This window comes from Kitasatospora sp. NPDC018058 (genome assembly GCF_044327205.1).
Classification (GTDB): Bacteria; Actinomycetota; Actinomycetes; order Streptomycetales; family Streptomycetaceae; genus Kitasatospora.
Window position 1 is genome coordinate 1 of sequence record NZ_JBIRFA010000049.1, and the last position, 53,050, is coordinate 53,050.

43 protein-coding genes and 2 pseudogenes are annotated in these 53,050 nt (G+C 71.8%); 25 read left to right on the forward strand and 20 right to left on the reverse strand.

Features of this window, described 5'->3' with window-relative positions; all coding sequences use genetic code 11:
• The first annotated feature begins 110 nt into the window (after positions 1–110).
• From ACH4E7_RS38680 to ACH4E7_RS38700, 5 genes are all read left to right on the forward strand, one after another.
• Entirely contained in the window at positions 111–1,049 is a 939-nt protein-coding gene (locus tag ACH4E7_RS38680; protein ID WP_396253880.1) for an ABC transporter substrate-binding protein, read from the forward strand.
• A gap of 2 nt (positions 1,050–1,051) precedes the next feature.
• Positions 1,052–2,014 (forward strand): carbohydrate ABC transporter permease, encoded by a 963-nt coding sequence (locus ACH4E7_RS38685; protein WP_396253881.1) that lies wholly within the window; start codon positions 1,052–1,054, stop codon positions 2,012–2,014.
• A 47-nt stretch (positions 2,015–2,061) separates the two neighbouring features.
• On the forward strand, positions 2,062–2,907 hold the full coding sequence (locus ACH4E7_RS38690; protein WP_396253882.1) for a carbohydrate ABC transporter permease: 846 nt from the start codon (positions 2,062–2,064) through the stop codon (positions 2,905–2,907).
• 11 nt (positions 2,908–2,918) lie between these two features.
• Positions 2,919–4,805 (forward strand): DUF5107 domain-containing protein, encoded by a 1,887-nt coding sequence (locus ACH4E7_RS38695; protein ID WP_396253883.1) that lies wholly within the window; start codon positions 2,919–2,921, stop codon positions 4,803–4,805.
• 88 nt (positions 4,806–4,893) lie between these two features.
• Positions 4,894–7,362: an RICIN domain-containing protein gene (locus tag ACH4E7_RS38700; RefSeq protein ID WP_396253884.1), complete on the forward strand. Its 2,469-nt coding sequence runs from the start codon at positions 4,894–4,896 to the stop codon at positions 7,360–7,362.
• Positions 7,363–7,489: 127 nt separating this feature from the next.
• Here the strand turns inward: ACH4E7_RS38700 and galT are convergent, their stop codons facing one another.
• The gene (gene galT / locus ACH4E7_RS38705; RefSeq protein WP_396253885.1) at positions 7,490–8,596 is read right to left on the reverse strand and encodes a galactose-1-phosphate uridylyltransferase; all 1,107 of its coding nucleotides are present in this window, start codon (positions 8,594–8,596) and stop codon (positions 7,490–7,492) included.
• Positions 8,597–8,854: 258 nt separating this feature from the next.
• Between galT and galK the strand changes: the two genes are divergently transcribed.
• The gene (gene galK, locus ACH4E7_RS38710) at positions 8,855–10,000 is read left to right on the forward strand and encodes a galactokinase (protein ID WP_396253886.1); all 1,146 of its coding nucleotides are present in this window, start codon (positions 8,855–8,857) and stop codon (positions 9,998–10,000) included.
• A gap of 25 nt (positions 10,001–10,025) precedes the next feature.
• Here the strand turns inward: galK and ACH4E7_RS38715 are convergent, their stop codons facing one another.
• The 4 genes from ACH4E7_RS38715 to ACH4E7_RS38730 all read right to left on the reverse strand — a co-directional run bounded on the left by ACH4E7_RS38715 (position 10,026) and on the right by ACH4E7_RS38730 (position 15,164).
• A complete protein-coding gene (locus ACH4E7_RS38715) occupies positions 10,026–10,832 on the reverse strand; it encodes a DeoR/GlpR family DNA-binding transcription regulator (protein ID WP_396253887.1) in 807 nt (268 codons plus the stop codon).
• A 554-nt stretch (positions 10,833–11,386) separates the two neighbouring features.
• Positions 11,387–12,427 (reverse strand): ABC transporter permease, encoded by a 1,041-nt coding sequence (locus ACH4E7_RS38720; protein WP_396253888.1) that lies wholly within the window; start codon positions 12,425–12,427, stop codon positions 11,387–11,389.
• Positions 12,424–13,998, reverse strand: a complete 1,575-nt coding sequence (locus ACH4E7_RS38725) for a sugar ABC transporter ATP-binding protein (protein ID WP_396253889.1) — start codon at positions 13,996–13,998, stop codon at positions 12,424–12,426. The genes ACH4E7_RS38720 and ACH4E7_RS38725 overlap by 4 nt, the downstream gene beginning before the upstream one ends.
• Before the next feature lie 116 nt (positions 13,999–14,114).
• A complete protein-coding gene (locus ACH4E7_RS38730; protein ID WP_396253890.1) occupies positions 14,115–15,164 on the reverse strand; it encodes a substrate-binding domain-containing protein in 1,050 nt (349 codons plus the stop codon).
• 570 nt (positions 15,165–15,734) lie between these two features.
• Between ACH4E7_RS38730 and ACH4E7_RS38735 the strand changes: the two genes are divergently transcribed.
• The 3 genes from ACH4E7_RS38735 (at position 15,735) to ACH4E7_RS38745 (ending at position 21,985) form a co-directional block, all read left to right on the forward strand.
• A complete protein-coding gene (locus tag ACH4E7_RS38735; protein WP_396253891.1) occupies positions 15,735–18,197 on the forward strand; it encodes an RICIN domain-containing protein in 2,463 nt (820 codons plus the stop codon).
• 93 nt (positions 18,198–18,290) lie between these two features.
• Positions 18,291–20,702, forward strand: coding sequence for a ricin-type beta-trefoil lectin domain protein (locus ACH4E7_RS38740; protein ID WP_396253892.1), 2,412 nt, complete (start codon positions 18,291–18,293; stop codon positions 20,700–20,702).
• Positions 20,703–20,896: 194 nt separating this feature from the next.
• Positions 20,897–21,985 (forward strand): aldose epimerase family protein, encoded by a 1,089-nt coding sequence (locus ACH4E7_RS38745; RefSeq protein WP_396253893.1) that lies wholly within the window; start codon positions 20,897–20,899, stop codon positions 21,983–21,985.
• 537 nt (positions 21,986–22,522) lie between these two features.
• Here ACH4E7_RS38745 and ACH4E7_RS38750 read toward each other — a convergent pair.
• A complete protein-coding gene (locus tag ACH4E7_RS38750) occupies positions 22,523–23,695 on the reverse strand; it encodes a M20 family metallopeptidase (RefSeq protein WP_396253894.1) in 1,173 nt (390 codons plus the stop codon).
• Positions 23,696–23,752: 57 nt separating this feature from the next.
• Positions 23,753–25,315: an AbgT family transporter gene (locus ACH4E7_RS38755; RefSeq protein WP_396253895.1), complete on the reverse strand. Its 1,563-nt coding sequence runs from the start codon at positions 25,313–25,315 to the stop codon at positions 23,753–23,755.
• Positions 25,316–25,431: 116 nt separating this feature from the next.
• Between ACH4E7_RS38755 and ACH4E7_RS38760 the strand changes: the two genes are divergently transcribed.
• The 6 genes and pseudogenes from ACH4E7_RS38760 (at position 25,432) to ACH4E7_RS38785 (ending at position 30,544) form a co-directional block, all read left to right on the forward strand.
• A complete protein-coding gene (locus ACH4E7_RS38760; protein ID WP_396253896.1) occupies positions 25,432–26,460 on the forward strand; it encodes an Lrp/AsnC ligand binding domain-containing protein in 1,029 nt (342 codons plus the stop codon).
• A 144-nt stretch (positions 26,461–26,604) separates the two neighbouring features.
• Positions 26,605–26,874: pseudogene (locus ACH4E7_RS38765) on the forward strand (helix-turn-helix domain-containing protein); the annotation flags it as partial.
• A 251-nt stretch (positions 26,875–27,125) separates the two neighbouring features.
• Entirely contained in the window at positions 27,126–27,752 is a 627-nt protein-coding gene (locus ACH4E7_RS38770; protein WP_396253897.1) for an isochorismatase family protein, read from the forward strand.
• A 984-nt stretch (positions 27,753–28,736) separates the two neighbouring features.
• Entirely contained in the window at positions 28,737–29,279 is a 543-nt protein-coding gene (locus ACH4E7_RS38775) for a hypothetical protein (RefSeq protein ID WP_396253898.1), read from the forward strand.
• 86 nt (positions 29,280–29,365) lie between these two features.
• Positions 29,366–29,662 carry a tail fiber domain-containing protein gene (locus tag ACH4E7_RS38780; RefSeq protein WP_396253899.1) on the forward strand — a complete coding sequence of 99 codons (297 nt, stop codon included), beginning with the start codon at positions 29,366–29,368 and terminating at the stop codon, positions 29,660–29,662.
• 171 nt (positions 29,663–29,833) lie between these two features.
• Positions 29,834–30,544 (forward strand): 2OG-Fe(II) oxygenase, encoded by a 711-nt coding sequence (locus ACH4E7_RS38785; protein WP_396253900.1) that lies wholly within the window; start codon positions 29,834–29,836, stop codon positions 30,542–30,544.
• A 282-nt stretch (positions 30,545–30,826) separates the two neighbouring features.
• Here ACH4E7_RS38785 and ACH4E7_RS38790 read toward each other — a convergent pair whose 3' ends face one another.
• The 4 genes from ACH4E7_RS38790 to ACH4E7_RS38805 all read right to left on the reverse strand — a co-directional run bounded on the left by ACH4E7_RS38790 (position 30,827) and on the right by ACH4E7_RS38805 (position 33,125).
• A complete protein-coding gene (locus ACH4E7_RS38790; RefSeq protein ID WP_396253901.1) occupies positions 30,827–31,531 on the reverse strand; it encodes a hypothetical protein in 705 nt (234 codons plus the stop codon).
• Positions 31,532–31,550: 19 nt separating this feature from the next.
• Positions 31,551–32,261, reverse strand: coding sequence for a class I SAM-dependent methyltransferase (locus ACH4E7_RS38795; RefSeq protein WP_396253902.1), 711 nt, complete (start codon positions 32,259–32,261; stop codon positions 31,551–31,553).
• A 222-nt stretch (positions 32,262–32,483) separates the two neighbouring features.
• The gene (locus ACH4E7_RS38800) at positions 32,484–32,663 is read right to left on the reverse strand and encodes a hypothetical protein (RefSeq protein WP_396253903.1); all 180 of its coding nucleotides are present in this window, start codon (positions 32,661–32,663) and stop codon (positions 32,484–32,486) included.
• A gap of 213 nt (positions 32,664–32,876) precedes the next feature.
• Positions 32,877–33,125 (reverse strand): hypothetical protein, encoded by a 249-nt coding sequence (locus tag ACH4E7_RS38805; RefSeq protein WP_396253904.1) that lies wholly within the window; start codon positions 33,123–33,125, stop codon positions 32,877–32,879.
• Between ACH4E7_RS38805 and ACH4E7_RS38810 the strand changes: the two genes are divergently transcribed.
• The gene (locus ACH4E7_RS38810; RefSeq protein ID WP_396253905.1) at positions 33,103–33,318 is read left to right on the forward strand and encodes a hypothetical protein; all 216 of its coding nucleotides are present in this window, start codon (positions 33,103–33,105) and stop codon (positions 33,316–33,318) included. The two genes, ACH4E7_RS38805 and ACH4E7_RS38810, sit on opposite strands and share 23 nt — an antisense overlap.
• Before the next feature lie 69 nt (positions 33,319–33,387).
• Here the strand turns inward: ACH4E7_RS38810 and ACH4E7_RS38815 are convergent, their stop codons facing one another.
• From ACH4E7_RS38815 to ACH4E7_RS38825, 3 genes are read right to left on the reverse strand one after another with little or no spacing between them, the layout of a single operon-like run.
• On the reverse strand, positions 33,388–34,140 hold the full coding sequence (locus tag ACH4E7_RS38815) for a DUF4097 family beta strand repeat-containing protein (protein ID WP_396253906.1): 753 nt from the start codon (positions 34,138–34,140) through the stop codon (positions 33,388–33,390).
• 16 nt (positions 34,141–34,156) lie between these two features.
• Positions 34,157–34,801: a response regulator gene (locus ACH4E7_RS38820; RefSeq protein ID WP_396253907.1), complete on the reverse strand. Its 645-nt coding sequence runs from the start codon at positions 34,799–34,801 to the stop codon at positions 34,157–34,159.
• Positions 34,792–36,117, reverse strand: a complete 1,326-nt coding sequence (locus ACH4E7_RS38825) for a sensor domain-containing protein (RefSeq protein ID WP_396253908.1) — start codon at positions 36,115–36,117, stop codon at positions 34,792–34,794. Before ACH4E7_RS38825 ends, ACH4E7_RS38820 begins: the two co-directional genes overlap by 10 nt.
• 201 nt (positions 36,118–36,318) lie before the next feature.
• Here ACH4E7_RS38825 and ACH4E7_RS38830 point away from each other — a divergent pair, with 201 nt between their 5' ends.
• A complete protein-coding gene (locus ACH4E7_RS38830) occupies positions 36,319–36,636 on the forward strand; it encodes a hypothetical protein (protein WP_396253909.1) in 318 nt (105 codons plus the stop codon).
• A 465-nt stretch (positions 36,637–37,101) separates the two neighbouring features.
• Here the strand turns inward: ACH4E7_RS38830 and ACH4E7_RS38835 are convergent, their stop codons facing one another.
• Positions 37,102–37,725, reverse strand: coding sequence for a hypothetical protein (locus tag ACH4E7_RS38835; RefSeq protein WP_396253910.1), 624 nt, complete (start codon positions 37,723–37,725; stop codon positions 37,102–37,104).
• 112 nt (positions 37,726–37,837) lie between these two features.
• Positions 37,838–38,884, reverse strand: a complete 1,047-nt coding sequence (locus ACH4E7_RS38840) for a YncE family protein (protein ID WP_396253911.1) — start codon at positions 38,882–38,884, stop codon at positions 37,838–37,840.
• A 160-nt stretch (positions 38,885–39,044) separates the two neighbouring features.
• Here ACH4E7_RS38840 and ACH4E7_RS38845 point away from each other — a divergent pair, with 160 nt between their 5' ends.
• The gene (locus ACH4E7_RS38845) at positions 39,045–39,941 is read left to right on the forward strand and encodes a LysR family transcriptional regulator (RefSeq protein ID WP_396253912.1); all 897 of its coding nucleotides are present in this window, start codon (positions 39,045–39,047) and stop codon (positions 39,939–39,941) included.
• Positions 39,942–39,993: 52 nt separating this feature from the next.
• Here ACH4E7_RS38845 and ACH4E7_RS38850 read toward each other — a convergent pair whose 3' ends face one another.
• A complete protein-coding gene (locus tag ACH4E7_RS38850) occupies positions 39,994–42,393 on the reverse strand; it encodes a collagenase (RefSeq protein ID WP_396253913.1) in 2,400 nt (799 codons plus the stop codon).
• 253 nt (positions 42,394–42,646) lie between these two features.
• On the opposite strand from ACH4E7_RS38850, the gene ACH4E7_RS38855 reads away from it, so the two are divergent.
• The 4 genes and pseudogenes from ACH4E7_RS38855 (at position 42,647) to ACH4E7_RS38870 (ending at position 46,157) form a co-directional block, all read left to right on the forward strand.
• Entirely contained in the window at positions 42,647–43,168 is a 522-nt protein-coding gene (locus ACH4E7_RS38855) for a hypothetical protein (protein ID WP_396253914.1), read from the forward strand.
• Between the two features lie 107 nt (positions 43,169–43,275).
• Positions 43,276–43,716 (forward strand): annotated as a pseudogene (locus tag ACH4E7_RS38860) (multicopper oxidase domain-containing protein); the annotation flags it as partial.
• Between the two features lie 26 nt (positions 43,717–43,742).
• Positions 43,743–43,943: a multicopper oxidase domain-containing protein gene (locus ACH4E7_RS38865; protein ID WP_396253915.1), complete on the forward strand. Its 201-nt coding sequence runs from the start codon at positions 43,743–43,745 to the stop codon at positions 43,941–43,943.
• 288 nt (positions 43,944–44,231) lie between these two features.
• Positions 44,232–46,157, forward strand: coding sequence for an amino acid transporter (locus ACH4E7_RS38870; protein WP_396253922.1), 1,926 nt, complete (start codon positions 44,232–44,234; stop codon positions 46,155–46,157).
• Between the two features lie 213 nt (positions 46,158–46,370).
• Here ACH4E7_RS38870 and ACH4E7_RS38875 read toward each other — a convergent pair whose 3' ends face one another.
• Both ACH4E7_RS38875 and ACH4E7_RS38880 read right to left on the reverse strand, forming a co-directional pair.
• Entirely contained in the window at positions 46,371–47,030 is a 660-nt protein-coding gene (locus tag ACH4E7_RS38875) for a transglycosylase family protein (protein WP_396253916.1), read from the reverse strand.
• A 207-nt stretch (positions 47,031–47,237) separates the two neighbouring features.
• Positions 47,238–47,906: an ArsR/SmtB family transcription factor gene (locus tag ACH4E7_RS38880; protein ID WP_396253917.1), complete on the reverse strand. Its 669-nt coding sequence runs from the start codon at positions 47,904–47,906 to the stop codon at positions 47,238–47,240.
• A 180-nt stretch (positions 47,907–48,086) separates the two neighbouring features.
• Between ACH4E7_RS38880 and ACH4E7_RS38885 the strand changes: the two genes are divergently transcribed.
• Together ACH4E7_RS38885 and ACH4E7_RS38890 are read left to right on the forward strand one after the other, a co-directional pair.
• Complete coding sequence (locus ACH4E7_RS38885) at positions 48,087–49,451, forward strand: rhodanese-like domain-containing protein (protein WP_396253918.1); 1,365 nt, start codon at positions 48,087–48,089, stop codon at positions 49,449–49,451.
• On the forward strand, positions 49,448–50,719 hold the full coding sequence (locus ACH4E7_RS38890) for an MFS transporter (protein WP_396253919.1): 1,272 nt from the start codon (positions 49,448–49,450) through the stop codon (positions 50,717–50,719). Before ACH4E7_RS38885 ends, ACH4E7_RS38890 begins: the two co-directional genes overlap by 4 nt.
• Before the next feature lie 29 nt (positions 50,720–50,748).
• On the opposite strand, the gene ACH4E7_RS38895 is transcribed toward ACH4E7_RS38890, so the two are convergent.
• Complete coding sequence (locus ACH4E7_RS38895) at positions 50,749–51,375, reverse strand: helix-turn-helix domain-containing protein (protein ID WP_396253920.1); 627 nt, start codon at positions 51,373–51,375, stop codon at positions 50,749–50,751.
• 49 nt (positions 51,376–51,424) lie between these two features.
• Between ACH4E7_RS38895 and ACH4E7_RS38900 the strand changes: the two genes are divergently transcribed.
• Entirely contained in the window at positions 51,425–52,822 is a 1,398-nt protein-coding gene (locus ACH4E7_RS38900) for an MFS transporter (RefSeq protein WP_396253921.1), read from the forward strand.
• Positions 52,823–53,050: the final 228 nt, after the last annotated feature.

The window sequence follows — 53,050 nt, forward strand, 5'->3', positions numbered from 1 at the left end:
CAACAGAGCTCAAACGGCTCCGGTGAGAGTAGTGCTCACCTGCTGGCGGCTACGGGCCGTAGTCTCCCTCACGGCCCGTCGAATCCCATTAGGCGCTGGACCTCTCGCCGGTGCTCCAGCTGCAGGTGCCGGGGGAGGGCGTGCCGGTCTCCCAGGTCGTCCCGGCCAAGTACTTCGACATGCTGCCGAAGGACCCGTCCGGTTCCAACCACTACGTGATCCCGTACGAGATCGTCACGAACGCCATGTTCTACAACGCGGCCGACCCCGCGATCGCCGCCGCCATGCCGAGTCCGCCCACCGACTGGGCAGGGCTGCTCAAGATCTGCGACGCGCTGAAGGCGGCCGGGAAGGCGTGCATCGCCTCCGAGGGCGAGGACCCCTGGAGCAACGCGCTGTACTTCGACTACCTGCTCAACGGGGCCGGCGTGAACGTCTCGCAGCTCGCCGCCGACAAGTCCGGCGCGACCTGGGACGCCCCGGCCGTCCTCGCCGCGGCGCAGCAGGTGGAACAGCTGGTCAAGGGCGGTCACCTGATCCCGGGCTACGACGCCACCAAGTTCCCCGCCCAGGAGACCAACTGGACGGCCGGCAAGGCCGCCTTCTACATGGACGGCAACTACGTCACCGCCGAGGTCGCCAAGCAGGTCCCGGCCGGCTGGAAGACGGCCTCGATCCTGCCGCCCACCACGAAGGCCCCGGACGCCGGCTTGTTCGGCTTCGCGATCCCCAAGCGGGCCAAGAACGCGGTCGCGGCGGAGAAGTTCATCGCCTTCTTCCTGCAGAAGAAGCACCTGTCCGGGATCTCCACCACGGCCCTCAATCTCACCCCGCGCACCGACATCCCGGCCCCCGCGGACCTGGCCGACGTCCAGAAGAGCCTCGAAGCCCCGACCCTGCGGCTCGGCTTCGACGGAGTCGGCGGCAGCTGGCTGCCCAAGGTCCTGAACGAGAACTACCTGGACCTGTGGCACGGCAAGACCACGGCCGCCGAGTTCGTCGCCAAGTGCAAGGCGGACCAGGTCACCTACTGGCAGACCCAGGGCTGACGGTGGCGACCACGATCGAGAGCCCGCCCGGGACGGACGCCCGGGGCCGGTCCCGGCGCGCAGCCCGCCCCAGCGTCGGCCCGCTGGAACGCCAGCGCCGCAGGATGTTCTGGCCGTTCACCGCGCCCGCCCTGGTCGTGTACGCGGTGCTGTTCGTCGCCCCGGTCGGCTACGCCCTGTGGACCAGCCTGTACCAGTGGGACGGCATGGGCGAGATGGACTGGCGGGGCCCGCGGAACTACACCCTGCTGTTCCGCGACCCGAGGTTCCGCACCTCCCTGGTCAACACGCTCGAACTGATGGTCATCGGCGGCACGATCACCTTCGTGCTCAGCTTCGCGCTGACCCTGGTGCTGCGCGAGATGCGGGCCAGGCTGTTCGCCCGGTCGGTGCTGTTCTTCCCCTCGCTGGTCAACGGCATGGTCTTCGGCATCGCCGCCGGGTTCCTGTTCTCGCCCACCGGCCCGGTGAACCAGGCGCTGAAGCTGTTCGGGGTGACCACGCCGCCCAAGTGGCTGTCGACGGACAACCTGCTCCCGATGGTCCTGGGCACCCTGGTCTGGACGGCGACCGGCTACTACACCTCGATCATCATGGCAGCCGTCGACCAGATCCCCGACTACCTCTACGAGGCGGCCGAACTGGACGGCGCCGGCCCCTTCCAGCGCTTCCGGCACATCACCCTGCCGTGCGCCTGGGACGTCATCGCGGTCTGCGCGGTGCTCTGGACGGTCAGCTCGGTGAAGATCTTCGAGCTGATCCTGCTCTACGGCGGCAGCACCAACGCCTATCCGCCGGTGAGCAGTTGGAACACCGCCGTGTACGTGTACAGCGAGGCGTTCCCGCAGGGCACCGTCCCCCGGCTGGGCACGGCCACCGCCGCCGCGATGGTCAGCCTGGTCATGGTCACCTTGATCACCGTCGTGCTGCGCCGCCTGCTGCGCCGCGAGCCGATCGAGTACTGACCCGCCGCGCCCCGGCCCCCTAACCGCAAACGGAAAGGTCACCACCCGTGCGACGCAGAAACCCGGCCGCCGGACTCGCGAGCAGGATCGGCACGGCCGCCGTCTGGCTCGTCGTCGCCGCGGACCTGCTGCTGGTCCTGTGGGTCCTCCTGACCTCGCTGCGCAGTGGCCCCGACATCCTGCACCACGCATTCGGCCTGCCGACCAGTCCGAAGACCGGCAACTACACCACCGCGCTGGACGAGGGCGGCTTCGCGCGGGCGGCCCTGAACAGCCTGCTCACCGCCGGCCTCTCCTCGGTCGCGGCCGTCGTCCTCGCGGCGCCCTGCGCGTACGCCCTCGCCCGGCGCCGCTCACGGACCTCCTCGGCGTTGACGATGACCTTCGCCATGGGCCTCGGCGTGCCCGGCCAGGTCCTGGTGGTGCCGTTGTTCGTCGGCCTGTCCCGGGTGAGTCTGACCGACAGCGACCTCGGCCTCGGGCTGGTCTACGTCGGCCTGGCCATGCCCTTCACGGTCTTCCTGCTGACCGGCTTCTTCAGCGGCATCCCCGGTGTGCTGGAGGAGGCGGCCGTCCTGGACGGCGCCGGCCCGGTGCGCACCTTCGTCCAGGTGGTGCTCCCGGTCGCCCGGGGCGGGCTGGTCACCGCCTTCCTCCTGCAGTTCATCGCCGCCTGGAACGAGACCCTGTTCGCCCTCGTCCTGACGAACAGCCAGGGAACGATCACCCTCCCGGTGGCGCTCTCCTCCTTCGTCGCGGCACAGCAGTTCAACGGCCTGGACTTCGGCACGATGTTCGCCGGGGTCTGCATCATCCTCGCCCCGATGATCGCGCTCTTCTCCTGGATGGGCTCGCGGATCATCCAGGGCATGACGGTTGGGATCGGAAAGTGACGTCTTCCCGCGTGACCTCGACACTGCGCACCGGCCCGCTCCGCATCGACGGCACCCCCGACCCGGTCGGCGGCACCCTGCCGATCCTGCACGGCCTGCCCCGGCAGACCGGCGCGGGCGCCGGCGTCGACGACGAGATGCGCCGCAACCTGGCCTATGGGGTGCCCGACACCCTGCTGCCGTACACCCGACAGGGCGGCTACGACCGCGTCCGCGCGGAGCGCGAACTCCCCTGCGTGGTCCTGGAGAACGAGAACCTCACCGCGACCTTCCTGCCCTCCCTCGGCGGGCGGCTGTGGTCCCTGGTCCACCGCCCCACCGGGCGGGAGCTGCTGCACCGCAACCGGATCCTGCAGCCCGCCAACCTCGCCCTGCGCGACGCCTGGGTGGCCGGCGGGGTGGAGTGGAACCTCGGAGCCACCGGGCACTGGCCGCTGACCTGCGAGCCGCTGCACGCTGCCCGGCTGACCGCACCGGACGGCACCCCGGTGCTGCGGATGTACGCGTTCGAACGGCTGCGCCGGCTGGTCCTGCGCCTGGACACCTGGCTGCCCGCGGGCTCCCCGGTGCTGTACGTCCACGTCGCCGTGCACAACCCCGCCCCGACCGAGACCCCGGTCTACTGGTGGTCCAACATCGCCGTGCCCGAACACGAGGAGGTCCGCGTCCTCGGCCCGGCCGACCACGCCTTCCACTGCGACTACGTCAGCGACCTGCGCCGCGTCGCCTTCCCGCAGGTCGACGGCGCCGACCGGAGCTACCCCGGCCGGACCCTGCGCGCCGCCGACTACTTCCTCGACGTCCCGGCCGGCGAACGGCCCTGGATCGCCGCGCTGGACGCGGCCGGTACCGGACTCGTCCAGACCTCCACCGCGCGGCTGCGCGGACGCAAGCTGTTCTGCTGGGGCACCGGCACCGGCGGAAGGCACTGGCAGGAGTGGCTCTCCGGCCCGGACACCGCCTACCTGGAGATCCAGGCGGGCCTGGCCCGCACCCAGCTGGAGCACCTGCCGATGCCCGCCGGCGCCACCTGGTCCTGGACCGAGGCGTACGGGCTGCTGCAAGCCGACCCCGAAGCCGTGCACGGGAGGTGGGATGACGCCCGGTCGGCCGCGGGCGCTGCGCTGGCCCGCATGGTCCCGCCGCTGGAGCTGGCGCTGGCGGACGCGCTGGCCGGCGGGTTCGGCGAGCCCGAGGAGGTGCTGGCCGAGGGCGGCGGCTGGGCCGCGCTGGAGATCGAGGCCGGCGCCCTGCCCGCCTCCCGCGCCCTGCCGTTCGGCGAGCCGACGGCCGCCCAGGAACCCTGGCGGCAACTCCTGAAGACCGGCACGCTCCCGATCTGCGACCCACCCGCCGAACCGGTCACCGGGGCCCACTGGCGGCTGCTGCTGGAAGGGAACGCCGCCGACTGGCACGCCCTGTACCAGCTCGGCCTGCTGCGCCTGGCCGCCGGGGAGCGGGAGTCCGCCCGGGAGGCCTTCGAACGCTCCGTCGCCGCGCAGGCCTCACCCTGGGCGCTGCGCTCGCTCGCCTGCCTCGCCCCGGACCCGCAGGAGGCCGCCGACCTGATGCGCTCGGCCCACCGGCTCCGCCCGGAGCTGAGGGAGTTGACGATCGAGACGCTGGAGTCGCTGCGGCGCGCCGAACGTTCCGCCGAGGCGATCGCGCTGATCGGTGAGCTGTCCCCGGCCGACCGGGCGCACGGTCGGATCAGGCTGGCCGAGGCGGAGGCGGCGCACGCCTGCGGAGACGACGACCGGGTCCGGCGACTGCTCGCCGAGGGCATCCAGGTCGACACCATGCGCGAGGGCGAACTCTCCCTGGACACCCTCTGGCTCGCCGTCCACCCCGGCACCGCGGTGCCCCCGCAGTACGACTTCCGCATGGCGGACGGCTGACCGCCCGCCACCCCCAGGACCACTCTCCCGTTCCGCACCCCCACAGCAGGGGCGCAACGGTGCGCCCCACCACGGAAGAGGAGTACCAGTGTCACCCCTACGCACCCGATGGGCCAGAGCCCTCGCCGCCACCGCGCTGGCGGCGCTCGGCGCCGGCACCCTGGCCGCCGCCCCGGCGTCCGCCAGACCGGCCCCCGCCACGTACACGGTCTCGATCGGCAGGACCGGCCCGTACGCCTACCCCGACGACACCCCGGCCGGCGTCTACGCCGACAAGGACGGCACCTTCTACTTCCAGCAGTCCCACTCCCTGTACGGGGCGCAGGACTCCCGGCAGTGGAGCTTCTACACCGGCGCGGACTTCGAGAGCGCCACCAAGTCACCGATCAGCGACGCCGTCAACCCCGCCGACCCGCACGACCGCAACGACGACACCACCTCGCGGTGCGACAACAGCCCCACGGGCCTGGAGTCCACCAGCGCACCGCAGGGCTCCGGCTACTCCCAGCGCAACTTCTGCGACCTCGTCGGGGTCTGGGTCGACCCGGACACCGGCGACTGGTACGGGCTGGTGCACAACGAGTTCACCCCGCAGCCGTTCGGCGACGGCCTGCACTACGACGCGATCGACTACGCCGTCTCCACCGACCAGGGTCGGACCTGGACCATCAAGGACCACGTCATCACCTCCCCGTACAGCACCGTCCGGGGGGATGACGCCGCCTTCCCCAACCAGACCTACGACTACGGCGACGGTGACCCCCGCCTGTTCGTCGACACCGCCTCGGGCTACTTCTACGTCTACTACGGCTCCCGGATCGTCCCCAAGGCGGGCGTGGGTGGCGGCAACGGCGGCCTGGCCCACGTCGCACGCGCCCCGATCTCGGCGAAGATGGCGCCCGACTCGTGGCGGAAGTGGTACGACGGCACCTGGACGCAGCCCGGCCGGGGCGGCCTGGAGAGCAACATGGTGCCGGCCACCCCGGCGGCGCCCACCGGCTACACCCCGCCCGCGAAGGACTACAGCCCCGGCACCGCCGGCTCGGTGGACCAGCAGGTCGCGGCCGGCCAACTCCCGCCCAAGTCGCAGCTGTTCATCATGAACATCGCCTACGACGCCTACCTGGGCCTGTACATCGGTGAACCCGAGGTGGTCTCCGGCACCGCACCGCAGCAGTTCTACGCCACCAAGGACCTCGGCACCCAGCAGTGGAGCCTGATCGGCGACAGCGGCAGCGGCTACACGTCCGGCTCCTGGTACCGCTGGATGCTCGACCCGGCCAGCCGCACCGGCGGCACCGTCATCGGCAGGACGTTCCGCTCGTACTGCTCCATCGCCTGCGCGAGCTCCGACGGCGAGTACGCCGACATCACCATCGGCTCCTCCGCGCCGGCCGCCCCGCCGGTCGACCTGACGAGGTCCTACCGGATCCAGAACGGCGACGGCCGCGTGCTCGCCCAGGCCGCCGACGGCTCCGCGGTCACCTCCACGGCCGCGCCCACCCGCTCCCCGCGCGAGTCCTGGGACTTCGCCGCGAACGGCGACGGCTCCTACCGGATCGCCAATGCCGCGACCGGGCAGCTGCTGGGTGTCGACTCCGCCTCGACGGCCGGGCGGGCCTGGGGCGCCGGACTCGCCGCCACCGCCGCCGTCGGCGGGAACGCCACCGTGGGTCAGCAGTGGTTCATCCTCCCCAGCAAGGCGGGGAAGGGCCGGTTCCAGCTGGTGAACCGCTACAGCGGCCTGGTGATCGGCATGTCCGGCACCGCCGGCCGGCTCGCCGAGACCGTGCCCGCGCGTTCCTGGAACGACACCACCGGCAGCACGGTCGGCGGCGGCCGCACGGCGGCCGAGCAGACCCTCGCGTTCTCCGCGACCGGCACGGCCCCCGAGACGGTCGTGCTCACCGCTCCCGGCGACCAGTCCGGCACCGTGGGCAAGGCCGTCTCGGTGCAGCTTGCTGCCACCGACACCGCCGGCAGGCCGCTCACCTTCACGGCGACCGGCCTGCCCGCAGGGCTCGCCATCAGCACCTCGGGTCTGATCTCCGGCACCCCGACGGGCCCCGGGACCTCCGCCGTCACCGTCACGGCCTCCTCGGGCACCGCGAGCGCGTCGGCCTCCCTCACCTGGACCGTCAACCCGGACCTCGGCGGAGACCACACGCTGACCACGGGCGGCAAGGCGCTCGACGACGCCGACGGCAGCACCACCGCCGGCAACGGCCTCGTCACCCGGGCCGCGTCCGGGAGCAGCAACCAGCTCTGGCAGTTCCGCCCCCAGCCCGACGGCTCGTACGAGCTGGTCAACGGCCTCTCGTCGATGTGCGCCGACGTCAGCGGCGGCTCCACCGCCGCCGGCGCCGAGGTCATCCAGTGGCCGTGCACCGGCGGTGCCAACCAGCACTGGAACGTCCGGCTGACGGCCGACGGCTCGTACGCCGTCACCTCGGCCCGCAGCGGCCTGCTGCTCACCACCGCCTCGACCGCCGACGGCGCCGCGGTGACCCAGCAGCCGGACACCGCCTCGCCGCTGCAGCGGTGGTCGATCACCTGACCCAGGCCCGCCCGGCGGGGCGAGTCTGACGCCGGGCTCCCGGGGCTGCCACCCCGGGGGCCCGGCACCCCCTCCGTTCGAACCCGACGCACGCACCCCACCCCGCGGATTCCTCCGGGGTGCCGGGTCAGTGGGATGCGGCGGCGCGGAGCCGCTCGGCGGCGGTCTCCGGGCTCACGTCGGTGACGAAGGCGTCGAGTCCGGACTCCACTCCCGCCAGGTACTTGAGCTTGCCGGGAGCGCGCCGGATGGTGAACAGCTCCAGGTGCAGGGCGAGTTCGTCGCCGCCGTCCTTCGGCGCCTGGTGCCAGGCGGAGATGTACGGGGTCCGGTTCGGGGCGGTGCCGTCGGGTGCGGGGAACAGCCGGTCGAAGCGGCGCAGCAGGTCGAGGTAGAGGCCGGGGAACTCGGCGCGCTCGGCGTCGTTCAGCGCGGTGAGGTCGCGCACCCGGCGGTTGGGGTAGAGGTGGACCTCGAACGGCCAGCGGGCGGCGAACGGGACGAAGGCGGTCCAGTGCTCGCCCTGGACCACCAGGCGCTCGGGGGAGGCCCGTTCGGTGGCGAGCAGGTCCTCGAAGAGGTTCCGGCCGGTGCTCACGCGGTGTGCCTCGGCCCGGGCGATCATCCGGGCCGTACGGGAGGGGACGAAGGGGAAGGCGTAGATCTGCCCGTGCGGGTGGGCCAGGGTGACGCCGATCTCCTCGCCGCGGTTCTCGAAGCAGTACACCTGCCGGACCTCGGGCAGGGCGGACAGCTCGGCCGTGCGGTCGGTCCAGACGTCCAGCACCAGGCGGGCGTTGGCCTCGTCCAGGTCGGCGAAGGAGGCGTCGTGGTCGGGGGCGAAGCAGACCACCTCGCAGCGGCCGGTGCCCGGCCGGAGGGTGCGCAGGGGGTCGTCGTCGTGGGCCGTGACGTGCGCGGCGGAGTCCAGGGCGAGCGAGGGGAAGCGGTTCTCGAACACCACGACCTGGTAGTCGGTGGCCGGGACCTCGCTGAGCCGTCCGTCCCGGGAGGGGCAGAGCGGGCACTCGCCGGCCGGCGGGTGGTAGGTCCGCTGCTGGCGGTGGGCGGCGACAGTCACCCATTCGCCGAGCACCGGGTCGAGCCGGGTCTCGGAGAGGCTCGCGAAGGATTCCAGCGGGCGTTCGTCCACGGCGCCGCGGACGGCGTCGGCCGTCCGGTCGTAGTAGAAGAGCTCACGGCCGTCGGCCAGCTTGGTCGCGGTCTTGTGCACCGCCGTACTCCTTCTGCGTGGGGCGTCGGCCCACTGTGCCGATCTTCAACAGAATCAAACAATTACGATCGCTTGTCAACAGGCGTAGATCTTGAACGTCTACATGCCGGCGCCCGGTGTGCGTTCTACTTCTGTCAAAGTCGCTGGTGTTGACCGTGGGTGGCAATCGTGTTTGATTATGTCGAAATAAACTCCCGTCCGCCGAAAGTTCAGGCGGGAGTCGGTACGACACGCGCGCGACGCACGGGAGCCGAACAGATGATCGACCAGGCCGCCACCGACTTCGAGGCCGTCCACGGCGCCCGGCCCAGCGGCGTGTGGGCCGCTCCCGGCCGGGTGAACCTGATCGGCGAGCACACCGACTACAACGACGGCTTCGTGCTGCCGATCGCCCTCCCGCACAGCGTCAAGGTCGCCGCCCGGCGCCGCGAGGACGGCCGGGTGCGGCTGTACAGCGCCCAGGGAGACGGCACGATCACCGACCTGTCGCTGGACGGCCTGACCCCCGGCGTCGTCGCGAGCTGGGCCGGCTACCCGGCCGGCGTGTTCTGGGCCTTCGCCGAAGCGGGCCACCCGGTCGGCGGGGCCGACCTGTTCTTCGACAGCGACGTGCCGACCGGGGCCGGGCTCTCCTCCTCCGCCGCGCTGGAGTGCGCGACGGCCGCGGCCCTGAACGACCTGTACGGGCTCGGCCTGTCCGCGCCGGAGCTCGCCCTGCTCGCCCAGCGGGCCGAGAACGCCTTCGTCGGCGTGCCCTGCGGCGCGATGGACCAGATGGCCTCCGCCTGCTGCACGGACGGCGCCGCGCTGTTCCTCGACACCCGGACGCGGGAGCAGCGGCACGTACCGCTCGACCTCGCGGCGGCGGGCCTGCGGCTGCTGGTGATCGACACCCGGGTCAAGCACGACCTCGGCGACGGCGCCTACGCCGCCCTGCGGGCCGGCTGCGAGCGCGCCGCCGAGCTGCTCGGCCTGGACGCGCTGCGCGACCTCCCGCCCGCCGGCCTCACCGCCGCCCAGGAGTGCCTTCCCGACGACCTCGCCCGCCTCGTGCGGCACGTGGCCACCGAGAACCGGCGGGTGGCCGAGACGATCGAGCACCTGGGCGGGGACCGGATCGCCGAGCTGGGGCCGATCCTGACGGCCGGACACGCCTCGCTGCGCGACGACTTCCGGGTCTCCTGTGCCGAGACGGACCTCGCGGTCGAGGCCGCACTGGCCGCCGGCGCACTGGGCGCCCGGATGACCGGCGGGGGCTTCGGCGGCTCCGTCATCGCTCTGGTCGGGGCCACCGAGGCGGACCCGGTCGCGGCGGCGGTGCGGTCGGCCTTCCGTTCGGCGGGCTACGCCGACCCGGTGGCGTTCACCGCCGTGCCCTCGCCGGGGGCGCGGCGGGTGGCCTGACCGGGCCCGGCACGCAGCCGCCCGGTTAGCGGGCGGCCGACACCACGACGTGCTCCCCGACGGCGTCGGCGAGCACGTTGCGGGCGGCTGCCGGAAGGGCGTCGTCGGTGATGAAGCAGTCGACCTCCGTCAGGGTCGCGAAGCTGCTCAGGCCGACGACGCCCCATTTGGTGTGGTCGGCGACCACGATGGTGCGGCGGGCGGAGGCGATCAGCGCCCGGTTGGTCTGGGCCTCCGCCAGGTTGGGCGTGGTGAGCCCGGCCTGCTCGCTGACGCCGTGCACGCCGAGGATGAGCAGGTCGACGTGGAGGGTGCCGATCGTCCGGTCCGCGAGGGCCCCCACCAGGGCCGCGGAGCGGGTGGGCGCCCCTCCGGTCAACAGCAGCGACGGGACGGTCTCCCTCCCGTCGCTTTCGGCTGTCCACAGCAGGTCCGCGATCCGCAGGGAGTTGGTCACGATCGTCAGCTGCGGGATGTCCAGCAACCGGGAGGCGACCGCGTAGGTGGTGGTTCCCGCGGACAGCGCGACCACGCTGCCGGGCTCCACGAGTTGCGCCGCCGCGTCCGCCAGGGCGGCCTTGGTGCCCTCCTCCAGCTCGGACTTGAGGTCGAAGCCGGGTTCGTACGTGCTCGCGGTCCCGACCGCGATGGCACCGCCGTGCACCTTCTGGACGGCGCCCTGGCGCGCCAGCGCGTCCAGGTCGCGACGGATCGTCATGTCCGACACACCGAACTGCTCGACCAGCTCGGCGACGCGCACCGCGCCGGCCTTGCGGATGGCCTCCAGGATCAGCGCCTGGCGCTGCGGGGCGAGCAAACTCTGATCAGCCACGGAGGCCCTTTCGATCGAACGGGTGCCTGGTCGCTCCCGCTTTCTTTGGGTGGGTCGACCCTGCCACGGTCGTGGACGAACGCGTTCGACAGCTCCGGCGGGACGGGGCTGCCGGAGCGTCCGCGTCGACGACCGGGCCGCGTCCGGTCGCGACATGATCCAGTATCCCAGGACGCCGGTGCCTCCCACGTCCCGTCGGCCGACCCGTGGGGCGGGGCCCTGCCGCACCGGCCCGGAAGCACGGAACTGCCGGTGCCACCGGCAGGGGTGGCACCGGCAGTTCCGGTCGCGGTCCGGCCGACCCTCGGCGGCCGACCGCTCGTTCCGCCGCCGGCCGGGTCCGGACCCGCTGCCACTGTGCGGCGGGTCCGGCCAGGGGGCCCGGCCGGGGCGGACGTCATGGGGGCTGACCACCGGGACACCCGGTTCGGGAGTCCGCGGCCCGGCCCCGGTGGGGGAGCCGGCCCCGCGCGGCGCGCGTCGGGAGGTCCGGTTCCCGGGAAGTCCGGTTCCCGTACGGCGGTGCGGTGCCCCGCCGCACGGGGGTCTGGGTGTCAGGCGGGCAGGCCGACCGCGCGTTCGCGGTTGCGGCGCTGCTGGATGACGACGGCGGCGATCAGCAAGGTTCCTTGGGCGACGTTCTGCCAGAAGGCGTTGATGCCCTGGACGGTGAGGCCGTTCTGTAGGGCGCCGAGCAGTGCGACGGCGAGCAGGGTGCCGCCGATGCTGCCCTTGCCGCCCTTGAGGGCGCAGCCGCCGAGGGCGGCGGCGGTGATCGACTGGAGTTCCAGGCCCTCGCTGCCGGAGACGGGCTGGCCGCTGCCGGTGCGTGCGGTGAGGAGGACGCCGGCGAGGGCGGCGACGGTGCCGGAGAGGGCGTAGGCGGCGATCAGGTACTTGTTGAGGTTGATGCCGGCCAGGCGGGCGGCGGTGTCGTTGCCGCCGATGGCGTAGATGTTGCGGCCGATGTCGGTGTAGGTGAGGAGGGCGTGGACGGCGGCGGCGGTGAGGATGAGCAGCCAGACCATGGTGGGCAGGCCGGCGATCTTGCCTCGGCTGAGGAAGATGAAGATCGGGTCGTTGAGTACGTAGCCTTGGGCGCGGCCGTCCGAGACGAGTTGGGCGAGGCCCTTGTAGGCGGCGAGGCCGGCGAGGGTGGCGATGGTGGGGTTGACCCGGCCGTAGATGATGACGATGCCGTTGAACAGGCCGATGCCGGCGCCGATGGTGAGGGCGGCGCCGATGCCGAGGTAGGGGTTGGCGCTGGTGGAGGTGAAGACCATGGCGCTGGTGACGGAGGCCAGGCCGGCCTGGGAGCCGACCGAGATGTCGAGGCCGCCGCAGATGATCACGACGGTCTGGACGACGGCCAGCAGGCCGGAGATGGTGGCGGCTTCGGCGATGACCTGGATGTTGTCCCAGCCGACGAAGTTGGGGTTGAGTGTGCCGAAGAGGGCGACGACGGCGATGAGGGCGCCGGTCAGGCTGAGGTTCTGGCCGCCGATCGCGGTGAGGAGGGCGCGCGGGCCGCCGGACCGGGTGGGCGGGGCTGTGGTGTCCGGCGCCGGGACGGTCGGGGGAGTGGCAGTGGTCATCGGGTCTCTCCGGTCTGGGCGGGGGCGGTGGTGGCGAGGTCGTCGGCCATGGCGAGGGCGAGGACGGCCTCTTCCGTTGCCTGGTCCCGGCTCAGTTCGCCGGTGGTGCGGCCGTTCTGCATCACCACGACCCGGTCGGCGAGGCCGAGGATTTCGGGCAGTTCGGAGGAGATGACCAGGACGGCGGTGCCCTCGCGGGCGAGGTCGGCGATGATCTGGTAGATCTCGGCCTTGGCGCCGATGTCGACGCCGCGGGTGGGTTCGTCGAGGATCAGCAGGTCGGGTCGGTGGGCGAGCCAGCGGGCGAGGACGACCTTCTGTTGATTGCCGCCGGACAGGGTGCGGACTTCGGCCTCGATGGAGGGGGCGCGGACTCGCAGTCGGTTGGCGTACTCCTGGGCGAGGGCCTTTTCCTGTCGGTGTTTGACGAAGCGCCAGTGGCTGAGGCGGCGCAGGCTGACCAGCGAGGTGTTGTCGCGGATCGTGCGGTGCAGGAACAGCGCTTGGGCCTTGCGCTCCTCGGGGGCCAGGCCGATGCCGGCGGCGATGGCGGCGCGGGGGTTCTTCAGCCGCAGGACTTCGCCGTTGAGGGTTAGCGTGCCGGAGCGGATCGGGGCGTCGCCGGCCAGGGCGAGGGCGAGTTCGGAGCGTCCGGCGCCGATCAGGCCGGCCAGGGCGACGACCTCGCCGGCCCGGACCTTCAGGCTGATGCCGCGCACGTCGTCGGTGGTGACGTCCCGGACGTCCAGGACGACGCGGTCGGTGGCGACCTGCTGGCGGACGAACAGTGAGGACAGGTCGCGGCCGACCATGAGCCGGACGAGCTCGCTCTCGTCGGTGGCGGCGGCCTGGACCACGCCGGCGACCTGGCCGTCGCGCAGTACGGCGATGCGGTCGGCGAGTTGGAAGATCTCCTTCATCCGGTGGGAGACGTAGATGACCGCGATGCCTTCGTCGCGCAGGCGTCCGATGAGGGCGAACAGGGCCTCGACCTCGTGTTCGGAGAGCGAGGAGGTGGGTTCGTCGAAGGCGATCGCGCGTGGTGGGACGGCGCCGGTCAGGGCCCGCATGATCTCGACCAGCTGGCGTTGGGCTGCGGTGAGTTCGGAGCCGAGGAGGTCGGGGTCGAGGACCTTGTCGAAGCCCAGGCGTGCCAGGTCGGCGGTGATCCGGCGGCGCAGTTCGGCGCGGTCCAGGCGACGGCCGGCCCGGCGGGGCAGCGAGCCGGCGTAGACGTTCTCGGCGACCGGGACGTGGGGGATGATCTCGGGTTCCTGCGGGATGATCCGGATCCCGGCGCGGCGGGCGTCCTGCGGGGAGTGCAGGTCGACGCTCTCGCCGTCCAGCAGGACGCGTCCCTCGGTGGGGCGGTGGTCGCCGGTCAGGATGCGCAGCAGGGTCGACTTGCCGGCGCCGTTCTCGCCCATCAGGGCGGTGACCTGGCCGGGCGGGAAGGTGAGGGTGACGTCCGTCAGTGCCTGGACGGTGCCGAAGCGCTTGGACACCCCCTCGGCGCTCAGGCCGGCGGAGCCGTCCGGCGGCGGGAGGGGAGACGGTGCGGGTGGGGTCATCGGGGCCTCGCTGGCAGTGCGGTGCGTACGGTCTTGGGGAGCGTCGGCGGCGGGGGTGCGGCGGGGCCGGCGGCGGCCTGCCGCACCGCCGGCTCGGCGCGGTGTCAGGTGCGGCGTCAGCTGCAGGACACGCCCGCGGACTGCCAGGTGGTGGCGTCGACCATCGTGGTCGGGGCGAAGGCCTCCTTCGGGAAGTCCTTGCCGTTCTTGAGCTTGTCGAACATGGTCTGCACCGACAGGGCGCCGACGTCCTTGCCGTTGATGAACAGGGCGGCCTTCATGCCGGAGGGCTTGCCGGACGCCCAGTCCTTGCACGCCAGGTAGGCGCCCAGGCCGACGCCGTCGACGTCGTTCGGGCTGATCCCGGCGTTCTGCAGGGCGGTGACGGCGCCCTGCACGTTCTCGTCGTTGCAGCCCCACGTCACCCAGTGCTTGACGCCGGGGTTGGCGGTGATGGTGGCGGCGACCTTGTCCTGCGCGCCGGTCGGGGTGTTGTCGGTCGCGACGTCGATCAGCTGCACGCCCGGCACGGCCTGGTCGAAGGCGGCCTTGGCGGCCTTCACGCGGTCGCCGCAGACGGTGACGTCCTGCTTCCAGGCGGAGAGGATCCGGGTGTCGGCCGCGTTCCAGCCGGCCTTCGTGAACTCCTCGGCGGCGCGCTGGCCGACCTGCTGGCCCATCTGCTGGCCGGAGAAGCCGATCCGGGGCACCAGGTCGCCCGCGGCGCACTGCGCCGGGGCCGGGCCGCTCGCGCAGACCTGGTCGTCGGAGGTGAGCAGCGCGGCCTTGGCGTCCCGCGCGGTCTGGACGACCTGCGGGCCGACCGCCGGGTCCGGCACCACGATGATCAGGCCGTTGCTCTTCTGCGCGATCGCGGCCTGCACCTCCCCGACCGTCTTGTTCGCGTCGTTGCCGAGGTTCACCACCTTCAGCTCCGCGCCCAGTTCGGCGGCCTTGGCCTTGGCACCCGCGGCCTCGTCCACGAAGTACTGCTGGTCACCCTGCTTCTGCAGGTAGGTGATCGAGACCTTGCCGGACACCGGCGCCACCGAGGCGTCCGCGCCGGAGGAGGAGGTCTGCCCGGTGGAACAGGCCGTCAGGCCGAAGGCGGTGACCAGGCTCAGCGCGGCGAGCGAGGCCAGGCGGCCACGGGGGGAGAGGTGCATGGTGGGGGCTCCTGAGGGTGCGGGACCGACCGGCGAGAAGCAACAGAACCGATCAGAAAGCATCGCAATCAAACGCGATGGATCAAAAGAAAGCGCCTGGCCATGAGGTGAGTCAAGCTCATGGTTCCCCTTGGGAGCTATTGAGACCGTCTCGTTATGCCACTGTGCTCCCGGCTTGGCGCGGGGTTGCTCGGAGTCGCTGGATCGCGTGTGATCTCCCGGATCGAAGCAGGTTGTCGGTGCGTTCGAGCAAACTTACCGATTGGTAGGTTGTCGCCCTGGACAGCTTCGAGCAAAGCCGGAGCAGCGTCAATGGCGCGTGGCAGGGTCATGGTGGTGATGGGCGGCGGCCCCGCTCGGCGGCGCGGATCAACTGTCAACTTCGTGGGCATGATGCCCAGGAGTGTTGCATTTCATTCGAAGTTGTTGATTGTTGTTGAAAGCTGGGTCTACTGTCCTCCCGGCGGTCGGCATGCACCCGCCAGCGCCCGTCCCGGCGGTCCGTCCGTGACTCCGGTGCTGGTGACCCCCATCCCCCTGCCGACCCGGCCCGAGGAGCAGGAGCAGTCGATGAGCACACCACCCCATCCGTTCCGCCGGGGCGTCACCGCCCTGGCGGCATTCGCACTCGGCGTCGCCACCGCCGTCGCGGCCGCGCCGGCCGCGGAGGCTGCGGAGGCCGCGCCCGCCCCCGCAGCGCAGTCCGTGACGATCGACGGCTCCTCGCCGGGGCGGGCCTACGACGGGCTCGGCGCGATCAGCGGCGGCGGCGCCACCTCGCGCCTGCTGGTCGACTACCCCGAACCTCAGCGCAGCCAGGTGCTGGACTACCTGTTCAAGCCCGGCTACGGCGCCTCGCTGCAGACGCTGAAGGTGGAGATCGGCGGCGACGCCAACTCCTCCGACGGCCCCGAGCCGTCCCACATGCGCACCCCCACCGAGGTCGACTGCGACCGCGGGTACGAGTGGTGGCTGATGGAGCAGGCCAAGGCCCGCAACCCCAAGATCACGTTCTACGGTCTGGAATGGGCCGCGCCGGGCTGGCTGAACGGCGGCATCTGGTCCCAGGACAACATCACCTACCTCCAGTCCTGGCTCGGCTGCGCCCAGCAGCACGGTCTGAACGTCGGCTACCTCGGCGGCTGGAACGAACGCGGCTACGACAAGACCTGGTTCGAGAACCTGCGCGCCTCCCTCGACGGCCACGGCCACCAGGACACCGTCCTGGTCGCTTCCGACAGCGACGACGAGCACTGGTCGATCGCCGCGGACATGGCGAGCGACCCCGCCTTCGCCAAGGCCGTCGGCGTCATCGGCCTGCACGGCACCTGCTGGCACTCGACCCCGGTCTACACGGCCTGTCCGGGCAGCGGCACCGCGACCGGGCTGGGCAAGCGGCTGTGGGCCTCCGAGGACGACAACGACAGCTACGGAGCCGACCCGGCCGCCCTGGCCCGCAACGTCAACCGCGAGTACCTCGACGCCCGGATCACCTCGGACATCAAGTGGGCGCTGGTCAGTTCCTGGCCCTCGGAGCTGCCCTACGCGGGCGCCGGCCTGATGGCCGCCGACCAGCCCTGGTCCGGCAACTACGCGGTGGGCCGCGACATCTGGGTGATGGCGCACACCACCCAGTTCGCCAAGCCTGGCTGGCAGTACCTGGACGCCTCCAGCGGCTACCTCGCCGGCGCCGGCGCCAACGGCGACCCGCACAGCGGGAGTTACGTCACGCTCAAGTCCGGCCGGGACTACAGCGCGGTCATCGAGTCCACCGACGCCACCGCCGCGCAGACCGTCAACGTCAAGGTCACCGGCGGCCTGTCCACCGGCCCGGTGCACGTCTGGGCCACCGACACGAACTCCACCGACCCGTCGAGGTGGTTCGTCCACACCCAGGACGTGACGCCGAAGGGCGGTTCGTACTCCCTCACCGTGCAGCCCGGTTACGTCTACACGGTGACCACCACCACCGGCCAGGGCAAGGGCACCGCCGTGGCGCCCCCGTCCACCGCGATGCCGCTGCCCTACCGGGCCGACCTCAGCGGCTACGCCGCGGGGGCCACCGCCCGCTACTTCCACGACTGGGCCGGCGCCTTCGAGACCGCGCCCTGCCCGTCCGGGGCGACCACCCCGATGTGCCTGCGTCAGGTGATCACCCAGGCGCCCATCCCGTGGCACGACGACATGAACTACACCCCGCTCACCCTCCTGGGCGACCCGTCCTGGGCGCACTACCAGGCGAGCACCGACGTCGTCCTCGAACAGGCCGGCACCTCCGCCGAACTGCTCGGCCGCATCGACCACGTCGACCACGACCGCTCCGGCTACCACCTGAAGATCGACGACACCGGCGCCTGGAGTCTGTTCACCGAGGACCGCGCCGGAGCCGACACCGTGCTGGCGAGAGGCAGCTACCCCGGCGCCGGGGCTGGCACCTGGCACAGCCTCACGCTGGCCGTGCAGGGCCAGAACATCACCGCGTCGATCGACCACATGCAGGTCGCCTCGGTCGCCGACGCCGGCCACGGCACCGGCCAGATCGGCCTGGGTGTCGGCGGCTTCCAGCACGCCGACTTCGCCAACACCACCGTGACGCCGCTGGCCGCCCCGGCCACCCACACGGTGACCAGCGCCAACAGCGGCAAGTGCCTGGACGTCACGGGCGCGTCGACGGCCGACGGAGCCCAGGTCGTCCAGTGGACCTGCGGGGCCGGTAAGGCCAACCAGCAGTGGACCATCGTCCCGGTCGCCGGAACCGGCACCGTCCAGCTGGTGTCGGCCAACAGCGGCAAGTGCCTGGACGTCACGGGCGCGTCCACCGCTGACGGAGCCCAGGTCGTCCAGTGGACCTGTGGCACCGGCAAGGCCAACCAGCAGTGGACCCTCGTCCCGGCCACCGGGGCCCGGGTCGAGCTGGTGGCGGCCGGTAGCGGCAAGTGCCTCGACGTGACCGGCGGCTCGACCGCCGACGGCGCGCAGGTCATCCAGTGGACCTGCGGCACCGGTGCCAACCAGGAGTGGACCGTCTCGTAACGGGACCGGCGAAGCCCCTGCCCCCACATCGTGCCGGGCGCCTGCGGGCGTCCGGCACGGACCGCCACCTCTCCCCACACCCAGGAGACGCCCATGGGCCGTCAACACCTGTCATCGACCTGGCGCACCGCCCTGAGCGCGGCGCTCGTCCTCGCCGGCGCGCTGGGCGGCCTGACCGCGCCGGCGGGCGCCCGGGCCGCCACCCCCACCGCCGCCCCCACCGCCGTCACCATCGACGGCACCAAGCCGGGCCTCACCTTCGACGGGGTCGGCGCGATCTCCGGCGGTGGCGGCAACTCCCGCCTGCTGGTGGACTATCCGGAGCCCCAGCGCAGCCAACTGCTCGACTACCTGTTCAAGCCCGGCTACGGAGCCTCGCTGCAGGTGCTGAAGCTGGAGATCGGCGGCGACACCAACTCCACCGACGGCGCCGAGCCCAGCATCGAGCACACCCGCGGCACCGTCGACTGCAACCAGGGCTACGAGTGGTGGCTGGCCGAGCAGGCCAAGGCCCGCAACCCCGACATCAAGTTCTACGGCCTGTCCTGGGGTGCCCCCGGCTGGATCGGCAACACCGGCAGCGGCGGCAACTTCTGGTCCCAGGACAGCGTCAACTACCTGATGGACTGGATGGGCTGCGCCACCCGGCACCACCTGAACGTGTCATACCTCGGCGGGTGGAACGAGCGCGGCTTCGACAAGGCCTGGTACGAGAACCTGAAGAGCACGCTCGTGGCACGCGGTTACGGCGCCACCAAGGTCGTCGCCGCCGACGACACCTGGGACGTGGCCGACGCCATGGCCACCGACCCGGCATTCAAGAACGCCGTCGACATCGTCGGCGTCCACTACCCCTGCGGGTACATGAGCGACTTCAGCAGCTGCCCCAGCCCGGCGAACGCCCAGGCGCTCGGCAAGCCGCTGTGGGCGAGCGAGAACGGCTCCGAGGACGCCGACGGCGGCGCCCCGGCGGTGGCGCGCGGGATCAACCGCGGCTACCTCGACGGAAAGATGACCTCGTTCATCAACTGGCCGGTCATCGCCGCGCTCTACCCCGACCTGTTCTTCTCCACCGACGGGATGTCGATCGCCGACCAGCCCTGGTCCGGCACCTACAGCATCGGCAAGACCACCTGGGTCACCGCGCACACCACCCAGTTCACCAAGCCCGGTTGGCGCTACATCGACTCCGCGAGCGGCTACCTCGGCGGCGCCCGCACCAACGGCAGCTACGTCACGCTGAAGGGCGCGAACAACCGCGACTACAGCACCGTGATCGAGACCCTGGACGCCACCGCCGCCCAGACCGCGAGCTTCACCGTCAAGGGTGGCCTGTCCACCGGCAACGTCCACGTCTGGTCCACCGACCTCAACTCCACCAACCCCGCTGACTGGTTCGTCCACCAGCAGGACGTCACCCCGGCCCACGGCACGTACACCCTCACCCTGCAGCCCGGCCGGGTCTACACCGTGACCACCACCACGGGCCAGGGCAAGGGCACCGCCACCCCGCCGCCTGCCGCGCCGATGAAGCTGCCCTACGCCGACGGCTTCGAGACGCCCGCGACGACCACCTCGCCGAAGTACTTCGCGGACATGAACGGCGCCTTCCAGACCGTCGCCTGCGGCGGCGGCCGCACCGGCACCTGCCTGCGCCAGATGGCCCCGACCAGGCCGATCAACTGGACCGACGAGCCGTACAACGCCCCGTACACGATGATGGGCGACGGCAGCTGGTCCAACTACACCGTCACCGCCGACACGATGTTCGAGCAGTCGAGCACCGTCGAACTCCTCGGCCGGGTCAACCAGCAGGGCCGCAACAACAACGGCCTGAACGCCTACCACCTGCGGGTCAGCGACACCGGCGCCTGGTCCATCGACAAGAGCGACACCAGCTGGCACTTCACCACCCTCGCGAGCGGCACCACCACCGCCCTCGGCACCGGCCGCTGGCACACCGTCGCGCTCACCCTGGACAACGCGACCCTCACCGCGAGCATCGACGGCACCGCCGTGGGCAGCACGACCGACACCAGCTTCACCAACGGACGCGCCGGCCTCGGCGTGACGGGCTACCAGACCGACCAGTTCGACAACTTCGCCCTCACCCCCGGCACCCCCACCACCCACACCGGACCGATCGCCTCCGCTCTGCCCGGCACCTGCGCCCGACCCACCGCCGGGACCAGCGGCGCCGCCGTGCAGCTGTGGGCCTGCGACGGCAGCGCCGAGCAGCTGTGGACCCGCACCAACGGCACCCTCACCCACAACGGCAAGTGCCTGGACGTCACCGGCGGTGGCACCGCCAACGGCACCCCGGTCGAACTCTGGGACTGCAACGGCGGCGCCAACCAGCAGTGGGCGCCTCAGCCGGACGGCAGCCTGAAGAGCGCCCAGTCCGGCCGCTGCCTCGACGACCCCGCCGGGGCCACCGCCGACGGCACCCCGCTGGAGATCTGGGACTGCAACGGCGGCGCCAACCAGCGCTGGACCCTGCCGTAGCTCCCTGACGGTCCGGACCCGCCCCTTCCAGGCCCCAGGGCCTGCGGGGGCGGGTCTCCCGGCGATCCGCGCGGCGGGCTGGCGACCAGTCGGCCACCGGTCGGCGGGCCGGCCGTCCTACGGCGGGTACCGCCCCGCGTCCGCACCCTGTTCCGCACCCCTCTTCCGCACCCTGCCCGAACGGAGAGCAGCCCGTGCCCAGAGACGTACTCGTCTCGACCGGTGACCTGATGGTGGCCCAGGAGGCCGCCGCGACCATGCCGAACGGGCAGCGCATCACCCGGTGGACGTTCGGCTCCCGGACCGGTGTGACGGCGGAGGTGCTGAGCCTGGGAGCCCGCCTCCAGGCCCTGCACGCGCCGGACCGGGCCGGGCGGCGGGCCAACGTGGTTCTGGGCGGCGGCAGCGTCGAGGACCTGCTCGGGGACGCCGCCTACCTCGGTACGACGGTCGGCCGCTACGCCAACCGGATCGCCGGCGGTGTGCTTCCGCTGGCCGGCACGACGTACCGGCTGGCCACCCAGACCACCGGCCACACCCTGCACGGCGGCTCGGACGGCTTCGCCACCCGCCTCTGGGACGGCGTCCCGGTGCGGGCGGACCGGCAGGTCGGCGTCCGTTTCCGCCTTCGCAGCCCCGCCGGGGACCAGGGGTTCCCGGGAACCCTCGCCGCCGAGGTGACGTACCTGCTCGACCCCGACGGCGGGCTCTCGATCACCTACCAGGCTGCCACGGACGCCCCGACCGTCGTCAACCTCACCAACCACGCCTACTTCAACCTGGCCGGCGAGGGACGGGGAACGGTGCACGACCACCTGCTGCGCGTCGAGGCGACCGGCTACCTTCCGGTGAACCGGGACCTGATACCCCTCGGCCCCGTCGAGCCGGTCGCCGGCACCCCCTTCGACCTCCGCCACGCCCGCAGGATCGGCACCCGCATCACCACGGATCACCCCCAACTCCGCGCGGCCGGAGGCGGGTTCGACCACACCTGGGCACTCGACGGCACCGGACTGCGCCGCGCCGCCCTGCTGAGCCACCCGGCGAGCGGCCGACACGTCGAATGCCTGACCACCGAACCGGGACTCCAGGTCTACACCGGCAACCACTTCGACGGCACGCTGACCGGTCGCTCCGGCCGCCGGTACACCCCGTACGCGGGCATCGCGCTGGAGACCCAGCACTTCCCCGACTCGCCCAACCGGCCCGACTACCCCTCCACCCTGCTGCGCCCGGGGGAGAAGTACCGGTCGAGGACGGTGTACCGCTTCACGGCCGGGTAGCGGTGCTCCGCCGAGCCGAAGTCCGGGCGAAGCGCGCCGCACCGGTGGGCGGCGTCGACCAGCTCGTCGAGGGCCTCCCGGAGACGGTGGTCCGCGGCGTCGACCTCCTCGGTGGCGGGTAGCCGGCCGCCGGGGAGCGGGAGCAGGGAGCCGGTGCCGGTAGCGGCCAGTGCCGCTCGCAGGAAGGCCGCGAGCGAGGCCCAGGGATCGGGGCGGGCCGCGACACTGCCGGCCGACGCCTGGGTGGTGGGCGCGGGCTACGACCAGAACAAGCAAGGGAACCCTCGCCCGGGGCATGCTCGCCGACTTCACCGTCCTCAGCGACGACCTGCTGGGCGTGGCCCCCGAGCGCATCGGCAGCCTGGCCGTCGGGGGCATCGCGCACGACGCGGGGGCGTTGAAGGTGTCCTGAGAGAGCAGAGGGAGGCGCGCAGGAGTTCTGCACCCGACTGGCCGAGGAGGCCGGCCGACCCGACGAGGACGGACCGCGACGACCGTCACACAGGCCGGTCGTCGCGGTCCGTCCTCGGCCGCCGTTCAGCGGTGCAGCGGTTCCGCCAGTCGTTCCAACAGACCGGCGACCAGGGCTGTCTGCGCGGGGACGGTGTCGGGGTAGATGAACTCGCCCTGGGCGTGGGCGCCGTCGCCGACCGCGCCCATGCCGCACAGCACCGGCAGGCCGAGGGCGGCGACGAAGTTCGCGTCGCTGGCGCCGCCGACGGCGGCGGCGGGCAGGTCGTGGCCCTGCTCGCGGGCGATCTCGCGGGCGAGGTCGAGGAGGGGGGAGGAGGCGGCGTTGAGGGTCATCGGGGGCCGGTTCCAGGCGTGGTCGATGTCGATGCGCACGCGCGGGTCGCTAACCTTGATGGCCTCCAACTCCGCGTCCACGCGCTCCCGTTCGGCCTCGCTGCTGACCCGGATGTCGACGCACGCGGTGGCGAGCCCGGCGACGACGTTCGCGGCGGAGCCGCCGGTGATGAGCCCCGGGTTGATCGTGGTGCCGAGATCGGGGGAGGCGACGGCCGCGGCGGCGACCACGAACTCGGACAGCGCGGTGATGGCGCTGGCCCCGTCCTCGGGCGCCAGTCCGGCGTGTGACTCGACGCCGCTGGCGGTGATGCGGAAGGTGCCGTTGCCCTTGCGGGCGGTCTTGACCGCGCCGTTCGCGCTCGGCTCCAGCACGAGCGTCACGTCCACGTGCTGCGCGACCTCCTCGATCACCGGGCGTGAGGACCGGGAGCCGACCTCCTCGTCACCGTTGAAGAGGAAGGTGACCGTGGGCACGGGTACGCCGCTCTCCCGGGCCAGCTTCAGGGCCCAGATCCCCTGGGCCAGACCGGTCTTCATGTCGAAGATGCCCGGCCCGCTGAGCTTCGCCCGGCCGTCCGCCTCCGGCGGCGCCCAGCCGGCGAGGGTGCCGGTCGGCCACACGGTGTCGTAGTGGCCGACCAGCGCGACGTGCCCGGGGCCGGTGCCCGCGTAGGTCATGATGAGGGTGTCGCCGCGCTCGCCGCCGGGGTGGCGGTGTTCGTGGCCGGGCTGCCCGAGCCGGTGGACGGCGAGGTCGTGCAGCAGGTCCAGGCCGGCCGAGAGACGGGGCAGGTCGTAGCTGCTGGTTTCCTGGTCGACGAGGGTCAGGATGTCGCTGACGATCTCCGGCGAGACCTCCTGGGCGCAGTCGATGAGGGGGGCGGCGGGCGACGCAGACATGATCGGCTTTCTCTTGCGAACGGGTGGCGTGGTTTCCGGTGGAGTCGGGCGGGCGGCTCAGCCGATGCCGAAGGGGATGCCGAGCAGGTACCAGATGAGGAAGAAGGCGACCCAGACCACCCAGGCGACGGCGGCGACCGGGAGGGTGAAGGAGGCGAGGGTGCCGATGCCGGCGTTCCTGCGGTACTGGCGCAGGTAGGCGACGGCCATCATGAAGAACGGACTCATCGGGGTGATGCACTTGGTGACCGAGTCGGCGACCCGGTACATGGCCTGGGTGGCCTCCGGGTGGATGCCGGTGAGCATCAGCATGGGCACCAGGACCGGGGCGACCAGCGCCCACAGCGCGGAGCCACTGGTGACCAGCAGGTTCATCACGGCGATCAGCACGGCCACGCCGAGCAGCACCAGCCAGCCGCTCAGGTGGAGGTCGCGCAGTAGCTCGGCGCCCTTGACGGCGAGGACGTCACCCAGGTTGGTCCACTTGAAGTAGGCGAGGAACTGGGACAGCGCGAAGAACAGGACGATGGTCGGGGCCATCGACCTGGTGCCGTCGGCCATCGCGGCCATCACGTCGGGGGCACCGCGGAAGGTGCCCGCGAGTCGGCCGTAGACCCAGCCGATCACGGCGAAGAACACCCCGAGAACCAGTGCCATGCCGCTGAACACCGGCGAGTTGACGATGCCGCCGTGGTCGCCGCGCAGTGGCGAGTGCGTCGGGATCATCGCCACCACCAGGAGCACGGTGAGGCCCAGCGCGACCAGTGCGGCCCCGCGCAGCGCGGTCCGCTGCCGCGCGGTCGCTTCCATTGCCTGCGCCTGCGCCTTCTCGTCGATCGGCGCGGCGGCCACCGCCTCGTCGGGCTCCAGGTCCGAGCGCCGTGTGAGGACCGTCTCGACGACGATCGTGATCACCACCGCCATCAGGACTGAGGACGCGAGACCGAAGTAGTAGTTCGCCACTGGGGTCACGACGTAGTGCGGGCTGACGACATGGGCTGCGGCGGTGGACACCGACGACAGCAGCACGTCGGTCGTGGTGAGCGACGGGGAGGCGTTGAAGCCCGCGGAGATCGACACGTAGGCGACGACGCAGCCGAGGACCGGACTGCGGCCGGCGGCCCGGTAGAGCGCGGCACCGAGCGGGATCAGGGTCACGTACGCGGCGTCACCGGCGACGTGGCTGACCATGGCGGTCAGCGCCAGCGCGAAGGTCAGGAACTTGCCCGGCACCCGCGCGACCAGGCGGTGCAGCAGCGTCTCGAAGAGCCCGCTCTTCTCGGCGACGACGATGCCGAGCATCACGATCAGCACGGTTGCCAGCGGCGGGAAGTTCGCGAAGTTGTCGACGGCGTGCCCGACGACGAGGTTGAACCCGTCCTTGCTGAGCAGGTTCTGCACCTTGACGGTCTTGTGCGTGCCGGGGAGCACCGCGCCGACGTGCTCGGCGGCCAGCACGGCACTGAGCACGGCGACGAGGGCCGCGAGGGCCCAGAACATCCAGAACGGGTCGGGTAGCCGGTTGCCGGCCTTCTCGATCGCCGCCATCGCGCGGTTCATGGCGCGCATGGATCTCGAGCCGGGCTCGGTCTCCCGGGACTCGGTCATGGTGGCACTCATGGCTACCCTTTCGGCACTACTGAGGGATGTTTTCGCACACAATGGCATCCAAGTGAGAGATTTGCTAGATCTCCTGTGTCACGATGGGATCAACTGGCAGTCTAAGGTACGGAAACATGACTGGGCCTCTCCTCGACGAGCTCGACCGGCGCCTGATCGGGGCGCTGCACGTAGCCCCCCGGGCCACCTGGGACGACATCGGCGCGATCCTGTCCGCCGACGCGGGCACCCTCAAACGCCGCTACGACCGGCTGCACAAGGCCCACATGGTGCGCGTGGTCGGGCAGGCCGACTGGGGCCTGCACTCCACGGCGATGCCGGTCCACGTCTTCCTGGACATCGCCGGCGACACCCCGCTGGCGGTCCTGGAGCGGCTGCGTGACCTTCCCCACGTCCAGCGGCTGGCGCAGATCTCCGGCGACTACCCCCTCTACGCCGTGATCCACGCCCCGTCCGAGGCGGCCACCAGCGAGGCGATCGACCGGCTCTTCTCGATCCCCGGTGTCCGCCGCGTCAACGCCCTGCCCGCGCTCAGCACCCTGCGCCGGGGCGCCACCTGGGACCCGCAGTTCCTCACCGACGCCGAGCGCGCCGGCCTGCTGGAACTCGCCGGGGTCAGCCCGGAGGGCACCGCGACGGCCAACCCGCCCGCCAAGCCCCTCAGTGATGCCGAGCGCAGCGTCGTCACGCAACTGATCCAGGACGGCCGGGCCTCCGCCGCGAGCATCGCGCGCTCCGCCGCCCTGCCCACCTCCACCGCACACCGGGTGGTGCGCCGGGTCCTGGACGAGCGCTGGGTCAAACCGCGCCTGGAGATCGTGTCGGAACGGCTCGGCTTCCAGACCCCGTTCATGCTCCGCCTGCGGGTCGCCCCCGGCGAGACCCCCGAGGTCATGCAGCGCCTCGACCGGCTGCCCCAGACCCGCCTCGCCGTCCACGTCGCCAGCGACCTGTCCGTTCTCTGTACCGGCCTGGTCACCGACCGCTCCGCCCTGGCGGCCTTCATCGACGAGGAGCTCGCCGAGATCCCGGGCATCCTGGCGGTCAGCGTCTACGTGATGCTCGCCGAACCGCGCCGCTACTGGCTGGACCGGGACCTCGCCTCCGGCGCCCTCGGCACCTTCCACGCGCCCACGCTGCTCTGAACGGGCCTTCGGGGTGGCGGGTCGTCCGGGGATTCCTGTATTTCTGTCGGCCTGTTCCCGCTGACCGTCGCCCCCTCCCGCCCGGAGCCTCCGCGAGCGCGACCCGTCTGTCGCTCGCGGGACTTGAGACTGGAGTACCCAATCATGGAAAGCACGAGCGGCGTCGGCGTGCTCGACAAGGCCACCTCGATCCTCGGCGCCCTGGAGGCCGGCCCCGCCAGCCTGGCCGGACTGGTCGCCGCTACCGGCCTGGCCCGGCCAACTGCCCACCGACTCGCCGTCGCACTCGAACACCACCGACTGGTCGCCAGGGACCTGCAGGGCCGGGTCATCCTCGGCTCCCGACTCACCGAACTCTCCGCCGCAGCGGGCGAGGACCACCTGTCGGCCGCCGCCGGTCCGGCCCTGACTCACAGGTCGCTCAGTTGCCCTGGCTTCGTCCCGGCGCCCGGGCTGTCGCGCCGGGCCCTGCGTTGGCGATCGGCCACGCGATGGAGAGCGGTCTTGAAGGCGGCGCACTCCTGCGTGCCCAGTGCCTTCGCGTGGCGTTCCTCGATCGTGCGCATGATGGAGGTGGCGGCCTCCATCTGGAGCAGGCCGCTCAAAACCGACCATCACGATTGATGACCGATGAGGGTGTGGCTCAACCTCCGAAGGAGTGAAAGATGAGCGAGCGCAGCAAGTTTCTGGAGCCGATCACCCGGGAGAACGCCGCCGTGGTACTGGTCGACCACCAGGTGGGCCTGCTGTCCGGCGTCCGGGACATCCCGCTCGGCGAGCTGAAGCACAACGTGGTGGCGCTGGCACGCGCGGCGACCGTGTTGGGTATCCCGCTGGTCGTCACCACCACGGCGGCCGACAGCATGTGGGGGCCGACCGCCCCCGAGCTGGTCCAGGTGCTGCCGGCCGGACAGAAGATCATCGACCGCAGCACGGTCAACGCCTGGCACGACGACCGGGTCCGCGAGGCCATCGAAGCCACCGGCCGGCAGAAGCTGGTCTTCGCCGGGGTGTCGCTTGAGGTGTGCGCCGCACTGCCCGCGATCTCCGCGACGGCCGCCGGCTACGACGCCTACGTCGTCGTCGACGCCTCCGGCACCTTCAGCCAGGCCAAGCGTGAGGCCGGACTGCTGCGCATGCAGCAGGCGGGCGTCATCGTCAGCGACTACGCCACCCTCATGGTCGAGGCCCTGGCCGACAACGCCGCTCCCGAGGCCGCCGCCCTCTACACCGTCCTGGACATGCCGTTCGCCGTCCTGGTCGGCCAGATCTCCGCCGCCCGCCACGCATAGAGGTCCACCGGCCGACCAGCGGAGACACGGTCTGACCCGGAAGTCGGATGCTTCCGGCGGCACGAGTGCTCACCTACTGGCGGCAACGGCACCGAGTCTCCACGTTGGCCTTGTTCCTGTCCTCGTCGCTGCTCACCGGGGTGCGAGTTTCTGCGCGGCGCCGTGATCACGGAACCTGTGCCTGCGTGGGTGAGGCAGCAGCGGCTGTCCGCCGGGTGAGCCCGTGGAGGGCGCGAGGGGTCTGCCTGCTGTGCTATCTCTGCAGGTAGGACACGGTCTGCGGCACGCCTAGCCCCCAGGCCGGCACCGCGGCCCCTCTGCCTTCTGCTGGGTACGCCCTCGCACGGCATCGCAGGCAGCGCCGGGCGCCGCACCCTGTGCCGTTCGGAAACTGGTCGTTGCTGGTCAGGCCGCGTATCGGTACTCGTTGGTGACACCGCCGAGCACTCGGCTGCTCGACACCGCCGAGCAGCACGACGACTCTCTCGCGGGCCTCGGCATCGTGGCGCACCACGACCTCGACCTGCGGGACCGCCTTGCGCAGTTCCTCCTCCTCCAGAGCCGCTGGGACTATCAGGTTTCCGAATTCATGACACTCCCATCAGAGCCTCGCGGACGGCAAGGTTTGGGTGTCGGTACCGGCTGAGATCTTCTTCTGCAGCTGCATATCTGGTTAGCGGCGCTCCTGTACCCCCACAAGGTGGGTCGAATTGGGCAACGGAGTCGTGCGTCGGTTGTGGCGTGTTCTTCGGCGATCGCTCATTGGTCTGTGTGTGTCGATCGTGTTCGTCACCGTTCTGCCGGCCGTTCATCAGATGGTGCGAACTCGTGCTTGTCAGCTGGTTGCGCCAGATGGGCGTGGTTACGCTCGGTTGCGTCGTCCGAAGGAGGACGGCGCCCCGTCGCGTGCTGCACGTGCCCAGGCCGTCTCGGCCGTCATGCGCTGGTGCGGATCACGCTCGGGTAGTTCCCATGGGAGTGGACATGAGTTCTGTAGGTCGTAAGACCGTCGCGGTGATGGCCGCGGCTTTGGCGTCGCTGGGCGCGGGGAGCGGTGTCACCGCCTCTGCGACCACCCCGTCGGCCGCGTCGTGCAGCAGCGGGGCGGAATGCCCCAGCCTGAAGCCGACCAGGCTCACGGCCAGCCAGGCCACCTTGAATGTCACCCAGATGCAACTGGAGAACATCAACGCGGCGGCGTCCGACGCGGTGACCGGGGAGCCCATCCGCGGTGCGAAGATCGTGTTCGCCACCATGGGCGGCCGGACGCTGGGAATGGCGTACACGGACGACACCGGAATCGCCGCGATCACCGCTCCGGAGGACCTGGGTCCCGGAACCCTCCAGGAGTTGCTGGGCGGCTACGAGGCCGCGTTGGTCGGCGACGGCGTCCACGCCCCGGTCGGGGCGCACGGGGCGATCACCGTCGGCACCGACCAGGGCCCCGGTGTCCCGGGGCAGCCATGCGCCATCTGCAGTGACCGCGGGCTCAAGCAGGACGTGGTCCCGGTCGACTGGAGCCGGTAGAGGTGCGGGTCTTCCGCCGACGGCCCCGGGCGGCTGACCACGGTGTCCCGGCCCGTCGTTCGGCCGGCGCGCGGGAGAGCGGCGCTGTGGCCCCGGTCGGTGCGGTCAACGGCCACGCGGTTCTGGAGACCGTGGCCGCACTGCCGATCAGTACCTGGCGCTACCTTTGGGAGCCCGAGGACATGCGCCACCTCGGGCCGATGGCCCAGGACTGGCACGCCGCCTTCGGCTTCAACCAGGACGACACCACCATCCCCGTCGTCGACGGCCTCGGCGTCGCCCTGGTGTGCGTCCAGGCACTGCACCGCCGCGTGGAAGAACTCACGGCCGAAGTGGATCGGCTGCGAGAAGCCGCGACCAGGACCACGCCCGAGGCCGCGTGACGACGCCGGACGGCCCGCTGTGATACTCCGGCGGTCGCAGGGACGGACCGCCGGCGGCCACGGGCGCAGCCCACGCTCGCCGCCCAGTGCGTGGGGAGCTTGGGGGAGTTGGCCCCTGCGGAACACCCATCGCGATCCAGAAGGCAGGACCCTATGACAGGTCAGGACACTGTGGCACGAAACGACGCAGCGACGGGACCGTCCGAGGTGATGGATCAGCGGTCGCCAGTGTGTACGGACGCGATCTGGCGGCTTCCGGTGACGGTCTGTCGCATCACCCAGTTCCTGGGCGAGCATACGGCTGGCTCCCTACTGGAGCGTGCCATCGCCTGCGCCGGCGACACGTTGAAGCCCTCCATGATTCAAGACCAGCAGGTGGTTCCCGACATTCGCCGGTCCCGCTCGTGTCAGGACTTCGCCGCGCCTGAGTTGATGGCGGCCATCGATGGGGTACTGGAGGCGGTCGAGCACACGCTGGGAGTCTCCTGCCAGTACACCGAGCCCGGCTACGGCCTCAACGTGCACAACGACGGCGACTTCTACCGGGCGCACCAGGACACCAGTGCCGAGTTCGCCCCCCGACGTCTGCTCACGTTCGTGTATTACCTGCATCGCACGCCCCGGCCTTTCGACGGGGGCGAGTTGCGCGTGTTCGACGCCGCCCTGCCGCTGCACACGGAGACAACCGGCAGGTGGGAGGAGCGCACCTGGCGGGACTGGGAGCCCGAGCACGACAGCATCGTGTTCTTCCGACCCACCGCCTGGCACGAGGTACGGCCAGTCAGCTGCCCGAGCAAGCAGCACGCGGACAGCCGCTTCGCCATCAACGGCTGGCTGTGCAGCCCTGACCCCGCGGTCCGCGGGAATGACGTGAGCCTGTGAGGCTCATCGTCCCCGACACCGACTGAATGCCGGTGCCGAGCATGCCCTCGAACAGGTCGGTGAGTTGGCCGGCGTAGTGCTCGGCGCCGTAACGAAGGAACGTGGCGGCCTGGTCGGGGGTCCAGCAGGTGCGCTCCTCGGCACGCGGCTTCGGGAGGACAGCGTGTTTGGCCGGGTGGTAGTGCAGGCGCCAGGAGCGGACGGCGGCGTTCAACGCGTTCCGCAGGGTGGAGACGGCCCGGTAGACGGTCTCAACGCCGAGGGCATCACCTGCCGGTCAGGTCACCGCGGCCGGGGTGCCACGGCGGCGGAGCCGTGCGCACCGCGGGCGGCCAGCCTGCGGGCGACCCCGTCCGCGAGCAGCAGCAAGGCGGTGGTCACCAGCGCGGCCATGTGTTCGTAACCCGCCAACTCCGGGTCCACCGCCGTGATCGCGGCCGTCAGCAGCACCACGCCCAGCGCGGTCCAGCGCGCCCCGAACCGCCAGGCGACCAGCAGGCCCAGTCCGATTACGGCCGCCGACGGCCCGGTGTCCCGGACCTGGGCGAATGCGGCGGGCAGGTGGAGCAGGTGGCCGGGCGGCCGGGACACCCCGAAGCGCGCGTAGCAGGTGCCCACCAGCGAGCAGGTGTACCCGACGGCGAGCGTGCGCCACGGGCCGAGGGTCAGCTCGGCGATCGCGAAGACCACGAACACCTGGGCCAGCGCCCCCCAGACCGGCAGGTCCAGGGCCGGCACGAATATCGAGACCGGGAAGCGCAGCAGCGCGACGTCCCACGGCTCGGTGGCCCGGACCACGCCTATCCGGGAGACGAAGGCCGCCCCGCTCGGGAACTCGTCGACCGCCGCGAACAGCAGCACCAGGCAGCTGGAGACCACGGTGAGGGTCAGTGCGGCGGCGCCCCTGGCCCGCAGCCGGGCGCGCGCCCGGCGGTAGAGCGGGCCCCACTCGCTCTCGGCCGCGCGCCGGATACCGGGGTTGTTCACGATGGTCCTCCAGTCCCGATCAGGAGCCGATGGTGGCCGCACGCCGGTCCGCGGCACCGGCGTGCGGCCGGCCGTCGGAACCCGAGGTGCACGGCCGCAGCAGCGCGAAGTAGGCCAGAGCCGGTCCGGACTGCCGGATGACGTGCAGGCCGACGGCGTTGGCGTGCCGGGCCAGGGTCGCCGGGCGGATCTGGTGGCGGTCGAAGAACTCGCCGACGACCAGGCGACCGGTCGGCTTGAGGACCCGGCGCAGCTCGCTCAGGGTGGCGGGGACGTCCGGGATCTCGCCCAGCGCGGTGACCAGGTAGGCGGCGTCGAACGTGGCGTCGTCGAAGGGGAGTTCGCGCGCGTCGGCCAGGGTGGGGACGATGGTGTCGAGGCCGGATCCGGCGGCCCGGCGCATCACGTGGTCGAGCATCTCCTGCTGGATGTCGACGATGTCCAGCCGGCCGTCGGCGCCGAGCCGGGGCGCCACCTGGAGCGACTGCAGCCCGGTGCCGGGACCGATCTCCAGCATCCGCTCGCCCGGCAGCGGCTGGAGCTGCTCGGCCAGCCGCTCCCAGGACAGGAACGGCAGTGGCAGGTCGAGCAGTCGGTGCTGCGCGTAGGGGTACGGCGCGGAGTCGGTCACCCACCAGGCGGTGGCCGCGGCCGCGACCGAGGCGCCCGCAAGGGCCCAGATGCCGGCCTTGCCGAACGGGACGCGCAGGGGTGAGGAGGGGTGGCGCATAGTTCTTCTCCAACGTTGGTCGTCGGCGTGGGGCGGCGGTGCCCGCTCAGTGGATGTGGATGCCGCCGTTGGCCAGTGGCCTTCACCGGTGGTTCGCGGTGGCGCTGCGGGGCGGCGCACCTGCGCCGCCCTGCACTGACCATCTGCCCTCCAGCCAACAGCAGTTCGGCCGGGCCGGACACGTTGCCAGCCCACCGAACCGGGGTAGGGATAACCCACCTGTCAGTCCCAGCCGTTGTTGTCGGGCGGGGTGGTGGTGTCGGCCGGGACGGCAGCGGCCCGCGGCTGCGCGGCGGCGCTGACTCCGGATGCGATGGCGGGCGCGACGAGGGTGAGGGTGATCGTCGCCAGTGCGGCGGCGGCCGCGGCCGCGAGGTTGGCCCGTCGTGCGTGGGTGTTCATGCCGCTGTTCCCCCGGATCGTGTGTCGAGAGTGATCCGCGGGCCGTGGTGTGCGAGTGTCTCGGTCCTGGTTCCCAGGCCTTGATCGGCCTGCGATTCCGTGGTGACAGGCTGTTGAGGACACGTGAGCGAATACCGGCGCCATGCTGTTGTCATGGCAAGGTGTTGCCGTGCCGGAGCCCCGGGGCGTCCTCGAGCCGCCGGCGCGTGGCGGTCAGTTCTGGTCGTCCGGCTGGTCGCCGGAGAGCAGGAGGTCGTCGAACCCCGGCACCGGGGTGGCGGCGAGATGACTCAGCCGTCCGCCGCCCGTGCGCTGGTAGGCGGTGCCGACGGCGAGTGTGGCCGCCTCGGCGTCATGCAGCCGGGCGTGGGAGACGAAGAGGACGGCGGCGAACACGGTGTCGCCCTGGCGATCGGCGAAGACGTGCTGCAGGCCGTGGGTGGCCGGCAAGGAGCTGGACATCCGCGGGTCGTTCGGCGGCAGCCCGGGTGAGTACCGCCAGACGCTGCGGGACATCGCCGAGGGCCGGATCGACGCCGGTGCCGTCACCACCGGCGTCACCGGCCCGGACGGACTGGCCGGGGCGATCGCCGAACTCGGCGAGCCGGAGCGGCACGCGAAGTTCGTCGTCGACCCCTCGCTGGTCGCCGGCTGATCCTCCGAACGACGGTGGCGTCCCCGGGATCTCCCGGGGACGCCACCGTCGTTCGCGGCACGGGCGTGCTCAGTGGACCATGATGTCGCCGCGCGTGGTCTTCACCACCACGCTGTGCGGCGCGTCCGTGGCGGTGTTCGGCAGCGAGACGCTCGGCGACGACCAGGAGCTCTGCGCGTCGACGTGGTAGGTGGCGTCGTGAGGCACCTTGAGGTCGACCCCGCCGTAGCCCGTGGTGACCTTCAGGGAGGCGGGTGCCGCCGTGAAGGAGGCGCTGACCGCGCCGTCGGTGGTCACCTCGGCGTTGGGGGCGCTGCTGTCGGCGAGGGTCACCCCGCCGCCCGTGCTCCGCACGGTCAGCGGGCCGGACGACTGGTCCACCTCGACCCCGCCCAGCCCGGTGGTCAGATCCAGCCGGCCGGTCAGGCCCTTCGCCTGGATCCCGGCGTCCCCGGTGTTCACCTGCGCGGCCAGGCCGGCCGGCACCGTGATCTGCAGGTGCCCCGAGCAGTCGTCGGAGCAGCCGGCGGTGACCGTGACGTCCGCCCCGGACCGGGTGACGGAGACCTGCGGGACACGGCCCGTGTAGCTACCGCTCATGGCCACCGTGACCTGCGAGGAGCCGTCCTGAGTCAGCGTCGCGCCGACTCCGTCGGCCTGGACCGTCACCGTCACCTGGCTGGCGCCGGCCGCGTCCTGCTGCCAGTTGCCGCTGTACGGGTGGTGCGCCGGAAGCAAGTCGATCACGATCCAACTGGCGGCCATGGCGACGACCGCGGCGAGGGCGGCCAGCCCTATGAGGAGGCAGCCGCGGCGCTTCATCGGTGTGGTAGTGATCTCAGGCTCCCAGGTAGCGCAGGACGGCGAGCACGCGGCGGTGGTCCCCTGCCTCCTGCTGCAGATCGAATTTCACGAAGATGCTGCGGATGTACTTCTCCACCGCCGCCGTGCCGATCACCAGATCGGCCGCGATCCCGGCGTTGGAACGGCCCCCCGCCATGGCCGTGAGGACCTCCCGCTCGCGCGGCGTCAGGGTGGACAGCGGATCCCGCTGCCGGCTGCCGGCCAGCAACTGCTTGACCACCTCCGGGTCGAGGACCGTCTCGCCCGCGGCGACCCGGCGCAGCGCGTCCACGAACTCCTCGGCGTCCGATACCCGGTCCTTGAGCAGGTAACCGACCCCGTTGTCATCGGTGTTGACCAGGTCGATGGCGTAGCGCTCCTCGACGTAGTGGGAGAGCACCAGGACGCCGGTCTCCGGCCAGCGGGCGCGTACCGCCAGTGCGGCGCGCAGGCCCTCGTCCAGGAAGGTGGGCGGCATCCGGACGTCCGTCACACAGGCGTCCGGCCGGTGTTCGGCCACCGCGCGCAGGAGTTGCTCCCCGTCGCCGACCGCGGCGACCACCTCGATCCCCTGTTCGCTGAGCAGCAGTTCGATGCCCTGGCGCAGCAGCGCGGAGTCCTCGGCCAGCACTACCCGCATGGCAATTCCACCTCGATCACGGTCGGTCCACCCACCGGACTGCTGAGCCGGAACCGCCCGTCCACCCCGGACACCCGGTCCGCCAGACCAGTCAGACCCGTGCCGGCCGCGAGGTCGGCTCCGCCACGTCCGTCATCGCCGACCTTAACGTCCAATCGGGCGCCCTCCCGCCGGATCTCCACCCAAGCGCGGGTCGCATGAGCATGCTTGGCCACATTGGTGAGCGCCTCGGTCACCGTGAAGTAGGCGACCGCCTCGATGGTGGAGGAGGGGCGCGGCTCCACCAGGACGTCAAGGCGCACCGGCACCGGAGCCAGCGCGGCGACGGCGGAGAGCGACGCCTCCAGGCCGCGGTCGGTCAGCACCGGCGGGTGCAGGCCGCGGGCCAGGTTGCGCAACTCGGCGATGGTGCTGAGGGTTTCCCGCCGGGCGTCCTCGACCAGCTTGTTGGTCTCGTGGTCACCGGACTTCTTCAAGCGTGAGCTGGCCCGGCCCAGGGTGATCGACATCGCCACCAGCCGTTGCTGGGCACCGTCGTGCAGGTCCCGCTCGATCCGTTTGCGCTCCGCCTCGGCGGCGTCCACCACCCGGGCTCGACTCTCCGTCAGATCGTTGATCCGCTGCTCCAGCTCCATGCCGCGGGGCCGGGAGAGCAGTGCGACGGCCAGCGCGGTGTCCAGCGCCAGCAGGAGTTTGACGATCAGGGGGGAGAGGACCGCGCCGACCAGCAGCGCCACCGCCGCGACCAGCAGCGCCCGGGGCAGGGAATCCACCACGAACGGCCCGAGCTGGGCCTGCCCGCCGGGCAGGCCCCGGTAGTAGGCCGGAAGCAGCACCAGGGTCAGCGGCACGGCCCAGATCAGCGCCACCCCGACCACGGTCACCACCGCCACCGGCATCAGCAGTACGAAGTAGCCGATCAGCCGCCAGGTGCAGGGGTTGTGGACGAGCGACTGCAGCGACTTGGCCAACCGCCACGAAGAGACCGGCGCCGGCAGCTCGTCGAGCTCCAGCCCGCAGGTCACGGCGAACCGGGCGCGCTCGACGGCGGCCAGCCGGAACAGCGCCCACCCCGCCGCCACCGTGAGCGGCAGGCCCACCAGGCCGGCCGGCGCCAGGCAGAGGGCGACGACCAGCACGACCAGCACGGCCAGTCCCGCCAGCGCCACCAGACCGTCAAGTGCCAGGTGGATCGACGCCCGCCACAGCACGGGGGAGGCCAGCGCGCGCAGCGGATTGCCCGGCACCACCTCGCGGGGTGGCCGGGCGTCCGTCCGGGCTCTGCCGGTGGCACGGCCGGCGATGTTCTCGGTCAACTGCTTCGGACCCGCTCTCGTGGGCAGTGCGGGCGGCGACCAGGTCACCGTCCGCGCCTCGATTCGACAAGGGGACGGTACCCAACCCGACCACCCGTCGACAGCGAGGAGAGCCCACCAGCGGGGGGTAGGGTTTACCCCCGTCCGGCCGGTGGGTTCACGCTGCCGACCCGGCGCCGCCCGGTGCGACATCGTGGGGACATGACCGATCGACACTCGAGCGCCGCCGGCCGCCCCTGCCCGGCCGGCAGGACCGACGACATCGAGCAGTTCCTCGTGCACTACGGGGACACCATCGACGACCGGGTCGCCGAGATCGTCGAAGAGGTCCTCGGCGAGCAGCTGAGGCGGTACCGGCGCGACGTTGTGCTGCCGGTCACCGTCGCGCTGCTGGCGGCCGCGGCCGTCTCGCTGGCGCTCATGTGGTGGAGCCCGTGGACAGTTCCCCTGGTGTGGGCCGCCACCTCCGTCATCTGCGTGTCGCTGTCGCAGACCGCCCGGATCACGCGCCGCTCGTAACGGGCCGCGACCGAGTGCTCGGTCACGACCGCCCCGGACGGACGGCACCGGAGGCGGCTACGCGGTCCCACCCCGCTCCCGGCCCACGGCCTCCTCGATGGCCCGCTGCGTGTCGGTGGGGCGTCCCGGCTTGGCGGTGCCGGACATCGCTGGTAGGGACGGGCGCCTTCGGCTGGCGGGGACTGTCCCAGTCAGCAGGAGGGGACCGGTCCCCGCCCGTGTCCACGCCCCTGGAGGGCGTTCCTCGGGGATCGGTCCGGGTCGCGGCCCCGGATAGCGGCTCGTCCGACCTCACCGTCCGCTGAGGGTCGCCCGGTGCGCGGCGGCCGACAAGACCCGGGGGTGTCTCGGAATCGTCCCGATCGCGGGGCGCGGACCCCCAACTGCCGTGTGTGGTGGTCACGGTGTGGTCCGCTGAGCGGGCGCGCGGGTCCACGCCGGGAGTGGGTGCTGCGTTCGGGTGGGTCAGTGGGCGTCGCGGCAGGTGCCGGTGGGGGTGCAGAGGGCGATGGAGAGGGGCTTGCCGGTCGGGGGGATCCGATAGTGGTATTCGGCGAAGGTGACGAGATCGCCGCCACCGAGGTCGCCGGCGCCGAGGTCGATGGTGCGGTGGTGGACGGGGCTGACGATGTGGCCGGTGTCGCCGGAGACTTCGATGTCGTCCACCTGGCCGCGGTAGGCCGTGAAGGCGTAGGCGTCCACACCTGCCGTGGTGTCGGTCGGCATGGGGGTGCGGGGGACGAGGTCCTCGATGGCGGTGAACCAGATGGTCGTGGGCGCCTCGCCGTTGTGGTTGACGATGGCGTAGCAGACGTCGAAGTTGTCCACCAGCCAGAACGCCATCGCCCGGTACCGGCCGTCGGTGTCGAGGACCACCAGGGTCGGCAGTGTCGGTTTCGGGCACTGGGGTGGCGTGTTGAGCGAGCCGACGAGGTCCACGATCCACTGGGCGGACGGCGGGGCGGGTTCGGGGAGGAGGACCGGGTGGCGGATCGGGCCGGGGACGGGGATCGGCTCGCACGCGGCGGCCGCGGCCAGGGCCGTTACCAGCGCTGCCGTCGAACAGAGCGCACCGAAGCCGCGTTTCATCGTGTCTCCCCGGAACGACGGGTGGGACTCAGGATGCGCCTCGACTCGGGCGGCGGCAAGACTCCGGGCGCGGGCCGCGCCCGGAGTCCGATGGCGTGTCAGGCCGCGCGTGTCAGGCCGGGCGGGGGAGGTAGGCGAGGCCGTGGGCGCCGGGTTCGGCGAGTTTGGGGAGGGTGAGGCGGGAGACGGGGGTGAGGATGTCCAGGTCGATGATGTCGACGGTGGAGGAGACGACGCTGGAGACGTAGGCGAGGCGGCCGTCGGGGGAGGAGGTGATGGTGAGGGGGAAGAGGCCGATCTCGACGGAGCCGAGCTGCCGGTGGGTGTCGGCGGAGAACACGGTGAGGCGGCCGGGGGCCTGGCTGCCGAGCGGGGAGGTCGGGTCGGGGACGGAGCGGATCTCGCCGGCCAGGAGCTTGCCGGTGGCGGTCAGATGGACCGGGAGCACGGCGTTCTCGGTCGGGAGGGTGGCGACCACCGTCGCCGAACGGGCGTCGATGACGCGGATGCCGGGGGTGGAGTCGGGCTTCCCGGCGAAGCCGAGGTAGGGGGCGGCGACGTAGGCGAGGGTGCCGTCGGGGGAGACGGCGAGGCCCTCGCTGCCGGGGACCTCGACCTTGGCGGTCAGGACGCCGCGGTCGAGGTCCACGACGGAGACGAACGGGGCCTCCTTGTTGGTGGCGAAGCCGGTGCGGCCGTCCGGCGTGATGGCGAACCAGTGCGGGCCGGGGGCGTCGGTGTCGATCCGGCCGATCGGGCGGCGGGTCGCGGTGTCGATGACCACGACGCCGCCGGGGCGGTCCGTCGAGGCCTCGACGCTGACGTAGAGGCGGCGGCGGGCGGTGTCCAGGGCCAGGCCGTGCGGGCCGTGCTCGGGGGAGAGGTCGATCACCTCGACGATCCGGCGGGTGTCGGCGTCGATGGCGGTCAGTTCGGTGCGGTGGCCGTCGTGGGCGTTGTAGTAGCCGGAGCGGTAGGCGGTGGTGCACCAGAGCAGGCGCTGGGTCGGGTCGAAGCACAACTCGTGCGGCTGGGCGGTGACTTCGAGCGTGTCGAGGATCCGGTCGGTGGCGGCGTCGAAGAAGGAGACGGTCGGTCCGCTCTGGCTGACGACGGCGAGGACGTCGCCGGCGAGGTGGGAACGGGGGTCGTTCGGCACAGGTGCTCCTTGAAAGGGTTTCCGCGGTGAAACGGGTTCCGCCGTGGAACGGGTTTCCGAGTGGACGGCTCCACTCTCGGCGGCCCGGTGCGGCGGAACAATGCAAGGATTGGCAAGGGATAGTTGCCTCAGGCGCAAAAGTACAGTTCAGGAGCCTCAAATGGACCTCAACCTGCTGCGGGCCCTGGACGCCCTGCTCCAGGAGCACAGTGTGACCCGGGCCGCCGAGCGGCTCGGCACCTCGCCGGCGGCGGTGAGCCGGATGCTGGCCCGGCTGCGCCGGGCGGTCGGCGACCCGCTGCTGGTGCGGGCCGGCCAGGGTCTGGTGCCGACCCCGCGGGCGGTCGAACTCCGCGAGGAGGTCGGCGCGTTGCTGCGCGGCTGTGAGAACGTGCTGCGTCCCGGGGCCGGGTTCGATCCCGTGCACCTGGAGCGGACCTTCACCGTGCAGACCAGCGACCTGGTGCTGGTCCGGGTGGCCGGCCCGCTGACCGAGCGGATCCGCGCGGAGGCGCCGAAGGTCGACGTGCTGTTCCTGCCGGAGGCGTTGGAGGGCGGGCCGGCGCTGCGTCAGGGGCCGGTGGACGTCGAGGTGGGCGTGCTCGGGCAGCTGGACCCGGAGATTCGCACCCGGCCGTTGGTGAAGGCACCGGTGGTGGGCGTGGCCCGCAGCGGCCATCCGCTGTTCGCGGGGCGGATCACCGCCCGGCGCTTCGCCGCCGCCGACCACATCGGCATCTCCCGGCGGGGCAAGCGGCTCGGGCCGATCGACGCCGCGCTGGCCGAGCGCGGGCTGCGGCGCCGGGTGGCGGTGGTGGTGCCCAGCCACACCAGCGCGATGCTGCTGGCCCGGGACAGCGACCTGGTCTCGCTCGGCCTGGCGGACTGGCTGCCGGGGACCCTCGACGCGCTGGGACTGCGCACCTTCCCGATCCCGCTCGAACTCGCCCCGCTGGAGCTGGGGATGGCCTGGCACCCGCGCAACTCGGCCGACCCGGGCCATCGTTGGTTCCGGGAGCACCTGGCGGCCGCCGTCCGACAGGTGCGGGGGGAATGAGAAGGAGGCGCGGTACGGACCCACCATCCGTACCGCGCCCAGGGGTTGCGAGTCACCGACGCAGCGGGCCCTCGCAGGTGTAATCAGCGGTGCCGGCCTTGCCGTTGCTCCAGACGTCGACCTTGCCGAAGGTGCAGTTCATGTCGTTGAGGTTGTTGGCGTCCTCGACGTCCTTGGTGCGGCTGAGCAGGAAGTAGTCCACGGTGTCGGACATGTCCTTGAAGACCTTGTCCGGGTTGGCGGAGTCGGAGAGGTTGGCGGTGACCTTGCCGGTGCAGATGAAGCGCATCGGCTTGTTGGCCCAGTCGCCGTTGTCCTTGCAGTTCGGCGTGGCGCCGGTGGCCTCGGCGAACGCGTCCTGGACGTCGGAGGCCCAGGCGAGGTCGAGCGAGCCGTTGTCGATGTACGAGGTCGACGGGACGTAGAGGTTGTCGACGTTCTTGATCTGCGCGTCCAGGAAGGCGTAGTACTCGTTCTGCAGGGCGGCGTCGGCGCCCATCCGGCCACGCCAGGCGTCGAAGCCGGCCGGGTCGTCGGCGCGCTGGTAGCCGTACATCTCGCGGAGCAGCGAAGGGTGCTTCTGCCAGAGGAACTCGAAGAAGGTGCCGGCGTAGTTGTAGAAGTGGAACGCCGGGGTGTCGTCGTAACTGGCGTGCAGGATCTGGACGATGGTCATCCGGGGGATGCCGGCGGCCTCGTCCGAGGCGAGCTTGCGGACCAGCGACTTGCGCACCAGGATGCCCTGGTCGCGGGTGGAACCGTCGAAGAACTCGGCGGTGCCCTCGTCCATCGCGGTGGTCTTGTCGTTGGCGTACCAGCGGGTGTCGCCGAAGTAACCCGGCACCGCCCAGCGGCCGTTGAGGTAGTGCACGTACTCGTGGCGGAACAGTTCCTCGAGGGTGAGCGTGGAGTCCTGCGGGACGCGCCGCTGGTAGGTGTAGAAGGTGGCGCCGCGCTCGATGTAGATGCCGCCGTTGTTGGTGCTGTAGCCGGTGAGGATCGGGTGGTACACCTCGTAGTCGGCGCGCGAGGCGTACAGGTGGATGTGCAGGGTGGTGTTGACGTCGCCGGCCAGCGGCTGGTCGGTGCCGAGGACGCGGAAGTACTGGCTCTTCACCTGCTTGCCGGCGTAGTACATCTGGTCGACGGTGGCCTTGTCGAGGGCGGTGCGGACCTCGATGGCGCCGTTGTCGTAGGTGTACGTGTTCGGGAAGAGCCTGGCCTCCAGGTCGGATATGCAGACGCCGTACTGCTGGCAGACACCGTAGGTGTTGGCCCAGCCGATCGCCTTGGCCCACGGGTCGGACCACTCGCCGAAGGCGGCCTTGGTGGTGCCGATCAGCGAGCCGAGGTCGGCGACGGTCGCGTCGTGCAGGGCCGGGACCTGGCCGAAGCGGCCGTACTCGGCGACGGCGTCGCGGGCGGCCCAGGCGTTCTTGGTGCCCTTGAGGTGGCTCCAGGAGGCGTACGTGCGGAACGCGGCCCGGTAGTCGGCGTCGGCGGCAACGGCGGAGAGGAAGGTCGGGTCCTGGTTGTAGATGCCCAGGTAGTTGAGGTTGAGCGCCTGCAGGACGGCGTTGCCCCAGTGGGCGTTGTCGGCGAGGGCGGTGCCGGGGGCGAGCGAGGCGAGGATGCGCTTGGCCAGGCCGAGGTTGTTCTGGCGCAGGCCGTCGGCGCCGGCGGTGATGGCCGTCTCGCGCAGGATGTCGGCGGCCAGGTCGGTGCCGGCGAAGGCGTGCGCGCTGCCCGCGTACGCCGTGACGGCCTGCTGGATCGCGGCGAGCGTGGCCGGGTTGCCGACGTTCAGCTCGTGGTGGCTGAAGGCGTGGTAGACGGTGGCGTGCAGGTACGTCCACAGCTCGTAGAGGTGCGAGGTGCCGGTGCCGTCGTCGGTGGCGGACAGCTGGGTGATCCGGTTGGCGACGGCCTGGACGTGGGCGTTGTCCATGGTGGTGGTGAACCGGGCGTCCCAGGTCCAGACGACCGAGCGCAGGCAGCCGTCGGCGGTGACGGCCGGGTCGGTGAGGAAGGCGACCAGCTGATCCGGGTTCAGGCCGGTGAAACCGTCGACGGTGCAGGGCACCCCGGCGGTGGTGCTGGGCGCGGTGCTGCCGGGGGTGGCGGCGAGCTGGGCGGCGGTCGGGGCGGGCGCGCCGACGTGGTCGGGCAGCAGACCGGGGATCAGGGTGCTGCCGAGGGAGCCGCCGCCGGGGGCCGGGGCGGGAGCGCCGGGCTTGGCGGCGGCGGTGCCGAGGTGGTCGGCGTCGTCGTAGGCGGTGCGCTGGTCGGGGTCGGCCTGGGTGGGCTTGGCCTGGGTGGGCTTGGCCTTGGCGGCGGTCACCGAGGGCGCGGCGGGCGCGGCGGCCTGCGCGCTCTGCAGGGTGGGCAGGGTGAGGGTGGCGGCCATCGCGGCGGCGAGCAGGACTCGCTTGGCAACGCGGGAAGTTGACACCGGTTCTCCTGGAGGGGGAAGTGGCAGGGGCGGTGCGAGGCGGCAGTGGGGTGCGTTTCCGGCCCGGGACTGCCGGGGGAGACCGGGGCGGACGCTGTGGGGGCGTGGCCGCCTCGGGTGAGCCGTAACATAGCAATGTGAAATTGCACCTGCCAAGAGGGTGAACGGGGGCTGACCCCGGCTCGGTCTCCAGTCGCAGTTCGGGATACCCCGCGGGGGTACGCGGCAGCCGGAGACGGTCGGGAGGCGAACCATGGCGCAGCAGCGCCCGCTCGGTCCGTCGGTCCCGTGGGCGCTGCGCCCGCTCGGTCCGTCGGTCCCGTGGGCGCTGCGCCCGCTGCTCCTCGCCGCCCTGCTGCTGGGCATCGTGACGATGCACACGCTCGGCCATCCGACCGGCGGCCATGGCGGTCACGGTGACCACGGCGGTCACGGTGGCCATGAGGGCCGGAGCGCACACGAGGTGGTGGCGCAACAGATGCCGGAGCACCACGCCGGCGCAGTCCAGCGGGCGCAGCCGCAGCCGCAGCTGCAAACGCAGGCACAGGCGCTGACGACCGCCGACCCCGCCGCCGACGGCATGGACCCGATGACGGTCTGTCTCGCCGTCCTGGCCGGCTGGACCCTGGTGCTGCTGGCCGTCTGCCCCCTGCTGCGCCGCAGCGGGGACGCCGCCGCCGAGGTGCGGGCCCGTCTGCTGCGGGCCGTCCGCGCGCTGCCGCCGCCCGGAGGCGGGCGGGTACTCCTCAATCGGCTGTCGGTGCCGCGTCAGTAGGCGTGCGCCCGCCGCTCCGCGCCCGCGCGCGCTCCTTCGCGCCCGCATGCGGAACGGCCGACGCGACGTCCTGTACGCCCACACCACCGCACGAGGTGCACTCCGCCATGCGCACTCCCACCCGCCGTACCGTCCTCGGTGCCGCGCTCGCCGCCGCCGGGAGCGGCCTGCTCGCCGCCTGCTCCTCCGACTCGATGAAGGGCATGGACCACTCGTCCATGAACCACTCCTCGATGAACGGCACCGCCACCCCGGCCGCCGCACTCGCCGGCTTCGTGGCCCCGAACGGCCCCGAGGTCGCCGCCGCCGAGGCCGCGCGCAAGCCCGGGCCCGAGCGCAAGGTCGCGCTCACCGCCACCGAGACCACCCTCGACCTGGGCGGACGCACCGTCCGCAGCTGGGCGTACGGCGACCGCCTGCCCGGCCAGGAGGTGCGCGCCACGCTCGGCGAGACGCTCGCCGTCACCCTCGCCAACCACCTGCCGCAGTCCACCTCACTGCACTGGCACGGCCTCGCGCTGCGCAACGACATGGATAGCGGCGGGGGGGGCTGGAGTTCCGCAACAGCACGAGCATGTGGCACCCCGTCCACCTGCACGGACACACCTTCGCGCTGGCCGGTGACGGCCCGCGCAAGGACACCGCGATCGTGCTGCCGGGCACGACCCTGGCGGTGGACTTCGACGCCGACAACCCGGGTCTGTGGATGGTGCACTGCCACAACGTCTACCACTCGGAGGCCGGCATGATGACCGTCCTCGGTTACCAGGCGTAACCCCGATCCAAGCTCCGAGACGCCGGGGCGGGGAAACAGCCCCCGCCCCGGCATCCGGCCAGCCGTGCCCTGCCAACCGCCCCCACCTGCGAAGCCATGACGATTTCTTAACGCGGGCCGATGACACGTCCTTAACGCCCTTCGCATAGCCTGGCGCGCACTGCCGTCGCCCGACGGCGCTTTTCACGGGGTTTTCAAAGCAAGAGGTGCAAGGTGGTTTCGTCGGGTTCGACGGAGACGACGACGGGGGATCCGTCGTCGGCGCGAATACGAGTCCGCAGCTGGCTGCTGGCGGACGTGTCCGCTTCCAAGACCGCCCCGGAGGCGGACACGGACAGTGACACGGAGACGGGGGACTCCGGGGCGCACGGCGCGCACGAGGGCCAGCGCTGGTGGCGCGTGATGTGCCTGACCGGCCTGGACTACTTCTCTACGCTCGGTTACCAGCCGGGCATCGCCGCTCTCGCGGCCGGGCTGCTGTCGCCGATCGCCACGATCGTGCTCGTGCTCGTCACCCTGCTGGGCGCGCTGCCGGTCTACCGGCGGGTCGCCCAGGAGAGCCCGCGCGGCGAGGGCTCGATCGCGATGCTGGAGCGGCTGCTGTCGTTCTGGAAGGGCAAGCTGTTCGTCCTCGCCCTGCTCGGCTTCGCGGCGACGGACTTCATCATCACGATCACGCTCTCGGCCGCCGACGCCAGCGCGCACCTGGTGGAGAACCCGCACCTGACCAGCGCCCTCGGCGGCAAGCAGATGCTGATCACGCTGATCCTGGTCGCGCTGCTCGGCGCGGTCTTCCTCAAGGGCTTCAGCGAGGCCATCGGCCTGGCCGTGGCGCTCGTCGGGATCTACCTGGCGCTCAACGTGGTCGTCGTCGCGGTCGGCATCTGGAAGATCATCCAGGCGCCGCACGTCGTCGCCGACTGGTCCAACGCGCTGACGACGGAGCACGGCAACGTGTTCGTCATGATCGGCGTCTCGCTCGTCGTCTTCCCGAAGCTCGCGCTCGGCATGTCCGGTTTCGAGACCGGCGTCGCCGTGATGCCGCACATCAAGGGTGACGCCGGGGACACCGAGGCGAACCCGGTCGGCCGGATCCGCGGCACCCGCAAGCTGCTCACCACCGCCGCCGTGATCATGAGCGCCTTCCTGATCGCCACCAGCTTCATCTGCACGCTGCTCATCCCGGCCAAGGAGTTCGAGAACGGCGGCCAGGCCAACGGTCGCGCCCTCGCCTACCTGGCGCATGAGTACCTGGGCGGCACCTTCGGCAGCGTCTACGACCTGTCGACCATCGCCATCCTGTGGTTCGCCGGCGCCTCCGCCATGGCGGGCATGCTCAATCTCCTGCCCCGCTACCTGCCGCGCTACGGCATGGCCCCGCACTGGGCCCGCGCCGTCCGCCCGATGGTGATCGTCCTGACGATCGTCGGCTTCCTGATCACCTGGCTGTTCGACGCGAACGTCGACGCCCAGGGCGGCGCCTACGCCACCGGTGTGCTGGTCCTGATCAGTTCGGCGGCCATCGCCGTCACCATCGCCGCCTACAAGAAGCGCCAGCGCGGCTGGACCATCGCCTTCGGGATCATCTCGGCGGTCTTCCTCTACACCACCGTGCTGAACACGATGGAGCGCCCGGACGGTGTCAAGATCGGTGCCTGCTTCATCGCCGGCATCATCCTGGTCTCGCTGCTCTCCCGCCTGAAGCGCGCCTTCGAGCTGCGCGTCACGGACGTCGTGCTGGACGAGACGGCCGAGCGCTTCATCCGCGACTACGCCCACCGCCCGCTGCGCCTGATCGCCAACGAGCCGACCAACCGGGACGCCGCCGAGTACCGGGACAAGATCCGGCAGATCCGCGCCGACAACGACATCCCGGGCGAGGACGACCTGGTCTTCGTCGAGGTGACCGTCCGCGACGCGTCGGACTTCGAGTCCGAGCTGACCGTCCGCGGCGAGGTGCTGCACGGCCGCTACCGGGTGCTCGCCCTGGAAAGCTCCAGCATTCCGAACGCGATCGCCGCGCTGGCGCTCACCGTCCGGGACCGCACCGGGCAGCGGCCGCACCTGTACTTCGAGTGGACCGAGGGCAACCCCTTCGCCCAGTTCCTGCGGTTCTTCCTGTTCGGTCAGGGTGAGGTCGCGCCGGTCACCCGCGAGGTGCTGCGCGAGGCGGAGCCGGACCGCACCAAGCGTCCGCGCGTCCACGTGGGCTGACCCCCGCCCGCACCGCCACGGCCCGTCCGGTCCCCCAGGACCGGGCGGGCCGTCGCCGTCCCCGCAGGTGCCGCTGACGGCGGTCCGGCCGTCGCGCCGTGGAGTCCCGGCAGATCGCGGCGTTCGGCTTCGCGCCGGTGCTCGACGGGGCGTGACCGCACGGCGCCGCCCACGCCAGGAGGGCGTGGGCGGCGGGCCGACGGTCGGGCCGGGTCAGGACGGCAGGCGCAGCGCCAGGCCGGGCTGGATGAGGTCCGGGTCCTCGCCGACGACCGATCGGTTGAGCGCGTAGAGGGCGGGCCAGCCGCCGGGGACGGCCAGGGCGGCGGCGATCTGGTCCAGGGTGTCGCCCTCGCGGATGGTCCACTGGCCGTTCTCCGCAGATGCCGGAGCAGGCGCCGGGGCAGGCGCCGGAGCGGGCGGCGGCAGGGCGGTGTCGCGCTCGTGGTCGCGGGTGGTTTTGTGGCCGTGGCCGGCTTCGTGGCCGCGGCCGCCGACAGCGCGGGTGCCGCAGACCGGCCAGGGGGAGAGACCGCGGCGCTCGGCCAGGCGCCGGGCGACCGTGATCTGGTCCTCGCGGCTGGCGAGGTCGGGGCGCGGGGCGAAGGCGAGGCCGCCGTTCGCACGCCAGGTGGCCTGGTCGAACTGCAGGCCGCCGAAGTAGCCGTTGCCGGTGTTGACGTGCCAGTTGCCGTTGCTCTCGCAGTTCGCCACACGCTCCCAGTCATACTTTCCGCCCTCCGATCTCCCGCCGGGGTCGGTGCCGGTGCCCCGGCCCGGGGGCGCGGCGTGGGCCGGGGATACGGCGAGGGCCACGGTGAGGGCGCAGAGCGCAGTGGGGACGAGGCTGCGAAGACGGGCGGTGGGAGGCATCGGCGGCTCTCAGGTCCGGGGACAGGAGTGCGCCGCCCGAAGGCGGTGCTCTCCCACCGACGCACACCGGACGGGGCGCACCGGTGGCGACACGTCCGAGAGGTCACCCGCTCGGCCGCCCGGGACCACCCCGCCGGCCCCGCGGCCATCCGGCCGTCCCCCGGCTCGTCCGCTCGGCCGGCCGCGCGTCGGCGGCCGGCCGGACCGTTATGTGAAAGCCCCCTCGGCGACGGGCAGTTCGGCCAGGCGCCACTCCAACATGCCGTCGTTGAGCCGGATCGCCCGCCGTCCGCGCGCGACCAGCAGCCGGACGGCGTCGTACGCGAGCACGCAGTACTCGCCGCGGCAGTAGACGACCACCTCGGTGTCGGCGGGCAGCTCCTCCAGCCGGTCGGCGAGCTCGTCCACGGGGATGGAGAGCGCGCCGGGGATGTGCCCGGCCAGGTACTCCTCCACGGGGCGGACGTCCAGCACGACGATCTCCCCGGCCTCGGCGCGGGTGCGCAGCTCCTCGTGGTCGACCTCGCGGGCGCCGTCCTCGCCGAGGTAGGCCGCCAGGGCGGGCGGCACGGCGGCCTGGTGGCGCTCGGCGACCTTGCGGAGCAGAGCGAGCAGCAGGCCGACGTCCTCGCCGGAGAGCCGGTAGTGGATCCGGACGCCCTCGCGGCGGGTGGCGACGAAGCCGGCCTGCTTGAGCGCCTGCAGGTGGGCGGAGGCGGTGGTGAGGTTGAGCCCGGCGGCCTTGGCGAGCGCGTCCACGGTGCGCTCGCCCTGGGCGAGCAGGTCGAGCAGTTCCAGGCGCTTTCCGCTGGCCAGGGCCTTCCCGCTGGCCGCGAACGCGTCGTACAGCCGCGCCTTCGCGCCGTTCTGGGTCATCGCTTCCTCCGCGCGGTGCTCGGGGCCTTGATCCAAGGTTCCATGGAATATGGTAATGGGTTCGATCGGCGGGCGTTCCCAGTGCTCAGGAGGCATCCTCCATAAATCCATGGAATATTGTCATCGGGGCGAGTTGCTGCATCCGAGCGCAGACCGCACCGTCATCACAGGAGGGCCGCGATGGACTTCGCCGACGAACACCTGATACCGCTGGTCGACGAGGGGCTGGGCAACAGCGCCTACCTGGTCGACCTGGGGGACGGCCGCGCCCTGGCCATGGACGCCGGCCGCGACCTGCGCGCCCTGCGGGCCGCCGCCGAGCGACGCGACCTGACCGTCGCCTTCGCCGCCGACACCCACCTGCACGCCGACTTCCTCTCCGGCGCCGTCCAGCTCGGCCACGACGACGGCGCCACCGTGCTCGCCTCCGCCGCCGGACACCGCACCTTCCCGCACACCCCGCTCGCCGACGGCGACGAGGTCGACCTCGGCGGACTGGCCCTGCGCGCCCTCGCCACCCCCGGGCACACCGACGAGCACCTCTCCTTCCTGCTCCTCGACGGCGCCGCCGAACTCGGTGTCTTCACGGGCGGTTCGCTGATCGTGAACTCCGCCGCCCGCCCCGACCTGCTCGGCCCCGAGCGCACCGACGAACTCGCCCGCGCCCAGTACCGCTCGCTGCGCCGCCTCGCCGCCCTCCCCGACCACCTCCCGGTCTGGCCCACCCACGGCGCCGGCTCCTTCTGCTCCGCCCCGTCCGGCTCCGCCCGCACCACCACCATCGGCGCCCAGAAGCAGTCCAATCCACTGCTCGCGGCCCCCGGCGAGGACGCCTTCGTCACCGAACTGCTCGCCGGCCTCGGCAGCTACCCCGCCTACTTCGCCCGCCTCGGCGAGCTCAACCGCACCGGGCCCCGGGTGCTCGACGGCACCCCGCCGCTCCCGCCGCTCGACGCCGCCCAGGTCGGCCGACTGCTGGCGGACGGCGGCCAGGTCGTGGACGTCCGCCCCGCCGTCGACTACGCCGCCGGGCACATCCCCGGCGCCCTCTCCATCCCGCTGCGCGGCCAGTTCGCCAGCTGGCTCGGCTGGCTCCTGCCCGACACCACCCCGCTGGCCTTCGTCACCGGTGACGGCCAGGACCTCGACGAGCTGGTCTGGCAGGCCCACAAGATCGGGTACGAGCGCCTCGCCGGACGCCTGGCCGGCGGCATGCGGGCCTGGCGCGAGGCCGAAGGGCAGGTCGCCGCAACCGAGTTCGTCACCGCCGAGCAGGCCGGGCGGCGCCCCTATCTGGACGTGCGACAGGAGTCCGAGTTCACCGCCGGGCACGTCCCGGGTGCCACCCACATCGAGCTGGGCTCGCTGGCCGCCCTCGCCGCCGACGCCCCGCAGGGCGCGCTGATCGCCTGCGGCCACGGCGAACGCGCGATGACCGCCGCCAGCATCCTGGAGCGCGCCGGGCACACCGGTCTGGCCGTCCTCCAAGGCGGGCCGGACGACTACGCCGCCGCCCAAGGCGAGCGTCTGGCGGAGGGCGCATGAGCACCGTGACCCCTGTCGCGGCGGGCACCGCCGCCCGCCCGGTCCGGCTCGGCCTGCGGGAGAACCGGCTGCAGTTCACCCTGCTGGTCGTGGTCACCGCCGCCGTCGGCGGCCTGGTCGGGCTGGAGCGGACGACCATCCCGCTGATCGGCTCCGAGATCTTCCACCTGACCAGTGACCTCGCCGTCTTCTCCTTCATCATCGCCTTCGGCGTCACCAAGGCCCTGACCAACCTCGCCGCCGGCGCCCTGACCGCCCGCTTCCGCCGCAAGCAGCTGCTCGTCACGGGCTGGCTGATCGGCATCCCCGTCCCGTTCGTCCTGGCCTGGGCGCCCGCCTGGGGCTGGATCGTGGCCGCCAACGTGCTGCTCGGCATCAACCAGGGCCTCACCTGGTCGATGACCGTCAACATGAAGATCGACCTGGTCGGCCCGAGTCGGCGCGGCCTCGCCACCGGCCTCAACGAGGCCGCCGGCTACGCCTCGCTCGGCGCGACCGCGCTGGTCACCGGCTACCTCGCCACCGCGTACGGGCTGCGCCCGACCCCCGAGCTGATCGGCGCCGTCTTCGTCGTCGCCGGCCTCGCGCTCTCACTGGTCGTCCGCGACACCGCGGCGCACGTCGCGCTGGAACTCGCCCAGCACCCCAGGCCCGCTGAGGACGAGTCGCGCCCCGGCCTGCGGCAGGTCTTCCTGCACACCTCCTGGCGGGACCGCTCGCTGCGCGGCGCCAGCCAGGCCGGGCTGGTCAACAACCTCAACGACGGCCTCACTTGGGGCGTCTTCCCACTGCTGTTCACCGACCACGGGCTCGGCCTCGCCGCCGTCGGCCTGATCAAGGGCCTCTACCCGCTGCTGTGGGGCTTCGGCCAGATCCCCACCGGGCACCTGGCCGACCGGATCGGGCGCAAGCCGCTGATAGTCACCGGCATGCTGGTCCAGGCCGTCGGATTCGTTATGGCGCTGGCCCTGCTCGACCGGCCGCTGCTGGCCGGCATCGTCTCGGCCGTACTGCTCGGCCTCGGCACCGCGATGGTCTACCCGGCGCTGATCGCCTCGGTCTCCGACCACGCCCACCCCGGCTGGCGGGCCAACGCCCTCGGCACCTACCGGTTCTGGCGCGACATCGGCTACGCGGCGGGTGCCCTGGTCGCCGGCGTCCTCGCGGACGCGCTCGGCCTCAACGCGACCATCGTCGCGGCGGCGGCGCTCACCGCCGCCTCGGGACTGTTCGCGGCGTGGCTGATCAAGGAGAAGGCCGCGCACTGAGGTTGTGTGGAGCAAGGTGCAACTGCCGTTCATGACGTCGTCGACGGGCCGGTGCGGATGACGGCGTGGGCGCCTTGGGGGCCGAAGAGGTGCAGGATCTCCACGGCTTTGGTGTCGGCGGGGCCGAACCAGTGCGGTTCCGCCGTGTCGAACTCGGCGATCTCGCCCGGGCGCAGGGTGATTTCACGTTCGCCGAGGATGAGGCGGAGTTCGCCGGCGAGGACGTACAGCCACTCGTAGCCCTCGTGGGTCACGAGCTTCGGCTTGCGGGGACCGAGGACTTGCTTGAACACCTGGACACGGCCCGGGTACTGGGTCAAGGGCACCAGCACACTGCCACGGTCCCTGCGGTGGGGCGTCAGGTGGACACGGGGATCGCCGGTGGCGGGCGCTGCCACCAACTGGTCAAGCGCCACCCGGTGCGCTTGCGCGAGGGGAATGAGCAACTCCAGCGTCGGGCGCCTCTTGCCTGACTCCAGCCGGGACAGGGTGCTCACCGAGATCCCCGTGCCGGCCGCGAGTGCCTCCAGGGTGAGCCCGCGGTCCCGTCGGAGTGCGCGCAGACGTGGGCCGATGCCGTCGAGGATTTCCGCGAGTTCAGCTTTCACGCGATCCAGTTTGCAGTCTCGGCAATTTCGCTGGGCCGCGACGGTCACCTGGTCCGAGCATGAGCGGGCAGACGATCCCGGACTGGAAGGCGTACCCGTGACCGCGACATCCCTGGCCACTCCTCCCCCCTCCTTGGCTGCTCGGCGGCGGTGGACGGTGTTGGCCGTCTGTGCGCTGAGCATGTTCCTGGTCGGGCTGGACACCACGATCGTCAACGTGGGCCTGCCCGCGATCGGGCGTGGGCTCGGGGCAGGAACCCAGGGTCTGGAATGGATCGTGGATGCCTACACCGTCGTGCTGGCCAGCCTGCTGATTTCCTCGGGCGCGATGGCGGACCGGTTCGGTCGCCGTCGGGTGTTCCAGTGCGGCCTGCTGGTCTTCGGGGCCTCGTCGCTGGCGTGCGCCGCCGCTCCTTCGTTGGGCGTGCTGATCGCGGCCCGCACCGTCCAAGGCGTGGGGGCGTCGATGCTCAGTCCGGTGGCCCTGGCGATCGTGGTGAACGCGATGCCGGATCCCCGCGAGAGAGCCCGGGCGATCGGCATCTGGGCGTCGGTCTACGGGCTCAGCATGGCTGCCGGACCCGTCACCGGCGGCGCGCTCGTCGCGGCCTTCGGTTGGCGGTCGGTGTTCTGGATCAACGCACCCGTCATCGTCGCCGCGCTCGTGCTGACCGCCCTGTTCGTGCCGGAGTCGCACGGACAGCGATCACGACGGCTCGACCTGCCCGGTCAGGCACTGCTCACGCTCACCGTGTGTGTCTCGGTCGGCCTGCTCATCGAAGGATCCCGGATCGGCTGGACCTCGCCCATGGCCGTGGCCGGGTACGTCGTGGTGGTGGCAGCCATCGGTGGATTCGTCCGGGTCGAACTGCGTCGGTCCGAATCCCTGATGGACCTCAGCCTGTTCCGGGATCCCGTGTTCACCACGGCCGTTCTCGGCGCGGTCGCGGTGTTCGTTGCCCTGAACGTCAGCCTCCTGCTGAACACGCTCTATCTCCAGCACGCGCGCGGGTGGACAGCACTGGCGTCGGGTCTGGCGACACTGCCCATGGCACTCGGGGCGACCGTGTGCGCGCCACTGTCCGGCTCCCTGGTGGGGCGCCACGGAGCACGGCTGCCACTCGTAGCGGCAGGCTCGTTCATCGCGACCGGCGGCCTGTGCCTGATCGGCCTCGGCCGGGACACGAGCATCCTGATGCTCCTGCTGGCCTACCTGTTCATCGGCGTCGGGTTCGGCTTCGCCAACGCACCCATCACCAACACCGCCGTCAGCGGCCTCCCGCCCACGCGCGCCGGCGTTGCCGGAGCGATCACCTCTACGGCACGCCAGGTCGGTTCCGCAGTCGGTATCGCCGTCGCCGGCGGACTGGTGACCGACATCGAACCGGCCGGACTGGCCCAGGCGTCCCACGCAGGATGGGCGATCGTCACGGCCTGCGGCCTGTTCCTCTTCGTCGTGGCCCGCGCATCCCGTCCCGCCCGGCCAGCCGCATGACCCACAGCAACGCGCCCCTTCCCACCGAAGGCCGCCGGTCGGCGATAGCGCGTGGTTGCTGAGGGCCCACCGCGCGCGCGGCGGGCCCCTTCACGTGCCGATGGCCCGGACGTAGATGTCGGCCGCGCCCGGTTTGAGCCTGTCGGAGGGCCGCTCCACCACGAAGATCTGCCGCCCCGCCCGCCCCTCCGGCAGCAGCATCCCCTGGGCCGGCTCGTCGCCCGGCAG

What these genes read in the sequence shown, in the direction of transcription:
- ACH4E7_RS38800 (WP_396253903.1), bottom strand. Translation starts at nt 32,663, where the DNA reads ATGAACACCCACGCACGACGGGCCAACCTCGCGGCCGCGGCCGCCGCC.
- ACH4E7_RS38720 (WP_396253888.1), bottom strand. Translation starts at nt 12,427, where the DNA reads ATGACCACTGCCACTCCCCCGACCGTCCCGGCGCCGGACACCACAGCC.
- ACH4E7_RS38875 (WP_396253916.1), bottom strand. Translation starts at nt 47,030, where the DNA reads ATGCCTCCCACCGCCCGTCTTCGCAGCCTCGTCCCCACTGCGCTCTGC.
- ACH4E7_RS38865 (WP_396253915.1), top strand. Translation starts at nt 43,743, where the DNA reads ATGTGGCACCCCGTCCACCTGCACGGACACACCTTCGCGCTGGCCGGT.
- galK (WP_396253886.1), top strand. Translation starts at nt 8,855, where the DNA reads ATGATCGACCAGGCCGCCACCGACTTCGAGGCCGTCCACGGCGCCCGG.
- ACH4E7_RS38820 (WP_396253907.1), bottom strand. Translation starts at nt 34,801, where the DNA reads ATGCGGGTAGTGCTGGCCGAGGACTCCGCGCTGCTGCGCCAGGGCATC.
- ACH4E7_RS38855 (WP_396253914.1), top strand. Translation starts at nt 42,647, where the DNA reads ATGGCGCAGCAGCGCCCGCTCGGTCCGTCGGTCCCGTGGGCGCTGCGC.
- ACH4E7_RS38750 (WP_396253894.1), bottom strand. Translation starts at nt 23,695, where the DNA reads ATGTCTGCGTCGCCCGCCGCCCCCCTCATCGACTGCGCCCAGGAGGTC.
- ACH4E7_RS38735 (WP_396253891.1), top strand. Translation starts at nt 15,735, where the DNA reads ATGAGCACACCACCCCATCCGTTCCGCCGGGGCGTCACCGCCCTGGCG.
- ACH4E7_RS38775 (WP_396253898.1), top strand. Translation starts at nt 28,737, where the DNA reads ATGAGTTCTGTAGGTCGTAAGACCGTCGCGGTGATGGCCGCGGCTTTG.
- ACH4E7_RS38755 (WP_396253895.1), bottom strand. Translation starts at nt 25,315, where the DNA reads ATGAGTGCCACCATGACCGAGTCCCGGGAGACCGAGCCCGGCTCGAGA.
- ACH4E7_RS38835 (WP_396253910.1), bottom strand. Translation starts at nt 37,725, where the DNA reads ATGAAACGCGGCTTCGGTGCGCTCTGTTCGACGGCAGCGCTGGTAACG.
- ACH4E7_RS38845 (WP_396253912.1), top strand. Translation starts at nt 39,045, where the DNA reads ATGGACCTCAACCTGCTGCGGGCCCTGGACGCCCTGCTCCAGGAGCAC.
- ACH4E7_RS38795 (WP_396253902.1), bottom strand. Translation starts at nt 32,261, where the DNA reads ATGCGCCACCCCTCCTCACCCCTGCGCGTCCCGTTCGGCAAGGCCGGC.
- ACH4E7_RS38805 (WP_396253904.1), bottom strand. Translation starts at nt 33,125, where the DNA reads ATGTCCAGCTCCTTGCCGGCCACCCACGGCCTGCAGCACGTCTTCGCC.
- ACH4E7_RS38730 (WP_396253890.1), bottom strand. Translation starts at nt 15,164, where the DNA reads ATGCACCTCTCCCCCCGTGGCCGCCTGGCCTCGCTCGCCGCGCTGAGC.
- ACH4E7_RS38890 (WP_396253919.1), top strand. Translation starts at nt 49,448, where the DNA reads ATGAGCACCGTGACCCCTGTCGCGGCGGGCACCGCCGCCCGCCCGGTC.
- ACH4E7_RS38760 (WP_396253896.1), top strand. Translation starts at nt 25,432, where the DNA reads ATGACTGGGCCTCTCCTCGACGAGCTCGACCGGCGCCTGATCGGGGCG.
- ACH4E7_RS38885 (WP_396253918.1), top strand. Translation starts at nt 48,087, where the DNA reads ATGGACTTCGCCGACGAACACCTGATACCGCTGGTCGACGAGGGGCTG.
- ACH4E7_RS38880 (WP_396253917.1), bottom strand. Translation starts at nt 47,906, where the DNA reads ATGACCCAGAACGGCGCGAAGGCGCGGCTGTACGACGCGTTCGCGGCC.
- ACH4E7_RS38725 (WP_396253889.1), bottom strand. Translation starts at nt 13,998, where the DNA reads ATGACCCCACCCGCACCGTCTCCCCTCCCGCCGCCGGACGGCTCCGCC.
- ACH4E7_RS38815 (WP_396253906.1), bottom strand. Translation starts at nt 34,140, where the DNA reads ATGAAGCGCCGCGGCTGCCTCCTCATAGGGCTGGCCGCCCTCGCCGCG.
- ACH4E7_RS38770 (WP_396253897.1), top strand. Translation starts at nt 27,126, where the DNA reads ATGAGCGAGCGCAGCAAGTTTCTGGAGCCGATCACCCGGGAGAACGCC.
- ACH4E7_RS38830 (WP_396253909.1), top strand. Translation starts at nt 36,319, where the DNA reads ATGACCGATCGACACTCGAGCGCCGCCGGCCGCCCCTGCCCGGCCGGC.
- ACH4E7_RS38740 (WP_396253892.1), top strand. Translation starts at nt 18,291, where the DNA reads ATGGGCCGTCAACACCTGTCATCGACCTGGCGCACCGCCCTGAGCGCG.